The sequence below is a fragment of the Cognatiyoonia sp. IB215182 genome (genome assembly GCF_033963905.1).
Taxonomy (GTDB): Bacteria; Pseudomonadota; Alphaproteobacteria; order Rhodobacterales; family Rhodobacteraceae; genus Yoonia.
This window is the reverse complement of the sequence record NZ_JAXBMB010000004.1, coordinates 114,359-170,600: the sequence shown is the minus strand read 5'-3', so window position 1 is coordinate 170,600 and position 56,242 is coordinate 114,359. Positions and strand designations below refer to the sequence as shown.

The 56,242-nt window shown below is 58.6% G+C and carries 57 protein-coding genes and 1 riboswitch (2 of these 58 cut by a window edge); of the genes, 19 read left to right on the top strand and 38 right to left on the bottom strand.

Translation table 11 applies throughout. The features are described from left to right. The 3 genes from SLH47_RS09530 to SLH47_RS09520 form a co-directional block, all read right to left on the bottom strand. On the bottom strand, positions 1-1,157 hold the 5' portion of the coding sequence (locus tag SLH47_RS09530) for a peptidoglycan-binding protein (RefSeq protein ID WP_320239254.1). 325 nt of this gene lie to the left of the window's left edge; 1,157 of the gene's 1,482 nt are visible here — the first part of the coding sequence; its start codon is at positions 1,155-1,157; the stop codon falls past the left edge of the window. Between the two features lie 17 nt (positions 1,158-1,174). After that, a complete protein-coding gene (locus SLH47_RS09525) occupies positions 1,175-2,368 on the bottom strand; it encodes a phenylacetate--CoA ligase family protein (RefSeq protein WP_320239253.1) in 1,194 nt (397 codons plus the stop codon). Positions 2,369-2,518: 150 nt separating this feature from the next. Continuing rightward, positions 2,519-3,202: a hypothetical protein gene (locus SLH47_RS09520; RefSeq protein ID WP_320239252.1), complete on the bottom strand. Its 684-nt coding sequence runs from the start codon at positions 3,200-3,202 to the stop codon at positions 2,519-2,521. A gap of 139 nt (positions 3,203-3,341) precedes the next feature. Between SLH47_RS09520 and SLH47_RS09515 the strand changes: the two genes are divergently transcribed. Beyond that, positions 3,342-3,845, top strand: coding sequence for a GNAT family N-acetyltransferase (locus tag SLH47_RS09515; RefSeq protein WP_320239251.1), 504 nt, complete (start codon positions 3,342-3,344; stop codon positions 3,843-3,845). Between the two features lie 23 nt (positions 3,846-3,868). Here SLH47_RS09515 and SLH47_RS09510 read toward each other — a convergent pair whose 3' ends face one another. After that, positions 3,869-4,246, bottom strand: a complete 378-nt coding sequence (locus SLH47_RS09510; RefSeq protein ID WP_320239250.1) for a helix-turn-helix domain-containing protein — start codon at positions 4,244-4,246, stop codon at positions 3,869-3,871. A gap of 180 nt (positions 4,247-4,426) precedes the next feature. Here SLH47_RS09510 and SLH47_RS09505 point away from each other — a divergent pair, with 180 nt between their 5' ends. Then, positions 4,427-5,197 (top strand): nuclear transport factor 2 family protein, encoded by a 771-nt coding sequence (locus SLH47_RS09505; protein WP_320239249.1) that lies wholly within the window; start codon positions 4,427-4,429, stop codon positions 5,195-5,197. Positions 5,198-5,238: 41 nt separating this feature from the next. Here SLH47_RS09505 and SLH47_RS09500 read toward each other — a convergent pair whose 3' ends face one another. From SLH47_RS09500 to SLH47_RS09430, 15 genes are all read right to left on the bottom strand, one after another. Further along, entirely contained in the window at positions 5,239-6,060 is an 822-nt protein-coding gene (locus tag SLH47_RS09500; protein WP_320239248.1) for an ABC transporter ATP-binding protein, read from the bottom strand. Between the two features lie 10 nt (positions 6,061-6,070). Next, the gene (locus tag SLH47_RS09495; RefSeq protein WP_320239247.1) at positions 6,071-7,285 is read right to left on the bottom strand and encodes a patatin-like phospholipase family protein; all 1,215 of its coding nucleotides are present in this window, start codon (positions 7,283-7,285) and stop codon (positions 6,071-6,073) included. Between the two features lie 64 nt (positions 7,286-7,349). Beyond that, the gene (locus SLH47_RS09490) at positions 7,350-8,633 is read right to left on the bottom strand and encodes an ABC transporter substrate-binding protein (protein WP_320239246.1); all 1,284 of its coding nucleotides are present in this window, start codon (positions 8,631-8,633) and stop codon (positions 7,350-7,352) included. 60 nt (positions 8,634-8,693) lie between these two features. Beyond that, positions 8,694-9,908, bottom strand: coding sequence for a branched-chain amino acid ABC transporter permease (locus tag SLH47_RS09485; RefSeq protein ID WP_320239245.1), 1,215 nt, complete (start codon positions 9,906-9,908; stop codon positions 8,694-8,696). Next, positions 9,908-10,306, bottom strand: coding sequence for an SMI1/KNR4 family protein (locus SLH47_RS09480; RefSeq protein ID WP_320239243.1), 399 nt, complete (start codon positions 10,304-10,306; stop codon positions 9,908-9,910). The genes SLH47_RS09485 and SLH47_RS09480 overlap by 1 nt, the downstream gene beginning before the upstream one ends. A gap of 116 nt (positions 10,307-10,422) precedes the next feature. After that, complete coding sequence (locus SLH47_RS09475; protein ID WP_320239242.1) at positions 10,423-11,421, bottom strand: branched-chain amino acid ABC transporter permease; 999 nt, start codon at positions 11,419-11,421, stop codon at positions 10,423-10,425. A 128-nt stretch (positions 11,422-11,549) separates the two neighbouring features. Continuing rightward, a complete protein-coding gene (locus SLH47_RS09470) occupies positions 11,550-12,308 on the bottom strand; it encodes an ABC transporter ATP-binding protein (protein WP_320239517.1) in 759 nt (252 codons plus the stop codon). A gap of 59 nt (positions 12,309-12,367) precedes the next feature. After that, positions 12,368-12,697 (bottom strand): hypothetical protein, encoded by a 330-nt coding sequence (locus SLH47_RS09465; RefSeq protein ID WP_320239241.1) that lies wholly within the window; start codon positions 12,695-12,697, stop codon positions 12,368-12,370. After that, positions 12,694-14,652: an AMP-binding protein gene (locus tag SLH47_RS09460; protein WP_320239240.1), complete on the bottom strand. Its 1,959-nt coding sequence runs from the start codon at positions 14,650-14,652 to the stop codon at positions 12,694-12,696. The genes SLH47_RS09465 and SLH47_RS09460 overlap by 4 nt, the downstream gene beginning before the upstream one ends. Before the next feature lie 200 nt (positions 14,653-14,852). Beyond that, the gene (fdhF, locus tag SLH47_RS09455; protein WP_320239239.1) at positions 14,853-17,621 is read right to left on the bottom strand and encodes a formate dehydrogenase subunit alpha; all 2,769 of its coding nucleotides are present in this window, start codon (positions 17,619-17,621) and stop codon (positions 14,853-14,855) included. A gap of 152 nt (positions 17,622-17,773) precedes the next feature. After that, on the bottom strand, positions 17,774-18,349 hold the full coding sequence (locus tag SLH47_RS09450) for a GNAT family N-acetyltransferase (protein WP_320239238.1): 576 nt from the start codon (positions 18,347-18,349) through the stop codon (positions 17,774-17,776). Between the two features lie 93 nt (positions 18,350-18,442). Further along, complete coding sequence (locus SLH47_RS09445; RefSeq protein ID WP_320239237.1) at positions 18,443-18,775, bottom strand: hypothetical protein; 333 nt, start codon at positions 18,773-18,775, stop codon at positions 18,443-18,445. A gap of 109 nt (positions 18,776-18,884) precedes the next feature. Next, positions 18,885-19,721 (bottom strand): PA2778 family cysteine peptidase, encoded by an 837-nt coding sequence (locus SLH47_RS09440; RefSeq protein ID WP_320239236.1) that lies wholly within the window; start codon positions 19,719-19,721, stop codon positions 18,885-18,887. Continuing rightward, complete coding sequence (locus SLH47_RS09435) at positions 19,709-20,110, bottom strand: PA2779 family protein (protein WP_320239235.1); 402 nt, start codon at positions 20,108-20,110, stop codon at positions 19,709-19,711. The genes SLH47_RS09440 and SLH47_RS09435 overlap by 13 nt, the downstream gene beginning before the upstream one ends. A 157-nt stretch (positions 20,111-20,267) precedes the next feature. Beyond that, positions 20,268-20,534, bottom strand: a complete 267-nt coding sequence (locus SLH47_RS09430) for a YggT family protein (protein ID WP_320239234.1) — start codon at positions 20,532-20,534, stop codon at positions 20,268-20,270. Between the two features lie 138 nt (positions 20,535-20,672). Here SLH47_RS09430 and SLH47_RS09425 point away from each other — a divergent pair, with 138 nt between their 5' ends. From SLH47_RS09425 to arfB, 6 genes are all read left to right on the top strand, one after another. Continuing rightward, positions 20,673-21,218 carry an acyl-CoA thioesterase gene (locus SLH47_RS09425; RefSeq protein ID WP_320239233.1) on the top strand — a complete coding sequence of 182 codons (546 nt, stop codon included), beginning with the start codon at positions 20,673-20,675 and terminating at the stop codon, positions 21,216-21,218. Positions 21,219-21,284: 66 nt separating this feature from the next. Continuing rightward, positions 21,285-22,685, top strand: a complete 1,401-nt coding sequence (locus tag SLH47_RS09420) for an MFS transporter (protein ID WP_320239232.1) — start codon at positions 21,285-21,287, stop codon at positions 22,683-22,685. After that, on the top strand, positions 22,649-23,545 hold the full coding sequence (gene mepA, locus SLH47_RS09415) for a penicillin-insensitive murein endopeptidase (RefSeq protein WP_320239231.1): 897 nt from the start codon (positions 22,649-22,651) through the stop codon (positions 23,543-23,545). Before SLH47_RS09420 ends, mepA begins: the two co-directional genes overlap by 37 nt. Next, complete coding sequence (locus tag SLH47_RS09410; protein ID WP_320239230.1) at positions 23,546-24,397, top strand: esterase-like activity of phytase family protein; 852 nt, start codon at positions 23,546-23,548, stop codon at positions 24,395-24,397. Positions 24,398-24,475: 78 nt separating this feature from the next. Beyond that, the gene (locus tag SLH47_RS09405; protein WP_320239229.1) at positions 24,476-25,117 is read left to right on the top strand and encodes a queuosine precursor transporter; all 642 of its coding nucleotides are present in this window, start codon (positions 24,476-24,478) and stop codon (positions 25,115-25,117) included. Positions 25,118-25,486: 369 nt separating this feature from the next. After that, positions 25,487-25,900: an alternative ribosome rescue aminoacyl-tRNA hydrolase ArfB gene (arfB, locus tag SLH47_RS09400; protein WP_320239516.1), complete on the top strand. Its 414-nt coding sequence runs from the start codon at positions 25,487-25,489 to the stop codon at positions 25,898-25,900. Positions 25,901-26,033: 133 nt separating this feature from the next. Here arfB and SLH47_RS09395 read toward each other — a convergent pair whose 3' ends face one another. From SLH47_RS09395 to SLH47_RS09375, 5 genes are all read right to left on the bottom strand, one after another. Next, positions 26,034-27,587: an ABC transporter permease gene (locus tag SLH47_RS09395; protein WP_320239228.1), complete on the bottom strand. Its 1,554-nt coding sequence runs from the start codon at positions 27,585-27,587 to the stop codon at positions 26,034-26,036. Beyond that, positions 27,584-28,621 (bottom strand): betaine/proline/choline family ABC transporter ATP-binding protein, encoded by a 1,038-nt coding sequence (locus tag SLH47_RS09390; protein ID WP_320239227.1) that lies wholly within the window; start codon positions 28,619-28,621, stop codon positions 27,584-27,586. The genes SLH47_RS09395 and SLH47_RS09390 overlap by 4 nt, the downstream gene beginning before the upstream one ends. A 66-nt stretch (positions 28,622-28,687) precedes the next feature. After that, the gene (locus SLH47_RS09385) at positions 28,688-29,650 is read right to left on the bottom strand and encodes a glycine betaine ABC transporter substrate-binding protein (RefSeq protein WP_320239226.1); all 963 of its coding nucleotides are present in this window, start codon (positions 29,648-29,650) and stop codon (positions 28,688-28,690) included. Between the two features lie 29 nt (positions 29,651-29,679). Further along, positions 29,680-30,426 carry an aspartate/glutamate racemase family protein gene (locus tag SLH47_RS09380; RefSeq protein ID WP_320239225.1) on the bottom strand — a complete coding sequence of 249 codons (747 nt, stop codon included), beginning with the start codon at positions 30,424-30,426 and terminating at the stop codon, positions 29,680-29,682. An 8-nt stretch (positions 30,427-30,434) separates the two neighbouring features. Next, on the bottom strand, positions 30,435-31,454 hold the full coding sequence (locus SLH47_RS09375) for a D-cysteine desulfhydrase (RefSeq protein WP_320239224.1): 1,020 nt from the start codon (positions 31,452-31,454) through the stop codon (positions 30,435-30,437). A 128-nt stretch (positions 31,455-31,582) separates the two neighbouring features. Between SLH47_RS09375 and SLH47_RS09370 the strand changes: the two genes are divergently transcribed. Then, a complete protein-coding gene (locus SLH47_RS09370) occupies positions 31,583-32,482 on the top strand; it encodes a LysR family transcriptional regulator (protein WP_320239223.1) in 900 nt (299 codons plus the stop codon). On the opposite strand, the gene SLH47_RS09365 is transcribed toward SLH47_RS09370, so the two are convergent. After that, positions 32,479-33,480, bottom strand: coding sequence for an RcgR family putative quorum lactone hydrolase (locus SLH47_RS09365; protein WP_320239222.1), 1,002 nt, complete (start codon positions 33,478-33,480; stop codon positions 32,479-32,481). The two genes, SLH47_RS09370 and SLH47_RS09365, sit on opposite strands and share 4 nt — an antisense overlap. Beyond that, the gene (locus tag SLH47_RS09360; protein ID WP_320239221.1) at positions 33,470-35,068 is read right to left on the bottom strand and encodes an RcgA family putative transporter; all 1,599 of its coding nucleotides are present in this window, start codon (positions 35,066-35,068) and stop codon (positions 33,470-33,472) included. The genes SLH47_RS09365 and SLH47_RS09360 overlap by 11 nt, the downstream gene beginning before the upstream one ends. A 247-nt stretch (positions 35,069-35,315) precedes the next feature. Between SLH47_RS09360 and SLH47_RS09355 the strand changes: the two genes are divergently transcribed. The 6 genes from SLH47_RS09355 (at position 35,316) to SLH47_RS09330 (ending at position 42,603) form a co-directional block, all read left to right on the top strand. Beyond that, on the top strand, positions 35,316-37,169 hold the full coding sequence (locus tag SLH47_RS09355) for a toxin-activating lysine-acyltransferase (protein WP_320239220.1): 1,854 nt from the start codon (positions 35,316-35,318) through the stop codon (positions 37,167-37,169). Positions 37,170-37,205: 36 nt separating this feature from the next. Further along, on the top strand, positions 37,206-37,553 hold the full coding sequence (locus tag SLH47_RS09350; protein ID WP_320239219.1) for a hypothetical protein: 348 nt from the start codon (positions 37,206-37,208) through the stop codon (positions 37,551-37,553). Between the two features lie 149 nt (positions 37,554-37,702). Further along, on the top strand, positions 37,703-38,830 hold the full coding sequence (locus SLH47_RS09345; protein ID WP_320239218.1) for a DUF4344 domain-containing metallopeptidase: 1,128 nt from the start codon (positions 37,703-37,705) through the stop codon (positions 38,828-38,830). Between the two features lie 28 nt (positions 38,831-38,858). After that, positions 38,859-39,566, top strand: a complete 708-nt coding sequence (locus SLH47_RS09340) for a TIGR02466 family protein (RefSeq protein WP_320239217.1) — start codon at positions 38,859-38,861, stop codon at positions 39,564-39,566. A 41-nt stretch (positions 39,567-39,607) separates the two neighbouring features. Next, positions 39,608-41,314, top strand: a complete 1,707-nt coding sequence (locus SLH47_RS09335) for an ATP-binding cassette domain-containing protein (RefSeq protein WP_320239216.1) — start codon at positions 39,608-39,610, stop codon at positions 41,312-41,314. Then, the gene (locus tag SLH47_RS09330; RefSeq protein ID WP_320239215.1) at positions 41,311-42,603 is read left to right on the top strand and encodes an HlyD family type I secretion periplasmic adaptor subunit; all 1,293 of its coding nucleotides are present in this window, start codon (positions 41,311-41,313) and stop codon (positions 42,601-42,603) included. Before SLH47_RS09335 ends, SLH47_RS09330 begins: the two co-directional genes overlap by 4 nt. Before the next feature lie 95 nt (positions 42,604-42,698). Here the strand turns inward: SLH47_RS09330 and SLH47_RS09325 are convergent, their stop codons facing one another. Next, entirely contained in the window at positions 42,699-43,880 is a 1,182-nt protein-coding gene (locus tag SLH47_RS09325; RefSeq protein WP_320239214.1) for a zinc ABC transporter substrate-binding protein, read from the bottom strand. 56 nt (positions 43,881-43,936) lie between these two features. On the opposite strand from SLH47_RS09325, the gene SLH47_RS09320 reads away from it, so the two are divergent. The 3 genes from SLH47_RS09320 to SLH47_RS09310 are packed head-to-tail and all read left to right on the top strand — an operon-like array spanning position 43,937 to position 45,974. Beyond that, positions 43,937-44,455: a Fur family transcriptional regulator gene (locus SLH47_RS09320; protein ID WP_320239213.1), complete on the top strand. Its 519-nt coding sequence runs from the start codon at positions 43,937-43,939 to the stop codon at positions 44,453-44,455. Beyond that, on the top strand, positions 44,452-45,177 hold the full coding sequence (locus tag SLH47_RS09315) for a metal ABC transporter ATP-binding protein (protein ID WP_320239212.1): 726 nt from the start codon (positions 44,452-44,454) through the stop codon (positions 45,175-45,177). The genes SLH47_RS09320 and SLH47_RS09315 overlap by 4 nt, the downstream gene beginning before the upstream one ends. Then, positions 45,177-45,974, top strand: coding sequence for a metal ABC transporter permease (locus SLH47_RS09310; RefSeq protein WP_320239211.1), 798 nt, complete (start codon positions 45,177-45,179; stop codon positions 45,972-45,974). Before SLH47_RS09315 ends, SLH47_RS09310 begins: the two co-directional genes overlap by 1 nt. Positions 45,975-45,978: 4 nt before the next feature. Here the strand turns inward: SLH47_RS09310 and SLH47_RS09305 are convergent, their stop codons facing one another. From SLH47_RS09305 to SLH47_RS09275, 7 genes are all read right to left on the bottom strand, one after another. Next, the gene (locus SLH47_RS09305; RefSeq protein ID WP_320239210.1) at positions 45,979-47,031 is read right to left on the bottom strand and encodes an iron ABC transporter permease; all 1,053 of its coding nucleotides are present in this window, start codon (positions 47,029-47,031) and stop codon (positions 45,979-45,981) included. Positions 47,032-47,036: 5 nt separating this feature from the next. Then, a complete protein-coding gene (locus SLH47_RS09300; RefSeq protein WP_320239209.1) occupies positions 47,037-47,972 on the bottom strand; it encodes an ABC transporter substrate-binding protein in 936 nt (311 codons plus the stop codon). After that, entirely contained in the window at positions 47,969-48,769 is an 801-nt protein-coding gene (locus SLH47_RS09295; protein WP_320239208.1) for an ABC transporter ATP-binding protein, read from the bottom strand. Before SLH47_RS09295 ends, SLH47_RS09300 begins: the two co-directional genes overlap by 4 nt. Next, the gene (locus SLH47_RS09290) at positions 48,766-49,161 is read right to left on the bottom strand and encodes a DUF1636 domain-containing protein (protein ID WP_320239207.1); all 396 of its coding nucleotides are present in this window, start codon (positions 49,159-49,161) and stop codon (positions 48,766-48,768) included. Before SLH47_RS09290 ends, SLH47_RS09295 begins: the two co-directional genes overlap by 4 nt. 122 nt (positions 49,162-49,283) lie before the next feature. After that, positions 49,284-49,499, bottom strand: a riboswitch (cobalamin riboswitch). 73 nt (positions 49,500-49,572) lie between these two features. Next, positions 49,573-50,646, bottom strand: a complete 1,074-nt coding sequence (locus SLH47_RS09285; protein ID WP_320239206.1) for a DUF1513 domain-containing protein — start codon at positions 50,644-50,646, stop codon at positions 49,573-49,575. A 2-nt stretch (positions 50,647-50,648) separates the two neighbouring features. Next, entirely contained in the window at positions 50,649-51,632 is a 984-nt protein-coding gene (locus tag SLH47_RS09280; protein WP_320239205.1) for an imelysin family protein, read from the bottom strand. Beyond that, positions 51,629-53,140, bottom strand: a complete 1,512-nt coding sequence (locus tag SLH47_RS09275) for a di-heme oxidoredictase family protein (protein WP_320239515.1) — start codon at positions 53,138-53,140, stop codon at positions 51,629-51,631. The genes SLH47_RS09280 and SLH47_RS09275 overlap by 4 nt, the downstream gene beginning before the upstream one ends. Positions 53,141-53,242: 102 nt before the next feature. Between SLH47_RS09275 and SLH47_RS09270 the strand changes: the two genes are divergently transcribed. Continuing rightward, positions 53,243-53,671, top strand: a complete 429-nt coding sequence (locus SLH47_RS09270) for a hypothetical protein (protein WP_320239204.1) — start codon at positions 53,243-53,245, stop codon at positions 53,669-53,671. A 78-nt stretch (positions 53,672-53,749) separates the two neighbouring features. On the opposite strand, the gene SLH47_RS09265 is transcribed toward SLH47_RS09270, so the two are convergent. The 4 genes from SLH47_RS09265 to SLH47_RS09250 all read right to left on the bottom strand — a co-directional run. Then, a complete protein-coding gene (locus SLH47_RS09265) occupies positions 53,750-55,012 on the bottom strand; it encodes an imelysin family protein (protein ID WP_320239202.1) in 1,263 nt (420 codons plus the stop codon). A gap of 14 nt (positions 55,013-55,026) precedes the next feature. Next, complete coding sequence (locus SLH47_RS09260) at positions 55,027-55,494, bottom strand: hypothetical protein (protein WP_413785633.1); 468 nt, start codon at positions 55,492-55,494, stop codon at positions 55,027-55,029. Between the two features lie 8 nt (positions 55,495-55,502). After that, positions 55,503-55,664, bottom strand: a complete 162-nt coding sequence (gene hemP / locus SLH47_RS09255) for a hemin uptake protein HemP (protein ID WP_320239514.1) — start codon at positions 55,662-55,664, stop codon at positions 55,503-55,505. 356 nt (positions 55,665-56,020) lie between these two features. Continuing rightward, positions 56,021-56,242: the 3' end of a DapH/DapD/GlmU-related protein gene (locus SLH47_RS09250; RefSeq protein WP_320239200.1), read on the bottom strand. It continues 405 nt past the right edge of the window; 222 of the gene's 627 nt are visible here — the last part of the coding sequence; its start codon lies off the right edge, out of view; it ends in the stop codon at positions 56,021-56,023.

Sequence of the window (56,242 nt, the reverse complement as noted above, 5' to 3'; positions counted from 1 at the left end):
TCGCCGAGGGCGCCTGTTTCCTCCCAATAAGCGCGGTCGAGCCGTTCCAGTTCGGCTTGCTCTGCTGCCTCCTGCTCTTCGATCTCTTCCGCCCGCCGACGCGCTTGCGTATCCAATCGGTCAATCTGTTCCTGCGTGACGAAGCCGGTCTGCGCATAACCGTTTGTCTGTTGCCAGTTCCGGATCGCGCTGCGGGTGCCCGGCCCAAAGATGCCGTCGACACCACGGGTGTTGAAGTCCAAAACCGTTAGATTGCGCTGGATCGCGCGACGCTCATTGCGTGTCAGGTCCAACTGGTCTTCGGCGATTTCTGCAAGCCGCTGCGGATCGTTTTCGATAGCATCCAGGCGCCGCCGCGCCTCGGCCGCGAAGGGGCTGTCGGGATAGGCGAACACATAATCGCGGTAGCTGTCCGCGCTGTCCTCGGCCTGAGCGGCATTCCAGGCCGCGAGCGCGTTGCGAACGCCATCAACGATACTCGTGTCGGGATCTGCTTCCGTTTCCTCAGACGCAGGGCGCATGATCAGGCTTTGTGGCTGATACCCCGCCTCGCGCAAACCGCGCGAATTGCGAGCAAAGGCCATCGCATCACCACCCGGCACGGTGATCGCCTCCATGACTACCCCGTCTGTGAAATCGGGCTCGCCATAGAACACGGTCACACCCTGAGGGATGTCGAGATCACCGACACCCTGCCGCAGATAAGACCCGATCCGATTATCAGCGTCCTGATCGTAGCCCAGGATCAGGATCGCCTGTCCGGGGGTCTGGGCCAGAACCTGCAAAACGCTATCGACCGAGATGGCGCTGCCCATCCCGAACAGTGTTGGCCGATCCGCATCAGCAGGCAGCAGCCATGTCCGCTCACCATCCGTCACAAAACGCCCGGCGAGCCCGACCACAAGCCGCTCCGCATCCACCGCATCGACGGCAAAACGCTGCAAAAGCCGCGCCATTGCCGTAGCCGACCCGTTAGCCAGGGTACTGACGGCATATCCTGCGTCCCGCAGATTGTCGGCAGAGTTCAGCACGTCAGTGCCATTGCCGACACGGCGAAACTCCTCATACCGGTTGACCCCCATCAAGAGGGCGGCGTCTTGCGCGAAAAGTGGTGTGGCGAGCGCCGAAAGTGCGGCGATGAGGGTGAGTTTGCGCATGAAGCGCCTCCTTGGTCTTAGGTCTCGTAAGTGCGTCGGTCTTCAATGACGAGGCCGTCGCGTGGCATTGTGCCGGGCGCAAGGTATTGCACCTCGCCCTTCAGCTTGAGTGCATCCTGAATGGCGCTGGCCGCATTGGCTTCATCGATTTCGCCTTCGAATTGGACGATCATCTTGTCGGCATCGCCTTCGCGGTCGGCGATGACGCGGGCGCGGTCGGCACCGGTTTTCTTCACCAGATCGGCGACCTGTTCAGGGCGGACAAACATGCCCTTGATCTTGGTCGTCTGATCAGCCCGGCCCATCCAGCCCTTGATGCGCATATTGGTGCGCCCGCAGGGGCTGGCGCCTTCCATCACGGCGCTCATGTCACCGGTCGCGAAGCGGATAAGCGGATAGTCGGGATTGAGTGAGGTGACAACAACCTCGCCAACCTCACCCGGCGCTACGGGATCACCAGTGCCGGGGGTCACGATTTCGAGGATCACGCCCTCATCAACGACCATACCGGCCCCCTCGCCCGTCTCATAAGCAAGATGCCCCAGATCGGCTGTCGCGTAGCATTGCCAGCAGGTAATCCCGCGATCCGCATAATATTGGCGCAGCTGCGGGAACAGCGCCCCGCCCGATACAGCTGCCTTTGTGATGTTCAGTGTCACACCCATCTCATCCGCCTTTTCGAGGATGACCTTGAGATAATCCGGCGTGCCTGCATAGGCGGTCGTGCCGATATCGGCGGCGGCCCGCACTTGCAGTTCAGTTTGGCCCGTGCCCGCTGGCAGAACCTTGGCGCCCACCGCCTTGGCACCGTTTTCAAACATCGTGCCCGCCGGGGTCAGATGGTAACCAAAGCAGTTCTGTACGATGTCATCCTTGCCGATGCCGCAAGCATGCAGGAACCGCCCAAACCGCCACCAGTCATGCGACGCGCCACCCGGCTCATAGATCGGGCCGGGCGATTGGAAGACATGGGTGATATTGGCGGTTGGGACACCGCCGAACGGCGGGTTGTCCTTTTGCCAAGTGGTCAGATCCGATTTGCGCAGGACGGGCAGTTTGGTGAGGTCAGATAACGTGTCGATTGCGATGTCGGGCAGACAAGACCCTTCGGCCCGTTTCGCGATGGCGACCTGTGCGGCCAGTGCCGCAAGCTGGGCAGCCTCTCGTTCAGCCGGGTCGCGGGTTTCGAGATCATCGTAATAGGTCGTCATCATCTTCTCCTGTCCTGACGCAGCGATATCGTGCCGGGTCGGACAGGCGAAAGCTAGGGGTGATGCCGCGTGTTATGCGATATCATGAGGGCTCTGACCGTCGGGCGGCGCAATGTGTTTTCTGACCGCTACCCTGGGCAGTTGCGGTATCTATGGCGCGGCAAGCGATGCCTCTGGCATCTCAATTGGGCCCTGATAAGAGCTGCCGTCCTGCAATCGCAACACGCGCACGCCTCCGAAAAGGTCAACGCGCCATGGGGTGTTCAGCATCGCCGTCGTCACCGACCAGCCCTCTGGAAGGCGGACCTGCACGTGCGGTGCGGCGACAGGGCGATTGACCCGGATGAATGCGGTGCCCTCCGGCGCATGCAGGATTGAGACCGTCTGACCAGCATCGAATGTAAGTCGGTGGTATTTCACGACACCACCCTCACGGATTTCACCATTCGGCCCGTGGCGGGGGCCGATGCTGACGATGTTGGCGATATGAAAGAATTCGCGGCCGAACTTGATTTGGTAGGTGAAATCACCATCATGACCGCACTCCGGAGAGCGCATGACGCGGGCGTTTGCGGCATCACCTTCGCGCGGATCGTTTTTGCGCCAGTTGAGCGCGGCTGGGCCCGGCGAGAACGCTGCATAATCCGCAAGCGTCCAGTCGCGCGTCACCCACGCTTCGCGACGGATGATGTCGATCAACTCGTAGCCAACCGCCGCGCCAGATGCTTCGGGGACGACCGCAACGCAGGTTTCCTGGCTTTGTGCGTCAGTGGCCGCGACTGCCCCAAGCGCTGCGACCAGCAATGCGCTACCCAAGATCTTAGTCCGTCCCATCGACGACCTCACCTTCCGTTTCTGTGCAAGCCTCCATGATACGATCAGAGGGCAACTTTCCGTCGGTGTGTTGTGCGATGAGTGGATGCAGTAGACCATGTTCACTTCACTCCGAGATCGTGATCATATTGCCTTTGCTATGACAAAGAGCGCCTTCATCTATCGCACCCTGTCGCCCGGTCATGCGGAGGCCTGGCGGGCCTTGCGGGTGGAAGGTGCGCGGGACTATCCGATGGGCTTTCTGGTCACCTTGGAAGAGACAAAGGCCGTCGATCCTGCGCGGTGCCGCGCGATCTTGGAGGCCGGCGCGACTCGGGGTGTTTTTGATGGCGAGACGCTGATCGGCTTCTGCGGCTATCGCCCCAATGGCCTTGAGCGCATCCGTCACCGGGCAGAGATCGGGCCGTTTTTTGTCACTGCCGCCTATCACGGCATTGGTGCCGCAGATGCGCTGATGGACGGTGTGATCGGCGAAGCGCGTGAGGGCGGATTGGCCCAGATTGAGCTTTTTGTGGATACCGAAAACCACCGGGCGATTGCGTTTTACGAGAAGCATGGGTTCCGCCGCGAGGCTACCCATTATGATGGTGTGCGGATCGACGGCCAATCACGCGACGATCATTTCTACACGCTGCGACTTTGACCCTCGGCGTTATCGCCAGCCCACTACGCAACCTGATCGCGGTCATATTCCATGCGGCATTGCCGCACGTAATCCATCTGGTCATGCGACCAGTAGACCAACGGCTTCAGCATGGCGAGCAGGCTGCGGCCAAGTGGCGTCAGTTCATATGAAACAGCGACTGGCGGTCCGGGATGTACGTTGCGCGTCAGGTAGCCGTCGCGTTGCAGCCCGCGCAGATTTTCAGTCAGCACACTTTGCGTAACGTCACCAATCGTGCGCTTGAGGTCGCCGAAACGCTTTGGCTCATCCTCCAGCGCGAGGATGATGATCATCCGCCACTTACCGGTGACATTCGACAGGACGGAGCGAATGCAACAATTCGATGCCTCCGCTTTACTTTCAACGTTGATTGGTAGCATGACGAACTCTGGTATCAATTTTGTACTTATTGCCAATTAGAGTGAAATGACCTTCGTAGCAAGTGTTTGTCCCATGTGGCGGTAGTGTTGAGCATACCAGGTCAGTTCAAGATACGTAATTGCGGTTTGGTATGAAATTGCTACTTCGTACCCATGCAGTACGAATCACAGGAGATCCAAATGACACCGAAGGAACTTGTCCTCGCCCTTTTCACCGCGGCCTTTGTCGATCACGACCCCGAAGCTGCACGCCAACTCGTCACGCCTGACTACATCCAGCACAACCCGCAGGTCCCCACAGGCGCGGATGGGTTGATGGGCCTTATCCCGCTTGTCGCAGGATCCGGGATGACGGCGACCACCCACCGGGTCATCACCGAAGGCGATCTGGTCGTGTTGCACAACACTTACGATAATGCCGATGCTTTCGGTGCCGCGTCGCTCGCCGCCTTCGATATCTTCCGTGTCGAAGACGGGAAGGTCGCGGAACACTGGGACAACCTGCAGCCCATTCCTGGGACAACGGCGTCGGGCCGCGGCATGACCGACGGCCCAACAGACATCACCGACCGCGACCGCACGGCGGAAAACAAAGCGCTGGTGCTAGGATTTGTGCAAGACGTGCTTGGCGGTGCGGCGCCCCAAAACGCGCCGAACTACATGGACCCAGAAATCTATATGCAGCACAATCCCAATCTGGAAGACGGCCTTGCCGGGCTATTGGCAGGCACACAGGCCTGGGCGGATCAGGGTTTTGTGATTACGAAGTTCGAGCCACAGATCGTCGTGGCCGAGGGCAACTTTGTCTTTGTCGCCTCGGACGCAACCGTCAGTGGGAAGCCCTGGGCATTCTTTGACCTTTGGCGCGTTGAAGACGGCAAGATCGTGGAGCACTGGGATGTGGTCTCTCCCACACCGTCAGAAATGGCCCACGAGAACGGCAAGTTCTAAGAAATCGGTGGTGGTCCGGGCTGTTCTCGGACCACCTAATGTCACGCAAGCCACCGCTTGCGCCGCCGATAGCTACGCACGTCGCGAAAGCTTTTGCGACCCTCGTCGGACATGCCGAGATAGAATTCCTTTACATCCGGGTTTTCCCGCAGGTCAGCGGCAGGCCCTTCCATCACCACCCGTCCGCTTTCCAGGATGTAGCCCTGATGCGCAAAGCGGAGTGCGACATTGGTGTTCTGTTCAGCCAGCAGGAAGGACACCCCCTCCTTCTCGTTGAGGTTCTTCACGATCCCGAAAATCTCTTCGACCAGTTGCGGGGCGAGGCCCATCGACGGCTCATCCAGCAGGATCGTCTCTGGCCGCGACATCAGCGCACGGCCAATGGCGCACATCTGCTGCTCCCCGCCCGAAGTGTAGCCCGCCTGGCTTTTGCGCCGTTCCTTGAGCCGCGGGAAATAGCTGTAGACCATGTCGAGATCCGCGCTGACCGCGCCACCCCCGTCACGGCGGGTATAGGCGCCGGTCATCAGGTTTTCCTCGACCGTCAGATGCTCAAAGCAATGCCGCCCTTCCATCACCTGAATGACGCCGCGTTTCACCAGCGCCTCGGGTGAAAGGTCCTGCACCCTGTCGCCGCGATAGGTGATGGACCCCTTGGTCACCTCCCCACGCTCCGAATGCAGCAGGTTCGAGATCGCCTTGAGCGTGGTCGTTTTGCCCGCGCCATTGCCGCCCAGCAAGGCCGTGATCCCACCCTTGGGCACGGTCAGCGACACGCCTTTGAGCACGAGGATCACGTGATTATAGATCACCTCGATATTGTTCACCTCAAGCAGGGTTTCGGTCTTGGCGGTATCAAGCATGAAGCAGCCCTCAGAGTTTGTTTGTAATCTCAAGCAGCGCGTCCCCGTCCAGCCATACGAGCGGACGTGCGCTGCCCAATGTCTTGCCGTAATCGAACAGATGGCGGGTCACGCAAGGGTTGAACCGCCCCGTCTCCTCACGGCATTCGCGTGGGATGGCGGTGTCGGCAAAGACACCCTCCACCGTCCAGCCGGGTTGGTCCTGCGCAAAGCGGATCGTCTCGGCAATGGAATCGCGCAAGGTCTCATCGGCAAGGATATCCGCCGCGCGGAGCGCATAGGCGAGGATGTTATCCTCGACATCCTCCGCCTCGCCCGCTTCCTCCGGTGTACGCAATTGCCCGTTGACCACGATAAACGCGTTCACCCGAATGGTGCGCCCGGTCTGGCGTGCCACCTGCGCCCGCGCGCTTTCGATACCACGAAAGAAGACATGGTCGCGCAGGCCGCCATCGGCATAAAGGTTGTCATCAATGTTGCGCGGCGGCAGGAAAACGGGGATCGCGGAAGAGGCCATGATGACCTCGCGCATGCAGTCGCGTCTGACGTCGATATCAGCGCCGCTCGCCGCCACATCGCTAAGGCTGAAGATGCGGTTGGCTGTCGTGTCGATATTGGTGGCCGCGACAAAAAGCTGAGCGTTCTCTACCCTCTGCCGCTCGGCGATCCGCCCGATCAGATCGTCGCTCAGCCGGTCATTGAGCAGCGCCTTCAGCGGTTCGGTACTGGCCACGGAGGGGCTGAAAGGTGCGGCAAGCAGGTTTTCCCGCAGCACGTCGTCATCCGACAGGCCGTCGTAGTCGTCTAGGATGGCGTCAAATTCCGGCCCCGCAAAGGCCACTGGCGCCAGAAGGGACCCGGCGCTGACACCGGTGACAAGGTCAAAGCTGGGTCGATCCGCCCCCCAGCCGCGCAGGAACCCCGCGCCGAAGGCACCATATTGGCCACCCGCCGACAGGCTCAATACGTTCAGTTCAACCGCCCCGCGTCTGTCGGCGGCCACAGCCCTTGCAATCGCCGGGGCAGCCGAGCGGGCGATGGCGGTTTCCTCATCCATAACCGGCTCTTGGCTGGTGGGTGGGACTGGCATTTCCAAGGTGGAGGCGGGCACAAGGCCGCGGCACATCGTGCTTTCGGGCCTGTCAACGGCGCAAGCCGACAAAGCAGCCGCAACAAGCGTCGCACCACAGATGCGCAAAATCATCTTTGCTGAAAGAAAGGTCATCAAATCGCGCTTCTTTCAAAACATTGTCAGGCGGTGCTGTGCCCGCCTGACAGATCTGGGCCGTTTAGAGGCAGCCCGGAGTGATGTTGTTTTCGCTTGCGAAAGCAGCCGAGTCTTCCGCGATCAGCGGTTCAATCACGCTCTTGTCTGGCGTGATGAAGTCTGTCAGCGGCTCCCATGTGCTGGCAGAAGCATTCCACTGCTGCACGATGCCTTCGCCCGAGCCGCCATGGTTCTGGCAGCTGACCGAGAATTCAGGCCCGATACCAGCCATGCCGAGCTCTTCCATACGGCCCGCGCTCATCTCAAGCGCTGCCATCCCGTCACGCACCATGGCGGGCGTCACATCAGCAACGCCATGGATTTCCTGTGCTTTGGCAATCGCCTCAGCGGCCAGCATCGCCGCATACATACCGCGCACATATAGCACAGAACCCAGGTTCGATCCGTCACCCGCTGCATTGCCTGCGTCATGAACCATGGTCTTGATCTCTTCCAGCACCGGATAATCGATCACACGGTTCATGTTGAGCGACTTGTAGCCATTCGCTGCGGCTCCGGCAGGCGTCACATCATGTTCAGCCCCGGCCCACCAATTGCCGATGAAGTTCTCCATCGGGAAGTTGATGTTCGCGGCTTCCTGTACGGCTACCTGGTTCATCACACCCCAGCCCCACATCAGGACATAATCGGGACGCTCGCGGCGGATTTGCAGCCATTGCGACTTCTGCTCCTGGCCTGGGTGATCCACAGCCAATTGGCTCAGCTCAAATCCGTGCATTTCGGAAAGCGCTTCCAGCGTGCGGATGGGCTCCTTGCCGTAAGCGGAGTTGTGATAGACCAAAGCAATGGTCTTGCCATCGAGCGACCCGCCATTCTCGTCCAGCAGATAGTTCACCGCGACCGAGGCTGCGTCCCAATAATTGGCCGGATAGTTGAAGACCCAGTTGAAGACCTCGCCATTCGCGGCGGAGGTGCGGCCATAGCCCATCGTGTGGATCGGGATCTCGTCAGCTGTTGCCTTCGGTATCAGCTGATAGGTGATACCAGTTGAGAGCGGCTGATAGATCAGTGCGCCTTCGCCCTTGGTTGCCTCGTAGCATTCAACCCCTTTTTCGGTGTTATAGCCGGTCTCACATTCGACAACGCGGATCGTCTCCCCCCCGATCCCGCCATCGCGCGCATTCAAAAGCGCGAAGTAATCCTGATAGCCGTCCGAGAATGGCGTTCCGCCTGCCGCGTAAGGCCCGGTCCGGTAGCTCAGATCAGGGATGACAAGGTCTGCCAGCGCAGAACTGCCGGCAACCGCCGCGCCAAGGGCCATTGCGGCCAGTGTCTTTCTTTTCATCGGTTTTTTCCTCCCATAGGTTTTATCCGAAATGTGGTCAGGGTTTTCCCCCGTCTTGGTTTAATAAGGAAACGGCCACAGCCGTAACTTCTCTTTCGCCAGCCGCCACAGCTGCGCCAGCCCGTGTGGTTCCTTGATCAGGAAGAACATGATCAACGCGCCAATGATCACCAATTGGAAATGCGCCACAAGGTCCGTGGGCCATCCAAAGAGATCAACGCCGATCACTTTCAAGAGCACCGGCAGCAGCACCAGAAAAGCCGCCCCGGCAAAGCTGCCAAAGATCGACCCCAGCCCGCCAATGATGATCATGAAAAGCACCAGGAACGATTTCTGAATACCAAAGGCCTCGCCCACTTCTACCGCACCCAGATAGACGGCAAAGAACAAGGCACCCGAGATCCCGATAAAGAACGAGGACACCGCAAACGCCGTCAGCTTCGCCCGCAACGGGTTCACCCCGATAATCTCCGCCGCGATATCCATATCCCGGATCGCCATCCAGGACCGGCCCGTCGTGCCCCGTGTCAGGTTACGGGCTATCAGCGCACAAACCGCCACAAAGATCAGACAGATCATGTACTGCGCCCAAGGCTCCGTATTCGGCCCCGTCACCGCGATCTGACCCACAAACCGTTCCGGCGCGTTGATCTGGCCAGACGCCGAATAATTGTAGAACCAGCTGATCTTGTTGAACATCCAGACAAGAAAAAACTGCGCGGCGAGCGTGGCGACCGCCAGGTAGAACCCCTTGATCCGCAAGCTAGGCAGACCGAACAGCACCCCCACAAAGGCGGTCACAAAACCCGCCAAAATAACCGCAATCATCGGGTTGATATTCTCAAGGATATAGACCGTCCACTCGGCATTCTGCGCGATGGTGAAGAAGAGGAACTGCCCCGTCACTTCAAACGTCTCACCGCCTTTGGGGATCATCGCGCCATCACCCGGCGTGTAACCGGAACTCGCAAAATAGAGGTCCAATCCTGTCATCAGCTTGTAGCAGGCATAGGCACCGACTGCCATGAAACCACCCGTCCCAAGGCTCACTTGCCCGCAATAGCCTGTCAGGATATTCAACCCAATCGCGGCAATCGCATAGATCAGAAAGGGCACAAAGATCGCATTCGCCCAATAGTCATTGATGACCAGCGGAATGATCCCAAAGGCAACCGCGAGCGTCACCCAAAACCCAATCCGATCAAACTTGATCGGAAAGGTGTGGTTGTCAGCATGATAAGAGGTTTTGAAATCCCCGGCCTCACGGTAGAGCATTAGCCACGCTCCTTTTTCATATCGCCAAACCTGATATTCAATTTTTTAAGCTGAAGCTTTTCGTGGTCGAAAAAGAATAACTCATCTGAGAATTGCCCGTCGCTGTGGCAGAGTACGAGCGCATCGCCTCCACCGTTGCCCGCTATTTCAACCCCGTTTTCCGGAAATCCGCCGTACTCCCGACGGCCATTGGTTTCATGCAAAACGTGGTTACATGTGCGCTTGATCCGCTTTTTGTCTGAAAAGTCCTTGATAGGGTGCAACCACCATTGCTGACGGCCCTTTCTAAGGACACCACCATTGTCTTCCATCATGGCCTTCGCGTAGGTCTCTGGAAATCTCGCGCCGATGTCGGCCTCAGCTTCGCGGATGCGCTCAATAGAAACTGGAAACGCCATCTTAATTGGATCCCCGCATTATATGACGGCTGGTAGAATTACTCGCGGAAATGCCATCCGCGGCTCCGCCCTTTGAAGTGTCCAAACGCTCCAACGGAGAGTTTGCGGGACGCCCTTCAAACCCTCTCAATGATCTTCTCCCCAAACAGTCCCTGCGGACGGAACACCAAAAAGATCAGGGCCAGCATATAGGCGAACCAGTTCTCCGTTGCCCCGCCAAGGAACGGCGCACCAATCGTGTATTCGAACAGCTTCTCGCCCACCCCGATGATCAACCCGCCAACAATGGCGCCGGGGATCGAGGTAAACCCACCCAGCATCAGCACCGGCAACGCCTTCAGCGCAATCAGCGACAGCGAAAACTGCACGCCCGATTTCGCGCCCCACATGATGCCCGCCACCATCGCAACGATGCCCGCAAGCGACCAGACCAGCACCCAGATATAGTTCAGTGAAATCCCGACGCTCAGCGCGGCCTGATGGTCATCGGCCACAGCCCGCATCGCACGACCCTGCTTGGTATATTGCGCAAAAGCGATCAGGCTGATCACCAGAATGACGGCCACCACCGTCGCGACCATATCAAGCTTGTCGATGAAGAAGCCAAAGAAGTCATCGCCGCCCAAACCCGATGTCGCCTCTTCCACCCAGAGCGAACCACCTTGCGGCAGGCCAAGCGCGATGGTCTTGATGTCCGACCCCCACATCAGATCGCCGACCCCTTCGAGGAAATAGGCAAGGCCAATCGTCGCCATGAACAGAATGATCGGCTCCTGCCCTACCAAATGTCGGAACACGAAACGTTGCACCGCCCAGGCAAAGAAGATCATCACAAGAACCGTCATGAAAATGGCTAGAAGCGCAGGCACATGCCAGCCAAAGTGGTGTATCTCCGTCCCGAAAATCGCATTGATCAGATGGGCGAAGGGCACCTGCCCCTCCATGATCCCGACAAGTGTCAACGCAGCAAACAGCGCCATCACCCCTTGCGCATAATTGAAGATGCCGGAGGCCTTGAAGATCAGCACAAAGCCGAGCGCCACAAGCGCATAAAGCACCCCGGCCATGAGCCCGTTGATGACAACTTCGATACCATAGAGGAAATCAGCGGACATCCAAATACTCCCCGCCCTGGGTTTGACCCGAGGCCTCTTGGCCGAGGTTGAGGTCCCGGGTCAGGCCCGGGACGGCGTTTTTCGTTATAGACCCCGGATCACGTCCGGGGTGATTTCGTTTCACGAAATCAATCATGCGCCACCCCCAGATAGGCGTCGATCACCTGTTCGTTGTTGCGCACCTCATCGGGCGTTCCATCCCCGATCTTGCGTCCGTAATCCATCACGACCACCCGGTCAGAGAGATCCATGACCACGCCCATATCATGTTCGATCAGCGCAATCGTCGTTCCGAATTCATCATTCACATCAAGGATGAAGCGGGACATGTCCTCTTTCTCCTCGACGTTCATGCCCGCCATCGGCTCATCCAGCAGCAAGAGCTTCGGTTCCGCCGCCAGCGCCCGCGCCAGTTCGACCCGCTTCTTCAACCCGTAAGGCAGCCGACCCACAGGTGTCTTCCGGATCGCTTGAATCTCCAGAAAATCGATGATCCGCTCCACCTTTTCGCGGTTCTCAACCTCTTCATTCTCGGCCCGCCCGCTCCAGATCGCCTGCCAGAACATGTTTGCTTTCATATGGGTCAAACGGCCCGTCATGACGTTGTCGAGCACCGTCATCCCCTCAAACAGCGCTATGTTCTGAAACGTCCGTGCGATCCCCAGCCGGGCCACCTGATAAGGCTTCATCGGCGGGCGCTTTTCGCCGCGAAACCAGACCTCGCCCTCTTGCGGATTGTAGAACCCCGAAATCACATTGAGCATCGAGGATTTGCCCGCCCCATTGGGCCCAATAATCGCACGGATTTCGCCCTCGCGGATGTCGAACGATATATCCTTGATCGCCTCAACACCGCCAAAACGCAGCGTGATGCCACGCATATCCATCAAGACGCCGCCAATCTGGCGCCCGTCCGGGGTGGTGTAAGGAGCGTCTTGATCCAACACTATGTCACCCTTCCCAAGCCAGTGAAGTATGAAATTGTCACCAAGAAAATCACTGTCGCAAAGCACAAAGCAAAGATCACCAGTCCAGTTCGCTCAAGTCCTTGGGCCACCCTGCTACTTCGTTTTGCAAAAAACTGGCTCAGCACACCACCGACAACCGCTGACAAGCCCAGAAACCCAAGTGTCGTTCGTAGCCACGGTGCGAAGTTATATCGGTGTGCCACTGCTTCTTTTCCTAGACCCAGTTGTAAGAGGGCCATCGCGAAAAAACCGAAGATCGAAATGCCTATGACCAGACTCAAAACCAAAGAGAACGCCGATCGGATCATTCCGCAGCCACCTTATGCGCAACGGTCAGCACTTCCGCATCGCGAATGGCCAAAGTCGCATTGATACTGCCCTTGCGGCCATCCTCGTAAGTCACTTCCGTTTCGGTGTAGATTTCCGATTTCCCGCCATAAAGCGCCTCGATCAGATCGCTGAATTTCTCATCCACGATCCGGCGGCGCACCTTCCGCGTCCGGGTCATTTCGCCATCATCGGCATCCAGCTCTTTATGCAGCACAAGGAACCGGTGGATCTGGCAACCCGCCAGCATCTCATCCGCCGCAACGGATTTATTCACCTCCGTCACATGCGCCTCAATCGTGTCCAGTACACGCGGATGCTGTGACAGCTCCTGATAGCTGGAATAGGCGATATTGTTCCGCTCCGCCCAGTTCCCCACTGCCGTCAGATCAATATTGATGAAGGCCACGCAATAATCCCGCCCGGCCCCAAACACGACCGCCTCAAGAATATCGGGATAGAACTTTAGCTTGTTCTCAACATATTTCGGCGCAAACAGCGCGCCCGAGGCCATCTTGCCCACATCCTTCGCCCGGTCGATGATCCGCAGATGCCCGCTGCCTTCTTCAATGAACCCGGCATCCCCTGTCGCAACCCAGCCTTCAGCATCCTTGGTCGAGGCGGTGCTGTCCGGGTTCTTGTAATACTCAACGAACACACCGGGCGATCGATAGAAGACCTCGCCATTATCCGCGATCTTCAGTTCAACACCGGGGCTCGGCACGCCCACCGTGTCTGACCGCACTTCGCCATCAGGTTGCTGGGTGATGAACACCGTCGCCTCGGTCTGGCCGTAAAGCTGCTTCAGGTTGATGCCCAGCGCCCGGTAGAAATCGAAAATCTCCGGCCCAATCGCCTCACCCGCCGTATAGCCCACCCGCACACGGCTCAGACCCAGCGTGTTCTTCAGCGGTCCGATCACCAGCAAATCGGCCAGCCGATATTGCAGCCGCTCCATGCCAGAGACCGCCTCGCCATCCAAAATCTTCGGCCCGATGCGGCGGGCGAGCGCCATATAGTGATGGAACAGCCACTTCTTGAACCGGCCTGCATCTTCCATCCGGATCATCACATTGGTGAGCTGCTGTTCAAAGACACGCGGTGGCGCGAAAAAGTATGTCGGCCCGATCTCACGCAAATCCGTCTGCATCGTCTCGGCACTTTCCGGGCAGTTCACACAGAACCCAGCCCACATCGCCTGCCCGATGGAAAAGATGAAATCACCCACCCAGGCCATGGGCAGATAGGCCAGCACCTCATCCCCCGGCTGCAGATGATCAAATTCGGAGGAATTCTTTGATGTCTCGATGACGTTGTAGTTCGACAGCACCACACCCTTGGGCCGCCCCGTGGTGCCTGACGTGTAAAGCATCACACATGTATCATCGAGCGTTAGCGCGGCGGTTCGTTCCGCGACCTCACCGGCTCGCCCACTCTCACGCCCGGCTTTCTGGACGTCCTCATAAGACGTCATATGCGTGTGGTCGTATTTCCGCAAACCCCGCCCATCGAGATAGATCACATGATCCAGCACATGCAGCTGATCCCGGATATCCGCGATCTTGTCGACCTGTTCCTGATCGCCCGCCACCACAAACCGCGCGCCGCAATGATCCAGCGCATAGGCGATTTCCTCTGCCGCCGCGTCGGCATAAAGCGGCACCGGCACGCAGCCGACCTTCTGTGCCGCCACCATCGCCCAGTAAAGCGCGGGCCTGTTACGCCCGGCAATGGCGATATGATCGCCCACTTCAGCCCCAAGCGTCAGAAAGCCCGCCGCGAGCGCATCAATCTCAAAAGCCGCCTCTTCCCAGGTCCAGCTTTGCCAGATCCCGAATTCCTTCTCGCGATAGGCAGCCTTGCCCCCAAATTGCGCGACGTTCCGCGCGAGCAGATCAGGAACGGATACGGGACCGCCGGACGCGGATGCAATCATGCCAAAATTCCTCCCTTACTGGCCTTGCACCAGTTATCGGGTGCGAGTCGCCTCCCCGCGACTTAACCCTTTGGCAGTATACTGTGGGGCAGTCACCCGTCCCGTCAAATCATTTTTTGAACGAGCGTTCATTTAAATTGCGCAAACAGATCGGCTGGCCTTGTTTTCAAGCAGGTTTGGCGGTTCCAGATGTTTGAAAGTTACTCGGCAGCAATCTGGCCCTCGGCCTTTTCAACCTTCACCGCAGCGAATTTGAACTCGGGGATCTTGCCGTAGGGGTCGACCGCTGGGTTGGTGAGGATGTTGGCCGCCGCCTCCACATAGGCGAAGGGTACGAACACCATGTCGGGGGATACCGCCCGGTCGGCACGCGCCATTATGTCGATGCTGCCGCGCCTGGTGGTCAGTCGGACAACGCCCCCCGGCTCGACCCCAAGCTTGCGCAAGGTTGAGGGGTGAAGCGAACAATTGGCTTCGGGTTCGACCGCGTCCAGCACCTTGGAGCGCCGGGTCATCGAGCCCGTATGCCAATGTTCCAATTGCCGACCCGTGGTCAGGATCATCGGGTAATCCGCATCCGGCGTTTCATCCGGGGCAATCACGCTGGCGGGTGTGAAGCGCGCGCGGCCTTCGGGCCGGGGGAAGCCATCGGCAAAGACGATGGGTTGGCCGGGGTCCTCGGGCGAAAGCGAAGGGTAGGTGACGGCGTTCTGCGCCTCCAGCCGGTCCCAGGTGATGTTGTTGAGCGACTTCATGACCTTTGTCATTTCGCCGAAAACATCGGATGGGTGGGCATAGTCCCATGGCAGGCCGAGCCGTTTGGCCAGTTCCACGGTAATCCACCAATCCTCTTTCGCGTCACCCGGCGGGGGCACCGCGGGGCGACCCATCTGCACCTGCCGGTTGGTATTCGTCACCGTACCGGACTTCTCCGCGAAGGCGGAGGCGGGTAGGATCACATCGGCATAATTCGCCGTTTCGGTGATGAAAATATCCTGCACCACCAAGTGCTTGAGTTTGGCGAGCGCATCGCGCGCATGTTCCACATCCGGGTCTGACATGGCCGGGTTTTCGCCCAGGATATACATGCCGTGGATATCGCCAGCATGCACCGCATCGAGGATTTCGGTGACCGTCAGCCCCCGGTTCGGGTCGATCTGCCCGTCTTCCCAAACGTCAAGGAAGGCCGAGCGTACGCCGTCATCGCCGACGGGCTGATAATCGGGCAGGAACATCGGGATGAGCCCCGCGTCAGACGCGCCCTGCACGTTGTTCTGGCCGCGCAGCGGATGCAGGCCAGAACCGGGCCGCCCGACCTGCCCGGTCATCAGCGCGAGGCTGATCAGGCAACGGGAATTGTCGGTGCCGTGGATATGCTGGCTGACGCCCATCCCCCAGAAAATCATCGCGGACTTGGCGCCCGCAAACAGACGCGCGACCTCGCGCAAGGTTTCGGCAGAGATGCCGCAGATACCTTCCATCTTTTCCGGGGCGAAATCGGCCAGATGCGCCTTCTCGGCCTCCCAGTTTTCGGTATAGGCGTCGATATATTGCTGGTCGTAGAGGCCCTCTTCGACGATCACATGCATGATCGCGTTCAGCATGGACACATCCGCACCGGGCCGGAATTGCAGCATATGGGTGGCGAAACGGCGCAAGCCCACGCCGCGCGGGTCCATAACGATCAGCTTGCCGCCACGTTTGGTGAATTGCTTGAAATAGGTGGCGGCAACGGGGTGGTTCTCAATCGGGTTTGCGCCGATGACGATGGCCACATCGGCGTTCTCAATCTCGTTGAACGTTGCCGTGACCGCGCCGGAACCGACGTTCTCCAACAACGCCGCAACCGAGGATGCATGGCAAAGCCGCGTGCAGTGATCGACGTTGTTATGGCCAAAGCCCTGACGGATCAGTTTCTGGAACAGATACGCCTCTTCATTGGTGCATTTGGCCGAGCCGAAACCGGCCACGCCGCGCCCGCCGATATCCTTCAGGCCATTTGCCGCGACGTCCAAGGCCTCTTCCCAAGTCGCCTCGCGGAAATGGGTTTGCCAATTGGCGGGGTCCACATTCAGCCCCTTCGCAGGCGCGTCGTCGCGCCGGATCAACGGTTTGGTCAGGCGGTGGTCATGATGGATATAGTCAAAGCCGAACCGGCCCTTGACGCAAAGCCGCCCTTCATTCGCGGGGCCGTTGATCCCTTCGACGAATTTGACCTTGTTGTCTTTGACCTTCAATGAGACCTGACAGCCCACACCACAGAACGGACAGACGCTTTCGACCTCACGGTCGTAATCCTTGGTGTCGCCGACTTGGTTTTCGTCGGTCACGGTGGCAGGTAAAAGCGCCCCGGTCGGGCAGGCCTGCACGCATTCGCCGCAGGCGACACAGGTCGAGGCCCCCATCGGGTCGTCCATGTCGAAGACCGGATAGGCCTGCGCCCCGCGCCCCGCCATGCCAATGACATCGTTGACCTGCACCTCGCGACAGGCCCGCACGCAAAGTCCGCATTGAATGCAAGCGTCGAGATTGACGGACATCGCGACATGGCTGTCATCGAGAAGCGGGATATGCTCCGCATCCTTGGTGGGAAAACGACTGTCGCCCACATCCTGCTTTGCGGCCATGTCCCAAAGGTGGCTGGACTTGTCATGGGCGACGGCCTGCTCCGGCTGGTCTGAGACGAGCAGTTCCATGACCATGCGGCGGGCCTGCACCTCACGCGGTTGGTCGGTCGTGACAACCATCCCTTCGCTGGGCTCGCGGATGCAGGAGGCGGCCAAGGTCCGCTCCCCCTCAATTGCGACCATGCAAGCCCGGCAATTGCCGTCAGACCGGTAGCCGGGGGCCGGTTTGTGGCAAAGATGCGGGATGACGAGGCCACGGCCGTTCGCGACTTCCCAGATGGTTTCACCGGGCTGGGCCGTCACGGTTTCGCCGTCAAGCGTGAAGGTGATCGGGTCTGACATCTGGAATCTCCGCCTCTTTGCGGCAGACTACATCATGCAGGTGTCATTCGCGAAAGGTCATGGGCGACGGCAGGTGACGCATTTGCGCCATGACGGATTTCCGATGGGCGGCGCGGGTTTCACAAGAGATGCGGTCAGCACTGTCATGCCGCTCATTCCGGATCGACAAACCGCTCCATCACCCAGCGATGCTTGCCGATCTGGCGGCTGCGTTCAAAGCCGTGTCGCGCGAACATGGCCATCGCGCCGTGAAACAGGAAGGACGCAGCGACTTTGCGGTCCGCGCAATCCTCCGGGTAGGCTTCGACCCGTCCGCCGCCTAAGCGCGCGATTTGTTCCAAAGCGCCCTTCAAACCGGCCTCCGCCACGCCCTTGCGCCGGTGACCCTTGCCGGTAAACGTGCAGGTGATGCGCCAGTTGGGCAGGTCTGGGTCGGTGGAAAGATAGGCCTTCAGGTTCTGTATCTTGGGCAGTTCCACCGGTGTGCCGAACTGGCACCACCCCACACAATCAGCGCCGTCAAAGACAAGCGCCGCATGGGCCGTGCCGCCGCGCACATGCGCCTCTTTCTCCTGCCGGTTCTGCGCGGGCGTCTTATGCTTGCCGATACCTTCGGGGTGATAGCTCATGCACCAGCAGCCGCCCCAGACGCCCTTGTTCTCCTCGACCAGGCGGGCGAAGTCATCCCATGTCGCGGGATCAAGCGGCTTTGTCGTCAAGGTCGGCAAGCTGCGCCCTCGCAAGATGTTCTTTATTTGTTCCTATCGGCGAAGGCTGCATCCTGTCAATGAGCGAACTTCATTCGTGCGTAGGGATGGCGCCTATTCCCACCGGCGATCTATGACCAGAACATCGCCGTTCTCGCGTGTGATCCGGCGGGCGTAGAGCTCGTCTCGGAACACATCATCGTCCATGATACCTTCGATGGTGACCTGTTCGCCGGTCTGAATGGGCAAAAGATCGGGGCCGAGATAGACTCGGACGCTGCCAGTATCGTCGGTCAAGCGCAATTCATCCTCATCAAAGAACCTGTCGATCGTACCCGCAACCGTGGCGGTCTGACCACGTTGGAGGTCTGCGATAGATGTGACGTTGGCAAGGGCTGTGGTGGCAAAAAGGAAACTGGTAACAACAGCGGTAAGCGGCAGGCGCATAGCGTTTTCCTTTTCCAGATTGAATGACTCAGAAATAGGTTCTCAGCCCCATCAAACAAGATGACTGCGGCCCAATAACGAGTGAGATCGCGGCTTTTGCGCCGATGCCTTAGCCCGCCAGCTCGCTATTCACCTGCGCGAGGTTGGCGCCTATCTCGGGGATATCCGGTGCCATCCGCTGGGCACGTTGCAAGGCGGTCCGTGCACCACGCAGGTCGCCCTGCCCGTAGCGTGCATTGGCCAACCCGAATTGCCAGATCCAGCTGTCGGGCCAACGTGCCGCACCGGTTTCGTACAGCGTTTCGGCTGCCCCGAATTGATCCACACGCTCAAGCGCGGCGCCTGCCGAGAGAATATCGGTTTCCGGCACGCTTACCGGCAGATCATCGGGCGGTAGAACAACTATGCCCCAATAATCGCCACGCCGCCAAGTCCGCTCAAACGTGGCAAACGGCATGACCATCTGCTCAAGCTGGCCGGAATTGAGGTAGACCTCGTCTCGGTCGAAGTCGTAGCCCGTCACGACCCCGTAATGCCAAACCGGCGCGATGCCCAGGCCAAGGTTCTGAAAGACGATAACGGGGTGGCCGGCATCGATTTCGGACAAAAGCTGGTCGAAGGTGTTGATCTCCACCGCAAGATGCCCAAGCCGCCTGCTGCTGCCGATCATATCCGCCAGATAGGTCCCGCCCGCGCCGGGGTTGAAGGCGAGCTTGGCCACATCCTCTTGACCAATATCCGTACCCGCCCATTGCATGACCATCGCGATGGAGGCAGGTCCACAATAAAAATCGGCCTGCTGGATGAGCGGCACATCAGCCACCTGCGCGCGGGTCGGGACGTCGACGCCAAGCCGCGCATCAGGATCGAAAGCAGGTGCACAGGCCGCCATCCAAATGGCAATCAGCAGGAAGGCAGCCCGGCGCAGGATGCTTAGCGGATACAACGGGTGAAGTTGAAGATCCGGGTAAAGCACAGCAGGTCAGTGACCAGCAGAATGATAAAGACGGTAAACAGAGTGCCGACGATATCCGCACCGGCGCTGTCATTTTCCATCTGCGTCAGGATCGTGCTGATCTCTTCATCCGAGAGGGCCGCGAGGCGCTGTTCAGCCTCTGCCGGGTCAACACCAAGTTCGATGATCTGCTCACGAACTTCACTGCGCTGCAATTCATCCATCAATACGCTGCGATTTGCCATCGCGGTATACTTGTTGATCGCGGCATCTGTGCCGACCATCTGTGCCTCAGCCAGTGTCACGGCCTGTGTGGCCAGCACCAATTGCGCGGAAAGCGCAAGTGCGACGCCCTTTTTGGTCAGGTTAAGAAAGCCCATCGGTAAAATTCCTCTTCTTAAGGGCGACGCTTAACCAGCCGCCCGGTGCCCCATCTTGGGCAGTTTTTCGCAATTGAGCGGGCAGCGCAAGCATCCCCACCGTGTGATTTTCGGGATGAGCGGAAAAATGGCCGGTAGCGAAAGAGGATTGAGCAACTTACGTGATCAGATTCCGCAAGATAATGATGCCCAACAACACAACGACAGGCGACAGATCAATCCCGCCCATATCCGGCAGAAATCGCCTGATGCGGCTATAGACCGGCTGCAAGATACGTTCGAGCCCGTACCATATCTGTCCGACCAGTTCTTGTCGGATGTTCAGCACCTCAAATCTGATCAGCCAACTCATGATGAAATGCACAATCACCAGGAAGTAGGCGAAGCTGAGAATTGGCGACAGAATGTCCGATACGATTTCCATGTGCAGCGCTTTCTAACAAAGTCCGCCATGACCTAAGCCTTTGTCCGCGTGGGGACAAGTCCGTCAGTTCCGCAAGGTTAAAGTTGACGCGCAGGTCAATCGCGCCAATGTGCCGCGCAAGCAAAGAACGAGACCCCGATGTATCCTTTTGTTCGCCTGATCAAAGAAGTGTTGCGCGCGCGCAAACTGCCGCCGCTTCCCCCCCTTGGCACCCATATCTCGCATCACCGCTGCTGGCCGCAGGACATCGATCAGTTCATCGAAATGAATAACGGTCGCATCCTGACGATCCTTGATGTGGGTCGGACGGGGTTGGCGCAACGCGTGGGCCTCTTGCGCGCGCTCTCCAAAAACCGCTGGGGCCTGACCGTTGCAGGCTCGTCGGTCATGTACCGCAAACGCATTCGCCCTTTTGTGGAATTCCGGGTGGTCAGCAAATGCGTGGGCTGGGACGAGCGGTTTATGTATCTTGATCAGTCACTTTGGATTGGCGATGATTGTGCCGTTCAGGCCCTCTACCGCACGGCTGTGACAGATCGCAACGGCATCGTGCGCCCCGAACGCCTGATGGCGGCTTTGGGTCTGCGCGATCAATCTCCGGCCTTTCCCGAATGGGTGCAGCGCTGGATTGAGGCCGACAAGGTGCGCCCTTGGCCACCGCTTGACGACGGGACATCCGGGTAAAGGATCGCTTGCCAGAGCGGACATTATCAGTGTCTTATCCCCGCAATAAAGAACAGGGGCAGGCACATGGCAGTCAGCAAGAAACGCATCTGGGGATGGATGTCCTTTGATTGGGCATCCCAGCCCTTTTACACGCTTGGCCTGACTTTCATCTTTGGCCCCTATTTCGCGGTTGTGGCCACGGAATACTTCATGGGCACCGGCCTTGATGAGGTGACGGCAGACGCACGTGCCCAGTCGGTCTGGTCAGCGGGGCAAACGGTGGCCGGGCTCATCATCGCGTTCACGGCCCCCTTCCTTGGGGCATTTGCCGACAATTCGGGGCGTAGAGTACCTTGGATAGCCTTCTTTTCGGTCATCTATGTGGTGGCGGCCACCATGCTTTGGGGCCTGACGCCAGACGCATCGGGCCTCTTCTTGTTCCTCATCATCTTCTACATCGGCTTCATCGCCGCTGAGAGTGCGCTGAACTTCATCAACGCCATTCTGCCGTCGCTTGGCAATGATCAGGAGGTCGGGCGCATCTCAGGCTCTGGCGCCGCTTTTGGGTATTGGGGCGGGGTGACAGCGCTATTCGTGATGCTCCTGTTCTTCGTCGAAGATGCCGAAACCGGGGTGACGCTGATCGGCCTGCCACCCGCTTTGGGCCTTGACCCGTCGATGATGGAGGGTACGCGCAGCGTGGGACCGTTTATCGCCGTGTGGTATGTCATCTTCATCATCCCGTTTTTTCTTTACGTTCGCGACGATCCCAACACGGTTGCGAAATCAACGAAGCTCAGCGCCGTTGCTGGCGATCTGTGGAACACACTAAAGGCCGTGGCAAAGCGCAAGAGCCTGTTGAACTTTCTGCTGGGGTCCATGTTCTACCGCGACGCGCTTAACGCGATGTACACGTTTGGCGGCGTTTATGCGGCGCTCGTGCTGGATTGGCAAACGATCCAAATCGGCGTTTTCGGGATCATCGCGGCGATTGCGGCGGCGGTCACAACCTGGATCGGCGGCCTTTGCGATCAACGTTTCGGGCCCAAGCCAGTGATCCGCGTCGCCGTCTGGGTCCTGATCGCGGTATCCGTGATCATCGTGGGCATGTCGCGCGAGCAGCTCTTTGGTGTGCCACTGGCCGAAGGATCGATGGTGCCAGATATCATTTTCTATGTTTGCGGCATGTGCATCGGCGGCGCGGGCGGCGCGATCTACGCCTCATCCCGGTCGATGATGGTGCGCCATACACATCCCGACCGCCCAGCAGAGGCGTTTGGATTGTTCGCCTTGTCCGGCAAAGCGACGGCGTTTCTGGCCCCAGCTTCAATCACTGTGTTCACCTTACTGACCGGCAGCGTACAATTGGGCTTTTTGCCTGTGATCTTTCTTTTCCTGTTAGGACTTTTGTTGCTACGATGGGTCAATAAAGACGGAGATCGCGCAGAATGGTCCGCTACATCACAGCCTTTGTCACAGCCCTAGCTTTGGCCGCCTGTCAGGCGGAGGAACCGCAAGTCAGTCTGGCCAGCCAGAACATCAATGACACGCGGGTCGCCAAGCCGCTCTTTGAGGCAGTGACAACAGCGACAAGTCAACCTCCGCAAGCCGTTGGGGGTTATTCACGTGGCTGCCAGGCTGGCGGTCAGCAACTGGCCGAAACCGGACCAACCTGGCAGGCGATGCGCCTGTCGCGCAACCGCAACTGGTCGCAGCCCATTACCATCGATTTCGTGCAGGATCTCAGCCGTTTTGCCGCCACCCAACCCGGGTGGGAGGGGCTTTATGTCGGCGATCTGAGCCTGCCGCGCGGTGGCCCGGTCAGCGGGCATGCCAGCCACCAATCCGGCCTTGATGTGGATATCTGGATGCTGCCACCTGACCGGCTGAACCTGACCGTGGCGGAACGTGAAAGCATTTCGTCGATTTCCATGCGCCGCTCTGCCGGAGCCTTTACCAATAGCAGCTGGACACCGGAGCACGAGGCGATCATGCGCGCCGCCGCGTCCGACCCACGGGTCAGCCGCATCTTTGTCTTTCCCGGCGCGAAGGTGTCGATGTGCAACAATGCCACCGGCGACCGGTCCTGGCTGAGCAAGATCCGGCCCTGGTGGGGACACCACTACCATTTCCACGTGCGTTTGAACTGCCCATCTGACGCGGCGACTTGTGTCGATCAGACGCCACCGCCACCCGGTGATGGATGCGCCGAGGCACAAGGCTGGGTGGATCGTATCCTCAACCCGCCACCGCCCGATCCGAACGCCCCTCCCCCAACTCCAAGGGCGGAATTGACGATGGCAAATCTCCCTGGCCAGTGCCTGGCTGTGCTGAACGCGAATTAGGTGCGGCAGTTTCTTTGTACGATAGCCCTTTTGGGGGCGGGTCCCGCCTGCGCTGAGGCCACATTGATCAGCACCTATGTCTGGCAGGATAGTGATCCGAATTTCGGTGGTTTCTCCGCCATCGAAGTCTCGGATGACGGGAGCAGCTTCATCGCGCTCAGCGACAGGGGCCACATGACCGAAGGCCGGTTTGTCCGCGAAGATGGCGTGATTGAAGCGGTTAATAATCAACCCTTGGAAGTGTTGCGCGCACCTCATCGTGCGCCCCTGCGCCGTCACGAACGGGACAGCGAAGGCCTGGCACATGCACCTGACGGCGGTGTTTTTGTCTCGTTCGAATGGACGCACGGGCTGCGATACTTCGAGCGCGTTGGCGCCTTTGGCTCTGAACTGATCGACCCACCCACAGCAATAGAACTACAAAGCAATTCATCGTTTGAGGCTTTAGCTATCGGCCTTGACGGTGCGCTTTATACACTTCCAGAACGATCCGGTCTCGCCACCCGCCCCTTCCCCGTTTTTCGTTACAAGGAAGGGGTTTGGGATCAACCGTTTGAGGTGCCGCGCACCGGGCCTTACCTGATGGCGGGCGCAGATATCGGTCCGGATGGACGGCTCTATCTGCTGGAGCGCGACTTCGCCGGGGTTGGTTTTCGTACCCGTGTCCGACGTTTTGATCTGAATGGCGGATCGGAGGAGTTGATCCTGCAAACCGGACTCGGCGTGCACGACAATCTGGAAGGGATCAGCGTTTGGGAAGATGCCGATGGCCTGCGCCTGACCATGATCTCGGACGACAATTTCAGCTTCTTCCAACAGACCCAGATCGTCGAATATCGGTTGACCGACTAGGCAATGGGCGCTATGGCGCGCTGTCCCCGGACGCCCGGGGGCCAAGTGCCGCACCCTTGCCAAAACGGAAAACCAGACATGACACGTATCCTTCCCGGCGTTCTCGCCATGGCGACCATCGTGGTCGCATCGAACATCCTTGTGCAATTCCTGATCCTCGACGGCCTCTTGACCTGGGGCGCGTTCACCTATCCGCTGGCCTTTCTGGTGACCGATGTGATGAACCGCGTCTATGGACCGGCAGCCGCGCGCAAGGTTGTGTTCGCGGGTCTTGTTGTCGGGATCATCTGCAGCCTGATCGGGTCGCAGATCATGCTGCAAGGGGACGGGTTTGAATATCCTGCGGTTGCTTTGCGCGTCGCCATCGGATCGGCAACGGCATTTCTGATCGCACAACTCCTTGATATCGTTGTCTTCAACCGCCTGCGGGAGAGCTCATGGTGGAAGGCGCCTTTGGGCAGCACGCTGGTTGGTTCGACAGTTGATACGGCCATCTTCTTTTCCATCGCCTTTGCCGCCGTTTTCAATGGGCTCAGCGCCTCGGCTGCCGAAGAGGTAATGTGGGCGCAGGACGCCGCCCCGTTCCTGACAACTGGGCCGATGATGCCGCTCTGGGTCACGCTTGCCGTAGCGGATTGGGGGGTGAAGCTGAGCATCGCATTGCTCGCTCTTGTGCCGTTCCGCCTGATTGTTGGGCGCATGACTCACGCCAGCACATAAACACGAGATCGGGCGTATTTTTACTTGAAATATACCAAATCTATGCCACCCTCCCAATCAGGCGAAACATATTGAAAGGAGGTGATCCAGTGCATCATGAGGTATTGGAGAATGAGGTCGGGACAGCTTGGGAGGATCGCAGCTAGGGCAGCCCTTGGCTGATGAAACTTCCCAGGTGGGAATGTCCTAACCGACCCCACCTCCGTAATTCAGGAAAGGGCCATCCCATCGCCGGGGTGGCCCTTTTTCCATGTTGAATGCCTTGCATTCACCAAGTGTGGGTAAGCGTTTGGCGTCAGCCAAATGCGGCCACACCCCTATGAATTTTCGTGTAAAGAACGTGCAAAGACACGTTTTCCGGGGCGGTACATGCGCATCAACGACCAGATCACCATCGCCGATTGGGAACTGACCGAGAGCTTTACCCGGTCCTCCGGCCCCGGCGGGCAGAATGTGAACAAGGTGTCGACGGCGGTCGAGCTGCGGTTCGAGGCGGCGCGGTCGCCCAACCTGCCCGAGCCGGTCAAGGCCCGGCTGCGGCGGCTGGCGGGGCGGCGGTGGACGCAGGACGGGGCTGTGGTGATTTTCGTGCAAGAAACGCGGAGCCAAGCGCGCAACCGCGAGATCGCGCGAGAGCGGCTGGCCGAGCTGATCCGCAAAGCCTGTGAACGGCCCAAACGGCGGGTGCCAACACGGCCCACGAAAGGCTCGATCCGCCGCAGGCTCGCGGAGAAAAAGGCGCGCGGAGAGGTGAAGGCGTTAAGGGGAAAGGTGAAGGAATAGAGCCAAGCCACGCTGGATGCAGAGTATGCCGAAAAAGAACCTCGCGCAGCAGACGATGCGTCGCGGGAGCGGTACCGCAAGACGCGAAGCGTTGTCGGGTGGCGTCTCTACGACGCCACCCGATAAGCTTGCGCTAGAGGTCCTTGCGCCGGAAAGCCCCTTGGACAATGCGGTCGATCACCATCGCAACCAGCAGGATCGCGAGGCCGCCCAGGATGCCCGGGCCTTTGGCCGCGAATTGTAGTGCCTCAAGGATCGTCTGGCCCAAACCACCGCCGCCGATCAGTGAGATGATCACCACCATCGAAAGGCACATCAGGATCGTCTGGTTGACCCCCGTCATGATTGATGGACGCGCCAACGGCAGTTCCACATCGCGCAGGATTTGCCAGTTTGAGGCCCCAAAGGCAGATGCTGCTTCCTTGATGCTTTCGGGCACACCACGCATGCCCAAGGCTGTCAGGCGGATCACAGGCGGCATGCCGAAGATGATCGTGGCCAGAATACCCGGCGGGTTGCCGGTGCCAAAGAACGCGATGATGGGGATCAGGTACACGAAGGCTGGCAATGTCTGCATCAGGTCGAGCACCGGCTCGGCGAAGCGGTAGGCGCGCGGAGATTTCCCGAACCAGATGCCCAGCGGAATGCCGATGATCACGCAGAGGAACACCGCAGCACCGACAAGCGCCACCGTCTCCATCGCAATTTCCCAGTAGCCAAGGAAGGCGATGTAGGCGAGCGCGGCAGCGGTGAATATCGCGACACGCGGCCCGGCGGAGCGCCATGCGACAACGCAGATCACCGCCATCACCACGGGCCACGGCGTGCCGATCAGTGCCAGCGATATCCCGTCAAGCACACGCCGGACGCCCAGCACGATCCCGTCAAAGGCACCGGCACCGGCGACGGCGGCTGAATCGATAACATCTTCAAGCCATCGGGCCGTGTTGCCGTAGATATCCGGGTTGGCGGGGAAGGTCGTGAGCCATTCGGTCACGTCATCAACCGTGAACCGGTAGATCGTCAGCGGTGCGATGATCAGCGCGAGCACGATACCCCAGATCATGTTGGGCGTGCTCCAGCCCGATTGCACGCTCTTGGGATCGATGCGCCATTCCTCGTATTTGTGCTCAAGTGCGCCGTTGGCCCACAGGCCTTGCACCACACGGATCGCGACCAGGATCAACAAGCCGGCAATGAGGATCTGCAGGCTATCCGCTGCCAAGGCAGCCGCCTCCGCCCGGCTGGCCTCTGCCGCGCGCAGAAGGTTGTTGCCAAGTGTCTCAAACCGGGTCGGGTCTTCGCCTGCTGCCGTCGCTTGGGCGGCACGCTCCATAAATTGTTGCGCGCGTTCTTCCTGTTGCGCGGCGCGGGCGAGGTTTTCTGCCCCAAGCTCGCCCCAGGTACCGCGCCCGATTTGCACCCAGGCGACGATCTCAAGGATCAGAAAGCCCCAGAAGCCGCCCCACAGCCCGCGCGCAGCCGACCAGATCGGGCCCAAGAGTGCCGCAGCCGTGTTGAAGGTGAACGCGTATGGGCCGGTCGCCTCCTGGATCTTGCGGAACGCGTCCTGATAGTATTCGGCATTCTGCCCGGCAAATTCCGCAACCGAGGCATCAAGCGCCTCACGGTCGGCTTTGATTTCGGCCACATTGGCGGCCTTGGGCGCTGCGGTTACATCGGTCATCCTTTGCCCCCCTGAATACCACGCAGAAGCGTTTCCTTGCTCACCCGGCCCACATCCTGACCATCTTTGGTAATGATGATGGGCCCGTCGGTCCCCACAGAAAGATCGATCAGCGCATCCAGATCGCTATCCCCCTCTGCGCGGGGCGCGCCGTTCAGATGGCCGATCTCGGCCTCTTCCAGCGGTTCCATAATCGTATGCGCCCGCACGAGTTTCAGGCGGCTGATGCCTTGCACGAATTCGCGCACGTAATCGTCGGCGGGCTGGGTCACGATCTCTTCCGGCGTTCCAATCTGAACGATCACACCGTCTTTCATGATCGCGATGCGGTGGCCGATGCGGATCGCCTCATCCAGATCATGGGTGATGAAAAGCGTCGTTTTCTTCAGGTCTTCGACCAGCGATTTGAACTGGTCCTGCAACTGCAATCGGATTAGCGGATCGAGCGCCGAGAAAGGCTCATCCATCAGCAGTATTTCGGGATCAGAGGCGAGCGCACGCGCAATCCCCACCCGCTGCTGCATACCACCCGACAATTCACGCGGCAGGCGGTCTTCGTATCCATCAAGGTTAACGAGGTTGAGCGTATGTTCACTCACCGCCCAGCGCCGTGACTTGGGCACACCGCGAATTTCAAGTGGATAGGCCACATTGTCACGGACCGAGCGGTGCGGCATCAGCGCCATGTGCTGAAAAACCATGCCGATATGCTTCGCGCGCATCTCGCGCAGGTCTTTGGCGTTTTTCTTGCCAACGTCCTCGCCCAACACGCGGATCGTCCCAGCACTAGGCTCAATCAAGCGATTGACGTGGCGCACAAGCGTCGACTTGCCAGAGCCCGACAGGCCCATGATGCAGAAGATCTCGCCACGCGCGACAGAAAATGTCGCCTCGCGGACACCGATGACGGTCCCAAATTCTTCAAGAGCTTCAGGCTTGGTCAGCCCGCGTGATTTCGCGGCATCTATGGTCTCTTTGTCGCGGTTCCCGAAGACCTTCCAGACGTCGGACAATTCTACTACGGCTTCACTCATCGGTCTTCCCGGATGCAAAAAGGTCACGCTGCGCGGAATACCCCGCGCAGCGGCGTGTGGGTCGGCTCAGTTCGTCAGCCAGCCAAACACGATTTCTTCGTTGTCGGCGATCCACTGCGTCGCGAAGTCTTCGGGATCAACGTCATTCAGGCTGAGTTCCAGACCCATCGTTGAAAGCGTCTCCGCTGGCATCTCGTAAGCGTCAAAGAGCGCTGCGACTTCTGGGTGGTTCTCTTTCACCTCAGCGGCGTAATGCAGGTGCAATGTCGCACCTTTCCATGCGGTCGAAGCCTGGGATTTCTCCAGCCACTGCGGATCGTCGGTTGGCTGAACGATGGTCCAGGTTGCCGGATCATGGGCAGGTTCTTCCAGATAGACGAGATCATAAGCCACGAAGATAAAGTGCGGCTCATAGCAGAAGCCGATCCATGGCTCGTTCGCTTCTACTGCTGCGCCCAGGGCACCCCAAGCGACGGTGCCGTCATATTCCTCTAGGTCCATGACGGCGTCGTAACCATAGGATTTCGCACGAATCCGCTCGATCACGGTAGAGGCCCAACCGGGGGCGCCGATCCAAACCTGAGGTGTGCCGTCACCGTCAGTGTCAAAGATCGCTGTTTTTTCGGGGTCCGTCAGGTCTTCGATCGATGTGATGCCATAAGTATCGGCAGTGTACTGTGTCACGCACATGCCCTGCACAGCCTGCACAGGATTTGTGTTCATCACGACAGAGCCACGATCCTGAACATAGGTATCATGCAGGTTCTGCTGGTTTGGCATCCAGACCTCGGGATGCACATGCATGGAGCCTGCATCCATCGCCTCAAAGATGATCGGGTTTGTCCCGCTTTGCAATTCGACCTCAAGGCCGAAGTTAGTCTCGATCACTTGCTTGAGGATATGAGACGTCGCCACGCCAGAGGGCCAGTTGGGCATGCCCAACACCAGGTCTTGCGCATGGGCCATTCCGAAACTCGCCACGCTGATCGCGCTTGCGCCAAGCGTCGAACGTATCATCGTCTTTAACATAGGTTCTCTTCCTTTCCCTGTTTATCGGTCTAGTATTGTTGCTCCGACACACGTGACCGTCGTGCGTCAAAACTGCTTTTTGAGTGTGGCTGCCCCTTTGCAAACGTCAAGATCTCGGTGACAAGACAGTCCAAAGTGTCGATCCGGCGGACCGCCTTTGGCAAGTGCCGGGCAATTGTCGAGAACTCGGTGCAGGCAATTAGTTGAATTTCCGCGCGTTTCTTAAGCAGTTCGCTTGATGCAGTGGCGAGAGTCGTGCGCGCAAGGGATTGTGGGCCCTCTGCCTTGATCTGACGGATCGCGGCCAGCATCGCCGCATCATCGTGTGGGTAAATGGCCTCCAAGCCCACTTCCGCGAGGGCCGCATCAAGAAGACCAACCTCGCGGATGGCGGGTGAGCACAAGACCCCGACCCTTCCGCTCGCGTCGCATTGTGCCGCAGCCGCCCGGACGGCCAGTTCGACCATGTTTAGAAACGGGATTCCGACTGCCGCTTTAATCTGCGGCGCAAAATGATGGGCGGTATTGCAGGGCATGGCCAGTGCCTGCACCCCCGCTTTTTCAAGGCGCTGCGCCATCGTAACCAGTACCGGGGCAGGATCGTCCCCCCTGCCATCAATCAGGCGCGCAATCCGCGATGGCACTTGCGGGTTTTGATCGACAATCAGGGGAATGTGGTCGGCATCATCAATGGCCGGCACCGCATCGATAACACGCTGCATCAGATGCACCGTTGCCTTTGGCCCCATTCCGCCGAGGATCCCGATAGGTCTCAAGTGACTTACTAGGCTGCGAGGCTGTTGTTGCCGCCAAGCAGGACAGCGTCATAACCAAAGAGACCCGCAGACCCCCCGGTATGCAAAAAGACAACCCTTTCACCTGCCTTGAACTTGCCCGTCCGGCAATAATCGATCAACCCGGCCGCCCCTTTGCCAGAATAAACCGGATCAAGCAGGATACCCTCCAGTTCCGCAAACATCCGAATGGCCTCCAGCGTATCTGCGCGGGGCAGGCCATAGCCTTCGCCTACGTAATTCGTATCGGCGCGCACATCTTCGCGCGCGACAATACCCGGGCAGCCCAGAAGATCAGCAGTCCTGATCGCCAGATCGTAAACCATCTGTTCCTGTTTCGGCTGTGGTGCCCTTGTGCCAAACCCCAAAAGCGGGATGCCCGCATTGATGGCCTTCAGCCCCGTGATCAAACCCGCCTGCGTCCCGGAAGAGCCGGTGGCGTGGACCAGATGGTCAATCACGATGCCCATATCATTTGCCTGCCCGACAAGTTCCATCGCGCAATTCACGTATCCCAAGGCGCCGGTCGGGTTCGATCCACCGCCCGGAATGACATAGACCACCTTGCCATTGGCGCGTGCAGCGTCTGCGGTCCTGTCCATCTCGCCAACCATGTCATGGCCGCCGGGATATTTCTGCGTCGTCGCACCATGGAGGTGATCCAGCAGAACGTTGCCGTTCTGGTTGTAGTTGTGATCGGTGTAGCCCGTCCGATCCTCCAGCAAGATATGGCAATCCATACCAAGCCTGGCGGCAAAGGCCGCAGTCTGCCGGGCGTGGTTCGACTGTGTTGCACCCTGCGTCATCACGACATCAGCGCCGATTTGCTCGGCTTCTGCCATCAGGAATTCAAGCTTGCGGGTCTTGTTGCCGCCGCTGCTGATCCCGGTGCAATCGTCCCGCTTGATCCAGATTTCCGGCCCACCGAGTTCCTTGCTGAGCCGTGGCAGTGGTTCCAACGGAGTTGGCAGATGGGCAAATTTAAGCCGCGGAAAACGCGCTAGATGCATGAAAATGTACCCCCAGAGATGTCACGTCTGCATTACGCTGCCATCGTTGATCGAAGAATTCAAATTCGAAAAACACCTATTAACATGCAAGAATTGCATGTTAGGCTGCAATTATGCGTTTGGAATGGTTGAATGATATCCTGGCAGTTGCAGAAACCGGGTCTTTGTCCGAGGCGGCGGATCGGCGTAATCTGACGCAATCGGCCTTTTCACGGCGCATCCGCGCAATCGAGGATTATGTCGGCGTCCCGCTCTTCGATCGTGGGCGAAAACCGCTGCAGATGCACCCCACAACCCTGCGCCAACGTGATCAGATCGCTAAGCTTGCCGACGAAATGCAACGACTGGTCTCTGACCTGCGTATTGGGAGTGAGGCCAGCCAGAACCGCGTTGTTTTTGCCAGTCAGCACGCGCTGACCACTTCGCTCACGCCTGATCTGTTGCGCTGGCTTGGCACGCAGACGCCGGATGTCTATGTCCGGTTGCGATCGGCAAATCAGGATGAATGCTTTGGCCTTCTGCTGTCGCGTCAAGCCGATCTGGCATTTGTCTACCGTGCCGCAGGGGATGAGCACCCGATTGAGGCCGATTTCATAGAAACACTGACATTGGGACAGGACCGTCTTATCCCGGTCTTTGCGCAAGCCATGTCAGACGACCTGAACGAACAATATCAATCAGGGCTTTTACCCGTGGTGGCCTATCCGCGCGACGTGTTTCTGGGGCAGATCCTCGACAAGGACATTCTGCCCACCCTGAACCAGATGGTCCGCCCCATTCCCAAGGTTGAGACCGCACTGACGCTGGCCGCGACGGAGCTGGCCATTATGGGTATTGCCGTCGCTTGGGTGCCGTCGTCTTTGGCCTACAGACACATCAACAATGATCAACTGGTCGATTTGTCTAGCACCTTGCCTTCGATCAATCTGGACGTCACTGCCGTTCGTGTCGCTGGTAGCAGCAATTCCGCCAACGCAATGCTGTGGCAACATCTGGTGACGATTTCTGATACCAAGATGTCTGGTTAGCCGGCCAACAATCGCTTTAGCCGCATTCCAGCAAACAGAATGTAAGGTGGAAGCGCCAGCGAGTAATGACCGCAATTCAGCCTGACGATATCCGGCTTCGCACCAACATGCGCGAGCTTGTCGAGAAATGGCTGGGACACCTCTGGCAAGACAACCTTATCCCGTCTGGCCAAGATGATCTGCAATTCCAGATCCTGCCGCGCCAGCTTTGCCGCGTGATTTGTCTGATCGATAGGCGCCCATGCCTGTTGAAGCTGAGACCGATCAATGCTGCCATCAAGGCTTTCGCGAATTGCCCTGGTCGCACGACCGGTCCAAACCATATCCGCCAGACTACCCGCTGTGAGAAACAGCGACGCCTTTGTCACCGACTTATCATGAGCGGCGATCAGGCCGGCCACCCAGGACCCAAGGCTCATGCCAAGCACAGCAACTTCGCCAAAGCCTTGGGATTTGAGCCAGCCGATCAGCATGCGTCCATCCCAAACGGCCTGCCGCACGGACCGCAACGTTCGGCCGATATTTGCGCCAAGCATGTAATCGGCGTGGGTCGACCCCGGTCGAGTGCGGTCAAAGTGGTAGGGCAGCGCCATTTCTACGACCGTGATACCACACTTTGCGAAAAACCCGGCTATCTGGCTTTGTTGCGCGCTGGCATTCCAATGGTGAAAGATCACAAGCGCTTGGTCCGGGGCCCCGCCTTCCGTGATCTTGGCAACAACAACGTTGTTCTCCTCGGTCTCGGTCTGCATAGCCGATGGAAACCGTATCCATTCTCCCTCACGGACCACTTGCAGGTGCTCGTTGTCCGGTGGATCAAAGAATGCGTGATCAGCTGCCGCTGCTTCTGCTCGTTCAAGAAACGCAGCGATCCCCGCGCTTTCGGCCAAGTCCGGAAAGGCAAGCGCCGCGCCACATTCGAACGGCACCACTTCTTTTACCGCCTCTCCACGCTGTGCGCGACGCTCATCCCAGCGGTCAAGCAACCTATGATACACCGGTGACCTCCAATATGTGACGCGATCTGCGCATGCCAAATCCGGGGTCAAAAAGCCCGTACATTGCCACACATGTCGCGACGCCAAGAAGGATCGAAAAGCCGGGAAAGGCGCCGATCAGAACGTAGGCCAAGACGACAAGTCCCAGGGCAGCGGTCATGATCAATAGCGGCCCCCTCACCCCGCCCCGAAATCCCAGTCTGGCCGCCCCGTATACGAAGACAATGCAGGTCGAGATTGCGACGACGAGGCTCGTGTAATGCGTCGGCATGCTGTAGTCGAGATCGATGGTCGCGCGGTCGCTACCACGAAGGACAGACTGGAAATCGCCAATCAGCCAGGCCAGCACATTCGGGCTTGTCGATGTCAGATAAAGACTTTGCAGCTTCATGCATGTCGCAACCAACACGCCACAAACGCTGCAACGGAAGATCGCCCGCATGACCCTCAGTCCAATTGCATGCAATGCGCAGTCGCGTTCGGCGCTCTTCCCCAACTGGGTTGTTTCTGTCAGCTTCCAGAGATCGTGCGCAACGGTGTAAAGCAGGATCAGCCCCGCATAGAGCAGATAAAAGGTCAGGCACATATAGAGATAAGCCAGACCCGTGAATGCGATTGCGACGGGGATCGAGATCACCTCTGGCCGGATGATCGCCACTGACCCCCAGTCGATTGCATAGTCACCGCCGCCAGCTAGCAATGGCAGCAACCGCACTCCAATCCACTGAAACAAGCCCGCAAAAGCAAGACAGATCAGGAACACCGCCCAAAAGGTGAAAGACGATGCCTGCACCATACCTCTCCAGCTTTCACCGATTTGGGCGCCGTTCGCAGCCGCGACCAGTGTCGGGCGCGCGTCTCCTTTCCAATACGCGATCAGCTCTATTGCGAATGCAAAAAAGAGCGGCATGAACACCATGAAAAGAAGCGTCCAGTTGGGTGCCCAGATGAATCCCACCTGTTTTGTGACCCCGTCTGCACGCTCGTAAACGATGTCATGGATGCCGATGAAATAGGACAGAAACCCGAGCGCAACTGCGCCCGCAAAGACCGTGGCGGGCAGGTTGAGTGGCGATCCATGGCTGAAGATCGCCTCTGATCGTCTCGCCAGGCTGAAACCCCTTATAGCCCCCTTTTCATCGGCGCTTGATAAGGTGGGGGCTGGCGCGGTTAGAACTACCTCCTCGACAGCCATGTCAGTGTTTACATCACTCTCTTCACACCGCTTCCTTTCGCGCCGCTGCGCGACAAGGCGCGACTGCGCCGCGCTAAGCTCCACCTGCCATGCGCTGGCCGCTTCAGGATCACCGCACCCAAAAATCCGCGCCAACCAACGAATGTTGTCGCGGCTGATGCCCTTGTCGTTGTCCTGAAACCACAGCTGCACGGTGCGTAGATCGGCACCTGAATCATTGGTGGCGATTTGCCCAATTTCCTCGGCCAGAAGATCGGGCGTCCACGCGCCATCCGGAAATCCGTCCTTGTCCACAGGTCGACCGGCGCCAGAGGCTGCGAGACGCGCGAACAATTCCTTGAAATTGCTATTGTCGCTTGTGGGAGGAACGAAATATTTTCCGTTTTTTATCACGCATATACCCCCCGCCGCTTCGTCTTATTTCGCTACAATTCGTTTGATATCGTGCTTTTGGTGCGGATTACAGCACAACTGGAAGCGTAATCAGTACGAAGATGGTCGCTGAAGAACTTCAGTCGAAATCACATCAACCGTTTCCAACCAGATCTTTTCATTTGAGGGCGGTATCTTGTTCGGCAAACAATACAGCGTTCAAGATTGGCTTAATTGTCATGACCTTAGCAGCAATCACCTTTTGCAGGTGTCGTCGCGTTGGCATGAAGCGCTCTGCGCGCCAATTGCGGAAGTCGCGCGTGTCGCACATGCGCGAGAAACAGCCCATTGGGGTGAACGAGACGTCTGCATCAAGACTTACATACTCCCCGCCTTTGCCGCGGAATTCGGTGTTTTGGGGGCGCCCGTTGAAAAACTGGCTGATGTTAGCTTCTCAACGTGCAACGGCGCATCCCCGGTTTCTGGACCATTTACCTTTGATGCCGGACAGAACCGCATTCAAATACAAATGTCATGGAACGGCACAACTGCAGACCTTATGTGCCTCGCACACGAAATGGGTCATGCCCTGAACTTCTTGTGGTGCAAAACACATGCCTCCCCACCCATTGTTCGCGAAATCTGTGCATTTCTGGGCGAGCTGGCAGTCCTAAAATGGGCGCACCTGCACGACCCCAAACTGCATCAGGCACTTGCTTCGGTCTGGCATGCCGAGACAGAGGTATATTTGACAGGCGACCTGCAGGAGATGCGGGCGGCTCTGGCAAATCCCGATCGGGCCTATCACTACCGCCTCAATTACCCTCCCGCACGCGTCGCTGCATTTCGTCTCGTGCAAGACGAACAGAAATCCGCAATGGCCATCTATGCCGGCGGCACTGATGAAGCGTTGTCCGGGCTAAGGGATCTCCTCACAGCAAGAGATCATGCGGATCTGTTAGCGTGGCAAGACGCTGTAACCCTCCTAAAAGAACGATTTCCAGGCAACGGTGATGAGATCGATCGCCGCTGCGATGAAATGATTGTTGACCTCAGTTTCTTTGACCTTGGGAAGGTGCAGGTCATCCCTGCAGCACCCAAAACGCCAATCCTCCGTGTGGGGCGTCTGCAGGAAGCTGAGGATACTGATCTTATCGCCTCTGGTATTGCTGTAGGCCTTGCTGCCGGCAATCAAGCCGATGAGGTTGCAGCGGCAATGGCGCAAAGCTTAGGCCGCGGACTGCGGACAAAAGGGTTGTTTGAAGCGGACCCGCGTGTTTGCGACCTGTTCTCAGGCGTATCACAACCCGCGCTTTATCAGTTCTTATCTGGCGGATTGCCCGGACCCACCATTGGCGGCCACGCGACTATTCGCGTTGTCGCAACGGATGGACAAATCAACGACCTACACGAGGATCAGTTTCATCAGTTGATCTATTGGCGCTCCTTAGGCGCGCTGGCGCTCGGCGCACTCGGAAGTAAAGCGGCACAGCAAACGCCCCAGGACTTCATTGAAAAATATGCGAAATTGGCGTCCGCCGGTCCGGCCTTGGATCGCAAGAAACCGCCCGGGCCCGATCTTCTTAGCACCTTGGGCCTCTTTTTGCAGCAGATGGCGACCTCTGATTACCATCGCCAATTCGATCTGTCCTACTACCTGCCCACGGAAATTCTGCCGCCACTCTCGCGCGGACAGATTCATCTTTACGTGGATGAGGCTTGCGCGCCTGTTGGCTGCATCACCTGGGCCTGGATCAGCACAAGCACCCGCGATGATCTGCACAAATCAGGCCGCGCCATGCACGAGAGCGAATGGAACAGCGGCCCGCACCTTTTCTTCAACGACTGGTTCGCAACCCGGCAAGCCATGAAACCCCTCATGGCCGAAATGACCGGCGCGGTTTTCCCCGATCAAATCGCCAGCAGCCTGAGGCGGAACCCTGACGGCAGCGTCAGGCGGGTGAACCAATGGATCGGGCGCGACCGGCGCAATAGCACAGATCACAAGGGTTCGGATTTTGGTGCAAGCGGCATCAAAATCGCCGCGTCGACGACATGTCACGCAGCGCACAAAACACGGAGGGCAAGCACATGCGGTTCTCACAACGCGCGTCATCCCTGACGCAAAAGCGAAAATATGAGAGAAGAGAGAAAGCAAATGACTGACTCAAATTCGACAATTGTGAATGTGCCCTCTGAAGAGGATCTGGAACGCATGATCGCCGAATTGGATCCACGCATCAGCCTTGGCGGTGGCGGAGGCGGCGGCGGAGGTGGTGGTGGCGGCGGTAACGAAGGCAATGAGGGTAACGAGGGCAACGAAGGTAACGAGGGCAACGAGAACAACGAAGACAATGAGGGTAACGAGGGCGACGAGTCCCACCTTGGTTGGGGTGACAGCGATGGCACCAACACAGGGAACGAAGGTAACGAGGGTAATGAGGGTGACGAAGGTAACGAGGACGATGAAGGAAACGAAAACGGCAACCAGTGGGACGTTGCCTAGTTTCTGACACCTGAAATCCTGCTGGCGCCTGATCTGGCGCCAGCAGACCATTCAAGGAGCAAGAAATGCGTCTGTCCGCAATCCTTCCCACTTGCGCACTACTTTGCGTAACCTCAACAACGTCACTTCTTTCATCGCCATTTGAGTGGTTGAGCGAGGACCTCGTTGATGAGGCAGACGCGCTTCCAACGTCGTCCGAAACGGAGGTTCTTGATGCGATCAAGGCGTTTGAAGCGTCTACAGGGTTCGCGTTGCGCGTTCAGATCACGCAGGACTTTCGAAATTGGTCAGAGCGGCCCAGCTTTGATCTTTATGCACAATCGGTCTTCGAGGTATGGCGCGAAAAAGAGCCTGAGATTGAAAAACCGTTTCTGCTTTTGGTGGATTTGGCGGCCAAGCGACTGACCTACGAGACCTTGCCTGGCATTCACCATGCAAGCGGCGAAGAAATCCGCACGCAATTGCTTGACAGCTTTATCCCACATGCCGGTGATGGCGCTTTTGACCAGGCGATACTCAGCAGCATCGCCGCGCTAGAGCCCGTGTTGAACTCCCTGCCGCTTATTGTGGAACAGCCTGTCATAGCCTCATTCGACGGCGAATTTGCAATCGCCGTCACACGGCACGTGCTTTATCACGAATTGGCTCACGCGCTCATTCGCGAATTCCAATTGCCGGTTCTGGCAAATGAAGAGGTGATGGCCGACACATTTGCGACAAGCTGGATTATCTCGCAGCATTATTCCGAAGCACCTGCGCTCATCCTGCCGCGCATTGAATCATGGATGTATGAGGCGTCTGAAGTGTCGCCACGAGACTATGATTTCAAAAGTGAGCATCCCCTCGACATTCGGCGTGCCTATCAGACCGCCTGCCTGCTTTATGGCGCAGATCCGGCGGAATGGAGCGAACATGTTGCGTGGCTCGAATTCCCCGAAACCGATCTTGCCGATTGTTCCGACACTGCTCCGGATCAGATCGCTGGGTGGGAAGCCATCATCGCACCACATCTTCTCCCAGCCAGCGAACGTTCCGAAAGGGTCGAGGTGATCTACGGTGAAGGCCCGATGAAATCTGCGATGCAGGCATCGGGCATGTTCGATGCGTTCGCTGACGAAGTGCGGCGGTTTGATTGGCCGGAGAAGATCACCCTGCATTTCGATCATTGCGGCGAAGGCGCCTACTGGAACCGAACAAATCGCCTGATCACCCTATGCGACGAATATGTTCAGCGCTTCGTCGATCAGGGCGATGCGATTAACCCTACCAACCACTAAGCCAGACTTTCACACGGAGTGACGCACGATGAATGTACAAAATGATGTCGCACAACAGGCTGAATTCGCTGCGATCCCGGATCGGATCGAAATGTCAGAAAACCTTTATTTTCCGACGCAGATTTTTTCGTTCCAGCTGCCAAGCGACTATCTGGATGATGCGAATGCCATGCTTCTCGATGCGATCTCTGCCGAACGCGCAAAGGATGCCAAGGGTATACAGCGGTCCAACTTTCGCGGTCTTGGCGGTTGGCACAGCCACAACCACCTGCACAATGAGGCGCCGTACCAGCCGCTTGTGCAGTTGATCGGCAGTGCCTGCTGTTTCATTTCTGAGCGCAACGGATATCACAAAGGTGCCACGCTAGAGATCGGGACAATGTGGTCGATTGTGAATCCACCCGGCAGTTCAAACCGCGCGCATATCCACCCTGGCAGCCTGTGGAGCGGCGTCTATTATGTCCAAACACCCGAGGATTGCGGCGATATTGAGTTTATCGATCCACGCACCGAAAACCTTGTAAGACCTGCGCGCCACCAACCAAACAAAAAACGTCCCCGGACGTGCTGGACCAAGGTGAACTTTACACCGACCGCAGGCAAGATGCTGATCTTTCCCAGTTGGCTTTATCACGGCGTATCGCCCAATCTGACAACCCAGAAAGGTTCTGCCGGTGAGCGTGTGATCATCAGCTTCAACCTCAATCAGATAAAGACAAAATCACACGCGTCCTGAACGCGACACGCGTTCATCTGCTCACCATTGTTGGATGAAAAATGAGTAACTCGGAAAACCAGGATGTGCTGACCCATTGGCGTGCCCTCTGGAACAACTTATGGTTGTTCAATTGGTCCATATTCTTCAGCTTTTGCATGGCCTGCCTGTCGCTGACGCTGCCGGTATTCATGCTGCTTGTCTATGACCGGGTTCTCAACGCCCGGTCGCAGGAAACGCTTGTCGTGCTTTGTTTGCTGGCGCTCGGGGCCATCATTGCGATGGGAATACTCGATTTCGTCCGGCGGCGTCTGCTGGCCCGGTTTGGCGCACGGCTGCAGGAACAGTTGGAAGACGATCTGCTGCCAATCCAGCCTTCGCATCGTACCCATGCCCCCGGCCTCGCTGAAGGCACCAAGGACCTCGACCGGTTGCGCAGCTTCATCCATTCCGGGGCGTTGCGGCACATCATTGATGTTGCGTGGCTTCCGATTTTCGTGGCCGCGGTGTTCCTTTTAAGCCCCGAGATCGGATGGCTTGCGGTGGTTGGCCTTATTGCGATTGGTTGCGTTTATGCCTTCGGTTGGGTCATCAGTTCACACCGCCTGCGCGAAGTCAGACATACAACGCGTGATGCCAAGAAGAACTACAATGCAGCCACGCGCGCCGCACAATGGTTGCAAGGTCTCGGCTTTGGGGCCGCTGCCAAAAAGCAGCTGATTGCAAGCCGTGATGCGGCGCGCTCAACCGTTATTTCCGCCGCAGACCGCACGACGGCCATTGATGTCACGCTGACGACACTGCGTTGGATTATGTCGGTCCTGGTCTTGACCGTGGGCGCGGGGCTGGTCCTTGCCAACCAGATGACAATCGGCGGGATGGTCGCCAGCGTCATTCTGATGAACCGGCTTTATTTTCCCTTTGTCGCATTCCTCAAGTCGTTGCCAAACCTCAAGGACGCGATCAGCGACTGGCAGGCAATCGGGCGGCGTCTGCAAGACGTTAAGCGCGCGGACGGCACCAAAAACCGGGTTTTGAACCCCGAGAGCCCGCTCTTGGAGTTGCGTGATGTTGAGGTCAGCGGCGATCTGGATGAGCAACCTCCAATCGTAAGCGCAACACTCGCCATAGAACGGGGCGAAATCGTCCAAATCACAGGTGATTTTGGCGCGGGCAAGACGCTCTTAAGCGAAGCAATGGTCGGTATGCGCAAGCCCTGCAGAGGTTTGGTCCTTGCCGGTGGCATCCGACTGTCAGCGCTAAGTCGCGAGGATCTGGGTCTGCACATCGGTTATGTGCCGGAACGCCTGGCCTTCTTGAAAGGTACGATTGCCGCCAATATCTCTGGCTTGGCCGAGCATGGATGTTCTGATCGCGTGGAGCGCGCTGCGATTGGTGCCTCTTTGCATCAACGTCTGATGTGTCTGCCGCTTGGCTATGCCACACAAATTGACGAAATGGGCCACCCTTTGTCACGCAGCGACCTGCATCTGCTGGCGTTGGCGCGGGCGATCTATTCGGGCCCTTCCTTATTGGTGATTGACGAACCTGCGAAAGCTCTTGTTTCGGCATTTGCGGCTGAAGGTGAGGACGCACTTAAGCGTTTCATCGGATCAGGCGGCAGCGTCGTCCTGATCGGCCGTCACCTGCTAGAACTGAATGTACCCTGCCGCCATTATCATCTCGACCGAGGCATATTGAAGCAACAACCTGAGATGCCGCAGAAGACGATCACTCCGGTGGTTGCGGCAAGGATGGCGGCACAATGATGAAGCCGTCCACGAGCATATGGCCGCTCTGGTTTGGGATTGTGACGCTTGCCGTTTTCGGCGCCGGTATGGGGATCTGGTCCACAACAACTGAGATCTCAGGCGCAATCATTGGTCAAGGACGTATCGAGCCCACGACCAGCCCGCATGTGGTCAGTCATCCCAAGGGCGGCATCGTCGCCCAAGTGATGGTTGATGACGGCGACGCCGTTCAGGCGGGTGATCTGGTGGCACGCTTTGACCAATCGCTTCTGGTCGTAGAGAAAGCTTCGGTTGAGCGGCAGTTGGCAAGTCTTACTGCCCGACATCTGCGACTGGAAGCAATGCGAGACGGCCAATCCACGCTCATGGCCATAGCTGCGGACCATCCCGACCAAGCCATTCCGGGTTTGCAGTCAACCGTTATGACGGAAGAAGTAGTGCTCGTCACAGCCCGGGAACGGCTGGAAAGGGAACATGCACTTCAGATGCAGCGCACACTACAGGTCGAACAGCAGATACGCGGCATTGATGCCCAGATCGAGGGCATCACCGGTGAGATTACGGTGTTCCAACAGGAACGCGACCGGCAGGCCGCGCTTCAGGTTAGCGGGTTGGTTAGAACCGAGGAAATTGCGCAAAATCGGCGTGACCTTTTTGCCAAATCCGGCGAGCGCGGTCGCTTGCGCGCAAGGCGCGCGGAACTGGAAGAACGACTGGCAGAGCTCAGACTGGCCGCGCTGGCTGTTGACGATACGGCGCGGAAAGCCGCACAAGACGAACTCGACCGTATCGCGCCGCAGATCCTTACGCTCATCGGGCGTCGCGCCGAACTGCTGCTGGAACTGCGCTATCTCGACATTCGCGCACCAATCAGCGGCGTCGTCCATGACCTGAAAATCATGGGTGACGGCTTTGTCCATCTTGCTGGCCAGCCGCTTTTGACACTTGTTCCGACCGATAGCGCGATGCGGGCCAATGTGCGTGTATCGCCAAGCGACATCGATCAGGTTCATCTGGGACAAACCGCCATCCTGCGATTTGCCGCCTATAATGTGCGGGCGCTGCCCTCTGTCACTGGAGAGGTCTTGGCGATTGCACCCGATATCACCTTCGATCCCGTCACGCGCAAGAACTACTACGCCATCACAATCTCGGTCCCTGAAAACATGCTGGCAGAGACTGTGTCGCGTGAAATCATCAACGGAATGGGCGTAACGGCATTTATTCAGACAGAGCGGCAGACGCCAATTGAATATATGACGCGACCTATTGTGGACTACTTCTCAACCGCTCTTCGAGATCGTTGAACAGCGCCTGAAACACTACGGGACAAGCGGCTTTGGGACAAGCTAAGAGACTGATGGACGGTCGCCTTTGGCCGCCGTCCATCAGGTAGTTCAGTCTAAAGGCATTCTGCCAGTGTCGCCGCCATGTTGCGCAAAAGCTGGGGGTACAGTGCCGCACCCGGTTCAAGCTCTGCACCCAGCGGGTCGATCACGCCGATGCTTGCCTCGGTTCCTTCCAGAACAGTCGCGACGAGGCCGGGGTTGAATTGCGGTTCGGCAAGCACGCAATCCACACCCTCATCGCGGATACGGCCCTGGATCTCGGCGATCCGCGCGGGGCTGGGGTCGGTTGCGTCGCCAATGGAAATGGCACCCGAAGCCGGGAAGTCAAAATTCGCCTCAAAGTACTGATAGGCATCGTGGAAGACGATGAAACTTCCACCGCGTGCCGGATCGAGTGTCGCGTTAATCTCGGCTGACAAGGCCTCCATCTCGGCCCGCGCGGCAGCTGCGTTGGCGAAATAGGCCCCAGCATTGTCAGGGTCAGCCGCCGAAAGCTGTGCGGCGATCACATTCAGCCATGTGGAGGCATTTGTTGGGGAAAGCCATGCATGCGGGTCATGTTCGCCGTGATCGTGGCCAGCATGATCATCATGGCCATGATCGTCGTGGTCGTGATCATGCGCGTCGGCTTCTGCATGTTCCTCATGATCGTGATCATGGTCATGCGCCTCAGCCTCGGCATGTTCCTCATGATCGTGATCATGGTCATGCGCCTCAGCCTCGGCATGTTCTTCGTGATCGTGATCGTCGTGATCATGCCCGTCGGCATCAGCCTGTTCTTCGTGATCATGGTCATCGTGGTCATGATCATGATCGCTGGCCTCCTTTGCCGCGTCATGGTCTTCATGCTCATCGTGACCATGGTCATGCGCTTCAAACAACGCATCTTCGCGGAAATCGAGCAGTGTTGTGCCGCCCGTCTCAAGCAAAGTTGTCACCGCCGCTCCTTCAGCCAGCGTCTCCACGGCATTTTCCATCCATGGCGTCAGATCCTCGCCGATCCAAAAGACAAGATCAGCGTTCTGCAAGGCCGCGGCCTCTGACGGGCGCAGGCTGTACTCATGGGGCGACGCGCCAGGCTGGACGATCAGATCGGGTGTTCCAACCCCCTCCATCACACGGGCCACCAGCGAATGCACTGGTGCGATATCGACCGCGACATTCGGTACATCGGCCATGGCCGTACCGCCCATCAGAATTGCGGTGACCGAGAGGGGGAGCAGCTTTCTAGACATTGGATATCTCATGTGATCTTATAACATTAGCAGCGGCATATATGATATGGAATAACATGACAAGCGACCTCGCATCCCTGTCTGACAAGGAAGCGCCAGCCTTGGGCTTTCACGAGCATGATCACGACATATGCGTGAGCGAAGCACTCGCCGAGGCAGAAAAGCGCTGTGCTGAACAGGGCCTGCGCCTGACACCGGTGCGTCGCAAGGTGCTTGAGATTTTGCTGCAGGAACATCGCGCGCTTGGGGCCTATACGATATTGGATTTGTTGCGGGATGCCGGTTTCGGCTCGCAACCGCCCGTCGCCTATCGCGCGCTTGATTTTCTGGTTGAGAATGGGTTCGTCCACAAGGTCGAACGCCTGAATGCATTTGTGGCCTGTGCCCATCCGGGAGAAAATCATTCGCCCGCCTTTATGATCTGTCGGGTTTGCGATGCGGTGGCAGAGGCCCATTCGACCCCCAGCAAGGGTGCGCTTGGGGCGGCTGCGCGCGCTGCTGGGTTTCAGATTGAGCGCACCGTTGTCGAAGCCGAAGGCGTCTGCCCGGCCTGCGCAGACAAGGCCGACCCATGAACCTGATCAGCGTGAAGGGCCTCGCCGTCTCTTACGGCGCAAATGCCGTGCTGCAGAATGTCAGCATGCATGTCGCACCCGGTGAAATCGTCACAATTGTCGGCCCAAACGGGTCTGGCAAGACCAGCCTGCTCAAAGCCATTATCGGCGCGCTTCAACCCGCCGCAGGAGAGGTGACGCGGCGCCCTGATCTGCGCATCGGTTATGTCCCGCAGCGTCTGCACATCGATCCGACCCTGCCCATCACGGTGGGGCGTTTTATGAGGCTGACCGACCGGGTGGACCGGAAGGCATGCACAAAAGCGCTGGAAACCGCAGGTGTGCCGGACCTCTTTAACCGGCAGATGTCGCAGCTTTCCGGCGGGCAGTTTCAGCGTGTGCTTCTGGCGCGCGCCCTGATCAACCAGCCCGATATCCTGCTGCTGGATGAGGCGACCCAAGGTCTCGACCAGCCCGGCTCTGCCGCCTTTTACCGCCAGATTGAGGCGGTGCGGGCCGAGACAGGCTGTGCGATCCTGATGATCAGCCATGAACTCCATGTGGTGATGAGCGCCTCTGACCGTGTGATCTGCCTGAATGGTCATGTCTGCTGCGAGGGCACGCCCGCCGTTGTCGCCTCTGCCCCTGAATACCGCGCGCTCTTTGGTACCGGCACCGGAGGTGCGCTGGCGCTTTACCGGCATGATCACGATCACCACCACCATCACGAGGCCGCCGAGTAATGCTGGACGATTTCATGGTGCGCGCGACGCTTGCGGGTGTCGGCGTGGCTTTTGCGGCGGCCCCTTTGGGTTGCTTTGTTGTCTGGAGACGCATGGCCTATTTCGGCGATGCCACGGCCCATGCCGCGATGCTGGGTGTGGCACTTTCGCTGGCGATGCAGATGTCGATCTTTGTCGGCGCGATGGCGGTTGCATTAATCATGGCCGTGACGGTCACGCTGTTGTCCGGGCGCGGCTATGCGATGGACACGCTGCTAGGTGTGCTCGCCCATTCCGCGCTGGCATTCGGGCTTGTCGCGGTGTCGTTCCTGTCGGGCATTCGGCTTGACCTGATGGCCTACCTGTTTGGCGACCTTCTGGCGGTATCCCGCATGGATCTTTTGGTGATCTGGGGCGGAGCCGCGATGGTCGTGGGGCTCATCGCGTGGCGGTGGTCCGCGCTTTTGGCCGCAACGTTGAACGAGGAACTCGCCTATGCCAGCGGCCTTGATCCCAAGCGCGAGCAGCTGATCCTGACCCTGTCGCTGGCCATCACGGTTGCTGTGGCGATCAAGGTTGTCGGTGTCCTGTTGATTGCCGCGCTTCTGATCATCCCCGCCGCCGCCGCGCGCGGTCTGGCCCGCACCCCTGAGGCGATGGCCTTGATCGCGGCGGCAATTGGCGCGGGATCGGCGGTTACCGGATTGCGGGCAGCTTATGTCTTTGACACGCCCGCCGGGCCCTCCATCGTTTGTGTGGCCGCTGTTGTCTTTGCCATCTTCAGCACGCTCGGTTGGCGCGGGCAAAGCCAGCGGTAGCGGCTCAACCGCGCCTGCGCCCCAGAAGCCAGACAAAGAACAGACCGCCAATAAGCCCTGTGACGATGCCAATCGGCATATCCTCTGGCGCCATGATAGTGCGCGCCGCGATATCCGCCCAAAGCAGGAAGATCGCGCCCACAAGTGCCGAACTGGGCAGGACCCGTAGGTAATCGCCCCCCACAAGCATGCGCACGATATGCGGCACCATCAGCCCGACAAAACCGATGATGCCCGAAAACGCAACCATAACCCCGGTGATCAGCGCGCCGACAACGAAGACAGCAAGACGAAAGCGCGCGACGGGAATACCCAGGGTCGCCGCACTCTCATCGCCGATGGTCATTGCATTCAATGCGCTGGCCTGCGCGATCAGCCATGCACCGCAAACAGCCAAGATCACCAGCGGATAGATCAACTGCCCCCATTGGGCGAGGCCGAGGCCACCCAGCATCCAGAACACAACCGTATGGGTCGCGCGCGGATCGCCGAGGAAGATCAGCACATTTGCCCCGGCCATGATGATGAACGACACCGCGACGCCTGCCAGCACCAGCCGGTCGGCGCTTGTCGCATCGGCAAAGCGGGACACGCCCAGTACTATGGCCGTTGCGCCGAGTGCGCCGAGAAAGGCCAGCAGCGGTACGGTCAAAAGGCCAATGAACAAGCCGGTATGCAAAAGCGCCAGAATGGCCCCGAACGCGCCGCCTGACGAGATGCCGAGCAGATGCGGGTCGGCCAGCGGGTTCCGCGTCACCGCCTGCAGGCTGGCACCCACCATGGCGAGGCCCGCGCCCACCATCATGGCCAAAAGCGCGCGTGGAAAACGGATCTCCCACACGATCGCCTCGCGGCCCTGCGACCATGTTTGTTCGACAAGGCCCGGTGAGAGTTTGTTGGCAAAGACACCCCAGACCGTGCCGAGCGGAACCGGTACAGCCCCAACCGAAATCGCAAGGGAGAGCGAGGCCAGAAGCACCGCAACCCCGCCGCAGACGAACACCGTCGTCCGGTTCAAGCGATGTGATTGCGGGTGCGCGTCGATGACCACGCTCATGCCCTCTATTCGCCCCAGAAGGCGTTCGCGAGTGTCTTGATTGCGCGGATATTGCGCGGGCCTGGTGTGGCCTCGACATATTCCAGCGTCACGAACCGGTCGTTCTTCACCGCATCAATGTCAGCGAAGGCCGGGTTCGACATCATGAAGTCGCGCTTTTCCTCGGCAGTGACCTCACCGTAATTCACGATGACGACGACTTCGGGGTTCCGCTCAACCACCGCTTCCCATGTGACGGTGGCCCAGCTTTTCTCAAAATCATCCATGATGTTGGTGCCACCCGCCGCCTCGATCAGCGCGGTCGGCATAGCGTAGCGCCCGGCGGTAAACGGCGTGTCCTCGCCGCTGTCATAGACAAAGACGCGCAGCGGCTCGCCCGTTTCAAGCGTTTCGGTGAAGGCGGCAAGATCGGCACGGTATCCATCGACCAGCTCCGTCGCCGCATCCTCAACATCGAAGATGCGGCCAAGGTTCATCAGGTCGGCATACATGTCTTCGATGCTGGCCTTTTCCTTGTCCATGATATGGGTGCAGGATTCAGTGAGTTCGTAGACCTGGATGCCAAATGGCTCCAGCGTTTCGGGCGTCACTTCGCCGCCAACTTTCATGCCGTAATTCCACCCGGCAAAGAAAAAATCGGCATCGGCGCCCACAAGCACTTCTTTCGACGGATAACGCGCGGACAGTTCGGGCAGTTCATCGATACCGAAACGCATCTCTTCATCCAGCGTCTTCCAGCCCGAAATGCCGGTATAGCCCACCATGTTGTCGGCGAGGCCGAGGACCAGCATCATCTCGGTCAGGTTGACGTCGTTTGAGATGGCGCGTTCAGGCGGCGCATCGAAGGTGACGGTGCGGTTGCAGCTTTGCACCGCCACTTCGGCCTGCGCAAAGCCCCCGATCAGGGCGAGTGTTGTCGCGCCGTAGATTGCATTCTTCATGATATCGTTTCCTCGGTCTGAAGATGAAAGGTCAGGTGATTAGTGTTGCTGGGCGCGAGATGTTCGCGCCGCGCTTGCACATGGAAGGCGTTTGAGACGGCTGCTTCGGACAGCACCTCATCAGGTGCGCCAAACCCAACGGGCCGCCCGTTCTGCAAAAGCAGGATGTGATCACAGATATCGGCAGCGAGATTGAGATCATGCAGAGAGATCACGATCGTCAGCGGCAGGTGCCGGATCAGGTCCAGCACCTCAAGCTGATGGCGGATGTCCAGGTGATTGGTCGGCTCATCGAGGATTAAGAGGCGCGGTTGCTGCGCCAAGGCACGAGCCACCATGACCCGCTGACGCTCACCCCCCGATAGCGTGCCAAGGTGGCGATGTGCCAATCCCCGCAGGCCAAGCTGACCCAACGCGCTGTCGATGATTTCCGCATCATGCGCACCGGCACTGCCGCCAAAGCCACGCCGGTGCGGGGTGCGCCCTAAAGTGACGATTTCGCGGACCGTCAGGGCGAAATCGCTGGGCTGTTCCTGCAAAACGGCGGCTATCCGTTGCGCGGCTTCCTTGGCGCTAAGCGTCCAGATATCGGCGCCATCGACCTGCATCGTTCCAGTGCGCGGCCGGTGAAAACGATAGAGCAGGCGCAGGAGCGTGGTTTTGCCCGCCCCGTTCGGCCCCACGATGCCCAGCACGCCACCAGCGGGTAGATCAAAGCTGGTCGCATGCAGGATCGGCGGCGCCCCCCGCCCCGGCGACCACGAAAGGTCGTGCACGGAAAGGTGGGCAGCAGTCACGACGCCAGCACCTCGCTTTCCTGAATCGCCACAATCGCGGCAGGCACGCGCGCGAGGGTCGAATTGCGCAGCTTGCCGGGCCTGTCCACGGACGAACACCAGCCGTCATGCAGATAGGCATATTGCCGGGCGAAGGCGACGAGATCGTCGATATCCGCATCAGGGTCGATATCACCGAAAAGATACGTGGCCTTGCGCGTGCCGTGATAAGCCACAGTGCAGGGGCGGTCACATCCGGCCATGCACGCGACGCCTGAGATCTCAAAGTCTTCGGTGACAGCGTCGCCCGCCGCCGCCATGGCCTTGCGCAGGCGATCGATCAGTTCATAGCCCGGGCGACATTCCGTGCCCTTGTGCCGGCAAGATGTGCAGATTGTAATACGATGTTCCATAAGGCCCTCCGCCTTGGGCGAGGGCAAGGAATACAGAACCATGTTGCCGCGGGTAGTCGGACCGCTTTGCCATCATATGCTCCAGACCAGGCACCCCGCCTGATGGGTGTTGACATGCCAGCGCGTTTTGCACCGGTGATGGCAGGTCTCCTGACTTGCGGGTCAATGCTTGCCCCAACCTTCCCGAACCTTTGGTCCAGTGGTGTTTTGGGGTCGCTCACCGCTCACAGTTGCGGGGGCAGTCACGGATTTGGTGCCTTATGGCTACGCCGCACCGTGTTCCCTTTTCATCTTGTCAGCAGCTTTGGCGTCCAAGAACCATCGCTGGCAGTGAAATGAAAGTTGCAGGCGGGGTCAATAGGCATTCGTTATGATTGCCGCACCCAGGCCAGCGGCGCAGGCCTTGCGGGCCTAGGCGGCCAGCCGCACAAGGTGATTGTCCCATTGCAACCCACGCATCTGGCGCGTGACCTTTGCATTACCGCGCAAATGGACCAGCGCGCCGGTCCCGGATGAGATAAGCGTGCCGCCCATTGCCGGTGCCGCGCCGCTCGCATCGCTGAGGTCGAGCATCCCCGACAGTGCGCGATTGTTCAGATCGTAGGTCTGGACAACGCCGCCCCTTGGCGACGTGACAACGATTTCATCCTCATTATCAGAGAATGCGATGCTGCCAACATAACCCTGCATCTGTTGCAGTGCCTCGTCTGTTGCTGACAGCAATTCCATAGGCGCGCCAGTGCGATGGACACCGACCAGCGGCGGCGCGGCCCCATCGCCCTGCCATTGCATCCCGAACGCCACTTGACCATCGCGCGCCACAGCAAGGTGCCGGATTGAGTTCTTATGCAAATCCGTTGGCAGCTCCGCCGTGTCCGTCACATATCCATCTGAAAGATAGGCAAGATTGGGCTGCATCGTGGGGATGTTGAGCTTTGTGCGGCCGCTGTCGGGATGCGTATCGATACCGCCATTGGCGATGACCAGCGTATCGCTGCCGGGCAACCGCTTGATATCATGGGGACCAACACCTCCGCTGCTGAATTCATCCACACGCGCATAGCCCCGGCTCGCGGCCCAAAGGCCGATGCGCCCCACCCCCGCCTCATAATCATTCTCAGTGGTGTAAAGCCATCTGCCATCAGCGCTGAACACGCCGTGTCCGTAGAAATGACGACCATGTGGTGCGTCAAGGATCGCCTTGATGCGACCTGTCATGCAATCCAGAACAATGGCGAAAGTGCCGGGGCGACGGGCAAAGGCCACCGCCTCTGGCTTCTGAGGGTGGGCTGCGGCGGCATGGCCGCGCGCGGGCATCGGGACTTCAAAGACGATTTCGCGATTGGCGGCAATCCCGCAGAGAACAAATCGACCGTCCCCGCGTGCGGCGGCGGCTAGAAAGGCAGGTGCACCCGCGTCAGCCCAACTGGCGCGCGGGGCCAGCCCCGTCGCCAGAAGCGCCGCCAATATCTGCCGTCGATCCATTATCAATCCCCGTCCAGCGCGTTGAACCCCGTAGAAACACCCAGTGTTGGGCCGATATCCTGCAATACTATTGTGCGGATTTCCTCAATTTTCTGTTGAATTATCTCTATCTCAAGGCGGTTTTGTGGCGTTGCCACACCGGCAAAGGCAGGATCATCAAGTTCCTGCAGGCGCGCCAACGCCACATCAAAAGCGGCGAGCAACGCTTCATCTTCGCCAGACAACAATGCGCCGAGATCACGCAAGGACGTCAATGAAAGCGTCACGTGGCGCGCTGACCGGCCTGCGCGCCAGGCCTCGGCGCGTTGTGGCCTTGGCGCGTCGAATGTGCCCAAAGGACGGCCCAGCCTGCTTTCGGATGTGAATTGCAGTCCGGTGTTAAGCGCCTTGAAAAGCTCCTGCAAAACCTCGCGATCATCTTGGTATATGTCAGATGGATTGGTCATTTGGGCGGCATAGTCGGCCACCCATCCGTCATGAATTGCAGCCGTCGTTGCCGCGATGTCGCCGGCAATCGTCTGGACCAATTGGCAACGATAGGTCGGATTGCCCGGAGCACTGATCGTTTCGTCAAACAGCACAAACTCCATGGCGTAAAAGCCGCGCGAGGCGACCGACATCTCGGCATAAGCGGCGACACTTTCGGCAATCGGGTCTTCGTCGCGGATCAACGCCGCAAGGCTGCGCGGTGTAGCGCCGCGGCTGTCTGGCCAAAACGCCAGGGCAAAGGCGCGATCATCGACTTCGCTGGGGCCGAAACGCAGATGGCTTACCATTATCCAGGCATCGAACGCCGCATGATAGGCGTCTCGCAGGGACATTGATGTCACCGAACAATCCGCCTGCGCCGCGTCCGAAAGTGCCGCGCCAGTTTCGGCAAGTGCCGCCATGCCCGGCAGTATGTGGTCATTGACGATATCCTCGGTTTGCGCCGTCGCCATGCAAGTGGTGCCGAGGATTGCAAGAACGCTTAGGATGGGTTTCATAAGCTTTCCAGAAATGTGATGAGCGCATCGCGGTCCACTTTCGGCATGGCAATCACCGCGTCACGCTGCGCTTGTGCTTCGCCGCCATGCCACAAGACCGCTTCGAGCAATGAGCGTGCGCGCCCGTCATGCAGGAAATAGCTGTGCCCGCTGACCTGCTGCGTCAATCCGATCCCCCAAAGGGGGGCCGTTCGCCATTCGCGACCATTCGCGCGCGCCTCTGGCCGGTGATCGGCTAACCCTTCACCCATGTCATGCAACAGCATGTCAGAATACGGCCAGATCAGTTGAAGACTTTGTTCGGGCTGATCTTCCAATCGATGTGTCACGAAACTCGGTGTGTGGCAGGCCGTGCACCCGTTGTCGTAAAAGACCTGTTTGCCGCGCAAGACCTCAGGGGAATTTGCATCGCGGCGCGCAGGCACGGCCAGGTTGCGACTATAGAACGTCACCAGATCAAGGATTTCGTCATCAACCTCAAAGACCCGCTCATCCCCGTCGCCATGCGGCGCGTCTTGGCAGCTTGTCTGTGCCTCGGTGCACTCGCCAGCGCCGTTGGGGAAGAGCGGCGAGGAGATACCGATATCGCCTGCAAAAGCTGCGGCAGATTGCTGACGGATGGTGGGATTGCCAGCCTTGTGTCCGAAGCGACCCAACATGGGGCGGTCAAACTCATGGGACCAAACGATGTTCGGGCGGCCAGAGATACCATCGCCATTTTCGTCGTCCGGATCGGCATTGGCCAGGATATCGGCTGCCGGAACAGCTTCAAGCAGGCCAAGCCCGATCATCTGATTGGCAACGCGCGGGCTTAACATCGCGTCGGGGTGCAAAGGGCCATAGCCAAGACCTGCAGCACGGTAGGTCGGGTGGCGAAGACTGACCGTCTCGCCATCTGAAAGCGCGATCACCTCTTCTTCATACGTGACCTCCAACTCATACTCTGCGGCATGGCCGGGAAGCGCAAAGTCTTGCAATTGATTGCCGTAAACCGGATCGGGCAGCGTGGCGATGTATCCTTCGATATTGGCGATCTTGTCGTCGTAACCGCCAGAGATCGAGATACGCAGAAACATGGACACAGAGCTATCTTCACGCGATTCCGGCGGATGCCCCCGCCCATCTTTGATATGGCAACGTTGACAAGACCGCGCATTGAAAAGAGGGCCCAGACCATCTGATGCAAGCGTTGAAGCAGGTGCCGAAACCCAGATTTTGCGAAACAGCCCGTTACCGACCTTGAAGGTCAGTTCGTCCTCGAATTGCATGTTGCCGGATGCCTGCGAAAACGCGTCAGCCGTGCGGCTTGCGCGCACCGTTGCGGCGCCAGCCGACAACTCTTCAAAGCGCGCAACGCCGGAGAAGTCCGTGGTAGGCTCAGTCACCTCCGCGATGCGTGCGCTCTCCGCTTCCGTGCGCGGGATCACATTGAGATGCACATCATCCAAGATGTCAGCCCAGACCGCAGAAGACACCAGGACCAGACCGAAAAACGGCATTTTTACCATAGTTTTTCTCATGCATCTTTCATTTCGTGTTAAATCCTATAATTACAGTCAGGAAAGAAACGGCGAGTCCCCTTTCGCTGTGATCAATGTGAGAATTGCGACATGGCCTCATTGGCTTTGCCCAAAGACCAGCCGCTTGATCGGCACCCGGATCCCACCATCCCATCTGGTTGGCGCGAACCGCTGAACGTCCTGCGTGTGATTGCGCTTGATTGCCGCTCTGCGGCGCAAGCGGATCTCTTTGAAGCCTGCGCTGTCTTGTCCAACAAGAAAAGCACCGCCCGCGATGCCCATGCGCGGGTCCTGTTCAAATGCATGCGCCAGGCGATTTCGCGGCGCCCCGTCTTCTATCGCCCCGGTGTTGAAGAGGTTTCGTTCGACGAAGCATGGTTGATGCGTGCGATTACAGCCGTGGATGCAGGCGACTTGGACAGCCTGACTTTTCTGATCCGCTCTCGTGTGCCAAAGCCGCATCAACGCCATATCGGGTTCCTGATCCAGGGCGTTGCAGAACAGCTGTCGCGCACATGATCATCTGCGGCCGGTGACGTCCATATCATGCTCTGCAAGGCACAAGGCGTGCCCGACAGAGGTAATTTTGCGTCACGCCTATTGGAAAACCGCATCAGGGTTGTCCAGACTGTCTGATCCTTCAATCGATATTTGAGCCACGCCCAACGTGGTGACGACCCGCTCAATCGAACGGGTTTGATCGATGAAGCCGTTGACGCCGCCCATGATCAACTCTTCGCCACCAGCATTGCCGCGCGCCAGCATCTCATCATAGGCAAAGCCAGCCTCTGCCGCGGCCTTGATCCGGCCAAGTGCCATGATCGTGTTTGAAAGTTTGGATCGCATTTCTGTATCCAATTCCGCATCACGTTCGACAACCAAGTCGGACAGGGATGGGCCGGAAACGCGCGTACCATCAATCCGCACATATTCGCCCAGATAGACGTTCTGGACGCCAATGCCGTTATAGAAATGATCGTTATGGGTGTTGTCGGCGAAACAGGAATGCTCCTCCTCCGGGTCGTTCAACATCAGGCCGAGGCGCATGCGCTCGCCCGCGGTTTCGCCATAGGAAAGTGAGCCCATGCCAGTCAGCATCGCCGCGATCCCGGCGTCTTCATCGGCCATGAGGGCAGCGCGCGCATCGCCTTCAGCGCCCCATTGCGCGGTCATCCATGCCAGATCCTCGACCAGCAGGTCAGTCGCCGCCACCAGATAGGTCGCACGCCGGTCACAATTGCCACCGGTGCAGGCATCTCCCTGCGCATAGTCGGCCCAGGGCCGGTTACCAGCGCCATCGCCGTGACCATTCAAATCCTGGCCCCATAGCAAGAACTCGATGGCGTGATATCCGGTGGCGACATTCGCCTCCACACCATCCGCTTCATGCAACGTCTCTTGCAGCAAGGTCGGGGTAATCGCGGCAGCATCGACCTCTTCTCCGGAGAGCGTGAATGTGGGGTTGGCAATGACATTCAGCGTCGCAAAGCCGTTCTCATCCGAAGGCCCGCCGTAGGAGGCGTCAACATAGTCAATCAACCCTTCGTCGAGCGGCCAGGCATTCACTCTCCCCTCCCAATCGTCAACGATCGCATTGCCGAACCTGAAGACCTCCGATTGCTGATAAGGGACCCGCGCCGCTAGCCAGGCCGCCCTTGCTGCCTGCATGTTCTCGGCAGATGGGGCGGTGACCAATGCATTCACAGCCGATTGCAGGACTTGTGCAGTGACCAGACTATCGCCGTATTTGGCGGCGGCGATGTCGGCATATGTCGTCAGCACATCAACCTTTTCCGCCGCAAATCCTGGCATCGCGACGGCTAAGCCTAGCGCCGTTGACGTAGTCAAATGGAGTTTCATTTCAGGTTCCCTGCTTAGTGGAGTGTCGTGTGAAGAGGTCGGGATTCTGGCATCTCTGGCCGTGCGGCGAAATCTATCCGCTTCAGCGCAAGACCAAAGTCAGTTGCCAAGGACGTGAGTACCGGGGCCATATCTGTGCGCACAAGTAGGGTCGCCATGAGCAGCGCATCCTCTCTGGCACCATCTGCCGCTGTTGCGATGAAATTCGCAAAGCAGGCCTCGTCCGAGCCAACGCATTTGCATTGTGGGGCATGTCGGATCAGTGGCCTGCGCCCATGTGCCGCGCAGATGCCGAACAGGGCTTCAAATGCTTGCAGCGCCCGGCGCCCCCTTGCTGTGCCCAGCGCGCTTGCAAGCGCGTTCCAGACTTGGCTTTGCTGATCGGGTCCGCCACACCACAGGCGCAGGTACGTCACTGCCGCAGCCGAGATCGGGCATAGATCGCGCATCATCCCGACCGGAGTACCGCCACGGATTTGCATGTGGACGCTCATTTGGTGAGGATCAGTTTTCCAGCACGGGTAATGCGCAAAACGTAGGTTTGATCGCCAAGCACAATCTGCGCACGATCCCCATTCTTGGTCAGATCTTCTGCGTTATATGTTGGCAATTCAGGCGGCGTGAATCTGGTGGTCTGAACAACAGCATGCATAGTCATCTTGATGCTCCTTGACGTGCGGTGCAGTGGTCCAGCACCCACTCCAATTGCAAACCGGCGCGACCGCCATCGCCTTGCAAGACAGCAATAATCTCTGATTTGCTTGGCAATGTCGGCGCATCAACTTGCGCTGCGGGACTTGGATATTCGGGTGTCTGTCGCATCGGGAGAGTCCTTTCTATCTGACGATGATCGGGCTTCCCCGGAAGGCGAGCGGGGTGGCTAGACGCTTGAGGCAATCCTGAGTGATTTAATCAGATATGTCAATCCGACAAATTTAGTCGGATTACGGGGCGCACCATTTTGGCTCCGCATACCCGCCAGCCAAACCTCGCCCTCAGATCTTCGTGTCAGCGATACTTCTCAATGAACGCATCAATGCTCAGCGACCTGACATCTGGCAGGGCTGATTTGTACTTTTCGCGGGGCCAATCCCACAACGCGATGCGCCGTAGGGCATTGGCTTGGTCTTCCGAGAACCGCCGTTTGATGAAGCGGGCGGGCACACCGCCAACGACCGTGTAGGGTGCGACGTCTTTCGTTAAGACAGCGCCCGCGCCGATCACTGCACC

What these genes read in the sequence shown, in the direction of transcription:
- SLH47_RS09485 (WP_320239245.1), bottom strand. Translation starts at nt 9,908, where the DNA reads ATGCTCTACCGTGAGGCCGGGGATTTCAAAACCTCTTATCATGCTGAC.
- SLH47_RS09270 (WP_320239204.1), top strand. Translation starts at nt 53,243, where the DNA reads ATGGCCTCATTGGCTTTGCCCAAAGACCAGCCGCTTGATCGGCACCCG.
- SLH47_RS09475 (WP_320239242.1), bottom strand. Translation starts at nt 11,421, where the DNA reads ATGTCCGCTGATTTCCTCTATGGTATCGAAGTTGTCATCAACGGGCTC.
- SLH47_RS09435 (WP_320239235.1), bottom strand. Translation starts at nt 20,110, where the DNA reads ATGGGCTTTCTTAACCTGACCAAAAAGGGCGTCGCACTTGCGCTTTCC.
- SLH47_RS09280 (WP_320239205.1), bottom strand. Translation starts at nt 51,632, where the DNA reads ATGAAACCCATCCTAAGCGTTCTTGCAATCCTCGGCACCACTTGCATG.
- SLH47_RS09260 (WP_413785633.1), bottom strand. Translation starts at nt 55,494, where the DNA reads ATGCAAATCCGTGGCGGTACTCCGGTCGGGATGATGCGCGATCTATGC.
- SLH47_RS09385 (WP_320239226.1), bottom strand. Translation starts at nt 29,650, where the DNA reads ATGTTAAAGACGATGATACGTTCGACGCTTGGCGCAAGCGCGATCAGC.
- SLH47_RS09420 (WP_320239232.1), top strand. Translation starts at nt 21,285, where the DNA reads ATGGCAGTCAGCAAGAAACGCATCTGGGGATGGATGTCCTTTGATTGG.
- SLH47_RS09300 (WP_320239209.1), bottom strand. Translation starts at nt 47,972, where the DNA reads ATGAAGAATGCAATCTACGGCGCGACAACACTCGCCCTGATCGGGGGC.
- SLH47_RS09445 (WP_320239237.1), bottom strand. Translation starts at nt 18,775, where the DNA reads ATGCGCCTGCCGCTTACCGCTGTTGTTACCAGTTTCCTTTTTGCCACC.
- SLH47_RS09465 (WP_320239241.1), bottom strand. Translation starts at nt 12,697, where the DNA reads ATGATCCGATCGGCGTTCTCTTTGGTTTTGAGTCTGGTCATAGGCATT.
- SLH47_RS09290 (WP_320239207.1), bottom strand. Translation starts at nt 49,161, where the DNA reads ATGGAACATCGTATTACAATCTGCACATCTTGCCGGCACAAGGGCACG.
- SLH47_RS09275 (WP_320239515.1), bottom strand. Translation starts at nt 53,140, where the DNA reads ATGGTAAAAATGCCGTTTTTCGGTCTGGTCCTGGTGTCTTCTGCGGTC.
- SLH47_RS09470 (WP_320239517.1), bottom strand. Translation starts at nt 12,308, where the DNA reads ATGGATATGCGTGGCATCACGCTGCGTTTTGGCGGTGTTGAGGCGATC.
- SLH47_RS09315 (WP_320239212.1), top strand. Translation starts at nt 44,452, where the DNA reads ATGAACCTGATCAGCGTGAAGGGCCTCGCCGTCTCTTACGGCGCAAAT.
- SLH47_RS09490 (WP_320239246.1), bottom strand. Translation starts at nt 8,633, where the DNA reads ATGAAAAGAAAGACACTGGCCGCAATGGCCCTTGGCGCGGCGGTTGCC.
- mepA (WP_320239231.1), top strand. Translation starts at nt 22,649, where the DNA reads ATGGTCCGCTACATCACAGCCTTTGTCACAGCCCTAGCTTTGGCCGCC.
- SLH47_RS09480 (WP_320239243.1), bottom strand. Translation starts at nt 10,306, where the DNA reads ATGGCGTTTCCAGTTTCTATTGAGCGCATCCGCGAAGCTGAGGCCGAC.
- SLH47_RS09265 (WP_320239202.1), bottom strand. Translation starts at nt 55,012, where the DNA reads ATGAAACTCCATTTGACTACGTCAACGGCGCTAGGCTTAGCCGTCGCG.
- SLH47_RS09285 (WP_320239206.1), bottom strand. Translation starts at nt 50,646, where the DNA reads ATGGATCGACGGCAGATATTGGCGGCGCTTCTGGCGACGGGGCTGGCC.
- SLH47_RS09425 (WP_320239233.1), top strand. Translation starts at nt 20,673, where the DNA reads ATGTATCCTTTTGTTCGCCTGATCAAAGAAGTGTTGCGCGCGCGCAAA.
- SLH47_RS09460 (WP_320239240.1), bottom strand. Translation starts at nt 14,652, where the DNA reads ATGATTGCATCCGCGTCCGGCGGTCCCGTATCCGTTCCTGATCTGCTC.
- SLH47_RS09375 (WP_320239224.1), bottom strand. Translation starts at nt 31,454, where the DNA reads ATGCATCTAGCGCGTTTTCCGCGGCTTAAATTTGCCCATCTGCCAACT.
- SLH47_RS09515 (WP_320239251.1), top strand. Translation starts at nt 3,342, where the DNA reads ATGACAAAGAGCGCCTTCATCTATCGCACCCTGTCGCCCGGTCATGCG.
- fdhF (WP_320239239.1), bottom strand. Translation starts at nt 17,621, where the DNA reads ATGTCAGACCCGATCACCTTCACGCTTGACGGCGAAACCGTGACGGCC.
- SLH47_RS09430 (WP_320239234.1), bottom strand. Translation starts at nt 20,534, where the DNA reads ATGGAAATCGTATCGGACATTCTGTCGCCAATTCTCAGCTTCGCCTAC.
- SLH47_RS09520 (WP_320239252.1), bottom strand. Translation starts at nt 3,202, where the DNA reads ATGGGACGGACTAAGATCTTGGGTAGCGCATTGCTGGTCGCAGCGCTT.
- arfB (WP_320239516.1), top strand. Translation starts at nt 25,487, where the DNA reads ATGCGCATCAACGACCAGATCACCATCGCCGATTGGGAACTGACCGAG.
- hemP (WP_320239514.1), bottom strand. Translation starts at nt 55,664, where the DNA reads ATGCATGCTGTTGTTCAGACCACCAGATTCACGCCGCCTGAATTGCCA.
- SLH47_RS09510 (WP_320239250.1), bottom strand. Translation starts at nt 4,246, where the DNA reads ATGCTACCAATCAACGTTGAAAGTAAAGCGGAGGCATCGAATTGTTGC.
- SLH47_RS09320 (WP_320239213.1), top strand. Translation starts at nt 43,937, where the DNA reads ATGACAAGCGACCTCGCATCCCTGTCTGACAAGGAAGCGCCAGCCTTG.
- SLH47_RS09330 (WP_320239215.1), top strand. Translation starts at nt 41,311, where the DNA reads ATGATGAAGCCGTCCACGAGCATATGGCCGCTCTGGTTTGGGATTGTG.
- SLH47_RS09525 (WP_320239253.1), bottom strand. Translation starts at nt 2,368, where the DNA reads ATGACGACCTATTACGATGATCTCGAAACCCGCGACCCGGCTGAACGA.
- SLH47_RS09405 (WP_320239229.1), top strand. Translation starts at nt 24,476, where the DNA reads ATGACACGTATCCTTCCCGGCGTTCTCGCCATGGCGACCATCGTGGTC.
- SLH47_RS09505 (WP_320239249.1), top strand. Translation starts at nt 4,427, where the DNA reads ATGACACCGAAGGAACTTGTCCTCGCCCTTTTCACCGCGGCCTTTGTC.
- SLH47_RS09500 (WP_320239248.1), bottom strand. Translation starts at nt 6,060, where the DNA reads ATGCTTGATACCGCCAAGACCGAAACCCTGCTTGAGGTGAACAATATC.
- SLH47_RS09310 (WP_320239211.1), top strand. Translation starts at nt 45,177, where the DNA reads ATGCTGGACGATTTCATGGTGCGCGCGACGCTTGCGGGTGTCGGCGTG.
- SLH47_RS09350 (WP_320239219.1), top strand. Translation starts at nt 37,206, where the DNA reads ATGACTGACTCAAATTCGACAATTGTGAATGTGCCCTCTGAAGAGGAT.
- SLH47_RS09395 (WP_320239228.1), bottom strand. Translation starts at nt 27,587, where the DNA reads ATGACCGATGTAACCGCAGCGCCCAAGGCCGCCAATGTGGCCGAAATC.
- SLH47_RS09390 (WP_320239227.1), bottom strand. Translation starts at nt 28,621, where the DNA reads ATGAGTGAAGCCGTAGTAGAATTGTCCGACGTCTGGAAGGTCTTCGGG.
- SLH47_RS09495 (WP_320239247.1), bottom strand. Translation starts at nt 7,285, where the DNA reads ATGACCTTTCTTTCAGCAAAGATGATTTTGCGCATCTGTGGTGCGACG.
- SLH47_RS09340 (WP_320239217.1), top strand. Translation starts at nt 38,859, where the DNA reads ATGAATGTACAAAATGATGTCGCACAACAGGCTGAATTCGCTGCGATC.
- SLH47_RS09325 (WP_320239214.1), bottom strand. Translation starts at nt 43,880, where the DNA reads ATGTCTAGAAAGCTGCTCCCCCTCTCGGTCACCGCAATTCTGATGGGC.
- SLH47_RS09305 (WP_320239210.1), bottom strand. Translation starts at nt 47,031, where the DNA reads ATGAGCGTGGTCATCGACGCGCACCCGCAATCACATCGCTTGAACCGG.
- SLH47_RS09335 (WP_320239216.1), top strand. Translation starts at nt 39,608, where the DNA reads ATGAGTAACTCGGAAAACCAGGATGTGCTGACCCATTGGCGTGCCCTC.